The organism is Streptomyces sp. SD15 (assembly GCF_054462255.1).
This window is the reverse complement of sequence record NZ_JBTLMO010000062.1, coordinates 1-44,264: the sequence shown is the minus strand read 5'-3', so window position 1 is coordinate 44,264 and position 44,264 is coordinate 1. Positions and strand designations below refer to the sequence as shown.

General features: G+C 69.2%; 39 protein-coding genes and 1 pseudogene. 12 read left to right on the top strand and 28 right to left on the bottom strand.

What is annotated here, in order from left to right; all coding sequences use genetic code 11:
* The first annotated feature begins 479 nt into the window (after positions 1–479).
* Positions 480–1,601, top strand: coding sequence for a PP2C family protein-serine/threonine phosphatase (locus ACX28W_RS37920; protein WP_459004646.1), 1,122 nt, complete (start codon positions 480–482; stop codon positions 1,599–1,601).
* A 93-nt stretch (positions 1,602–1,694) separates the two neighbouring features.
* On the opposite strand, the gene sbnA is transcribed toward ACX28W_RS37920, so the two are convergent.
* A complete protein-coding gene (gene sbnA / locus ACX28W_RS37915; RefSeq protein ID WP_459004645.1) occupies positions 1,695–2,690 on the bottom strand; it encodes a 2,3-diaminopropionate biosynthesis protein SbnA in 996 nt (331 codons plus the stop codon).
* A gap of 514 nt (positions 2,691–3,204) precedes the next feature.
* Between sbnA and ACX28W_RS37910 the strand changes: the two genes are divergently transcribed.
* Positions 3,205–5,784, top strand: a complete 2,580-nt coding sequence (locus ACX28W_RS37910) for a Pls/PosA family non-ribosomal peptide synthetase (protein WP_459004643.1) — start codon at positions 3,205–3,207, stop codon at positions 5,782–5,784.
* A gap of 49 nt (positions 5,785–5,833) precedes the next feature.
* Positions 5,834–8,383, top strand: a complete 2,550-nt coding sequence (locus ACX28W_RS37905) for a non-ribosomal peptide synthetase (RefSeq protein ID WP_459004642.1) — start codon at positions 5,834–5,836, stop codon at positions 8,381–8,383.
* A gap of 382 nt (positions 8,384–8,765) precedes the next feature.
* Here the strand turns inward: ACX28W_RS37905 and ACX28W_RS37900 are convergent, their stop codons facing one another.
* Complete coding sequence (locus tag ACX28W_RS37900; RefSeq protein ID WP_459004641.1) at positions 8,766–10,856, bottom strand: protein kinase domain-containing protein; 2,091 nt, start codon at positions 10,854–10,856, stop codon at positions 8,766–8,768.
* A 366-nt stretch (positions 10,857–11,222) separates the two neighbouring features.
* Between ACX28W_RS37900 and ACX28W_RS37895 the strand changes: the two genes are divergently transcribed.
* Entirely contained in the window at positions 11,223–11,744 is a 522-nt protein-coding gene (locus ACX28W_RS37895; RefSeq protein ID WP_459004640.1) for an ATP-binding protein, read from the top strand.
* Positions 11,745–11,949: 205 nt separating this feature from the next.
* On the opposite strand, the gene ACX28W_RS37890 is transcribed toward ACX28W_RS37895, so the two are convergent.
* The 3 genes from ACX28W_RS37890 to ACX28W_RS37880 all read right to left on the bottom strand — a co-directional run bounded on the left by ACX28W_RS37890 (position 11,950) and on the right by ACX28W_RS37880 (position 16,775).
* Positions 11,950–13,572: an alpha/beta hydrolase gene (locus tag ACX28W_RS37890; RefSeq protein ID WP_459004638.1), complete on the bottom strand. Its 1,623-nt coding sequence runs from the start codon at positions 13,570–13,572 to the stop codon at positions 11,950–11,952.
* A gap of 62 nt (positions 13,573–13,634) precedes the next feature.
* The gene (locus ACX28W_RS37885; RefSeq protein WP_459004636.1) at positions 13,635–15,452 is read right to left on the bottom strand and encodes a hypothetical protein; all 1,818 of its coding nucleotides are present in this window, start codon (positions 15,450–15,452) and stop codon (positions 13,635–13,637) included.
* Positions 15,453–16,055: 603 nt separating this feature from the next.
* Positions 16,056–16,775, bottom strand: coding sequence for an SDR family oxidoreductase (locus tag ACX28W_RS37880; RefSeq protein ID WP_459004634.1), 720 nt, complete (start codon positions 16,773–16,775; stop codon positions 16,056–16,058).
* A gap of 1,160 nt (positions 16,776–17,935) precedes the next feature.
* On the opposite strand from ACX28W_RS37880, the gene ACX28W_RS37875 reads away from it, so the two are divergent.
* Complete coding sequence (locus tag ACX28W_RS37875; RefSeq protein WP_459004632.1) at positions 17,936–19,132, top strand: glycoside hydrolase family 64 protein; 1,197 nt, start codon at positions 17,936–17,938, stop codon at positions 19,130–19,132.
* A 266-nt stretch (positions 19,133–19,398) separates the two neighbouring features.
* On the opposite strand, the gene ACX28W_RS37870 is transcribed toward ACX28W_RS37875, so the two are convergent.
* On the bottom strand, positions 19,399–19,716 hold the full coding sequence (locus tag ACX28W_RS37870; protein WP_459004631.1) for a hypothetical protein: 318 nt from the start codon (positions 19,714–19,716) through the stop codon (positions 19,399–19,401).
* 240 nt (positions 19,717–19,956) lie between these two features.
* On the opposite strand from ACX28W_RS37870, the pseudogene ACX28W_RS37865 reads away from it, so the two are divergent.
* A pseudogene (locus ACX28W_RS37865) lies at positions 19,957–20,327 on the top strand (hypothetical protein); the annotation flags it as partial.
* Between the two features lie 189 nt (positions 20,328–20,516).
* On the opposite strand, the gene ACX28W_RS37860 reads toward ACX28W_RS37865, so the two are convergent.
* Positions 20,517–21,533 carry a ScbA/BarX family gamma-butyrolactone biosynthesis protein gene (locus tag ACX28W_RS37860; protein WP_459004629.1) on the bottom strand — a complete coding sequence of 339 codons (1,017 nt, stop codon included), beginning with the start codon at positions 21,531–21,533 and terminating at the stop codon, positions 20,517–20,519.
* Positions 21,534–22,230: 697 nt separating this feature from the next.
* Here ACX28W_RS37860 and ACX28W_RS37855 point away from each other — a divergent pair.
* From ACX28W_RS37855 to ACX28W_RS37845, 3 genes are all read left to right on the top strand, one after another.
* Complete coding sequence (locus tag ACX28W_RS37855) at positions 22,231–22,917, top strand: ScbR family autoregulator-binding transcription factor (RefSeq protein ID WP_459004627.1); 687 nt, start codon at positions 22,231–22,233, stop codon at positions 22,915–22,917.
* 435 nt (positions 22,918–23,352) lie between these two features.
* On the top strand, positions 23,353–24,003 hold the full coding sequence (locus tag ACX28W_RS37850) for a ScbR family autoregulator-binding transcription factor (RefSeq protein WP_459004625.1): 651 nt from the start codon (positions 23,353–23,355) through the stop codon (positions 24,001–24,003).
* Positions 24,004–24,186: 183 nt separating this feature from the next.
* Positions 24,187–24,873 carry a CPBP family intramembrane glutamic endopeptidase gene (locus tag ACX28W_RS37845; RefSeq protein WP_459004623.1) on the top strand — a complete coding sequence of 229 codons (687 nt, stop codon included), beginning with the start codon at positions 24,187–24,189 and terminating at the stop codon, positions 24,871–24,873.
* Between the two features lie 205 nt (positions 24,874–25,078).
* On the opposite strand, the gene ACX28W_RS37840 is transcribed toward ACX28W_RS37845, so the two are convergent.
* The 5 genes from ACX28W_RS37840 to ACX28W_RS37820 all read right to left on the bottom strand — a co-directional run bounded on the left by ACX28W_RS37840 (position 25,079) and on the right by ACX28W_RS37820 (position 30,203).
* Positions 25,079–26,311, bottom strand: coding sequence for an FAD-dependent oxidoreductase (locus ACX28W_RS37840; protein WP_459004621.1), 1,233 nt, complete (start codon positions 26,309–26,311; stop codon positions 25,079–25,081).
* Between the two features lie 544 nt (positions 26,312–26,855).
* Positions 26,856–27,557: a class F sortase gene (locus tag ACX28W_RS37835; protein WP_459004619.1), complete on the bottom strand. Its 702-nt coding sequence runs from the start codon at positions 27,555–27,557 to the stop codon at positions 26,856–26,858.
* 91 nt (positions 27,558–27,648) lie between these two features.
* Entirely contained in the window at positions 27,649–28,089 is a 441-nt protein-coding gene (locus tag ACX28W_RS37830) for a sortase (protein ID WP_459004618.1), read from the bottom strand.
* A gap of 909 nt (positions 28,090–28,998) precedes the next feature.
* Positions 28,999–29,406, bottom strand: a complete 408-nt coding sequence (locus ACX28W_RS37825; RefSeq protein ID WP_459004617.1) for a hypothetical protein — start codon at positions 29,404–29,406, stop codon at positions 28,999–29,001.
* A gap of 347 nt (positions 29,407–29,753) precedes the next feature.
* Complete coding sequence (locus ACX28W_RS37820; protein WP_459004615.1) at positions 29,754–30,203, bottom strand: carboxymuconolactone decarboxylase family protein; 450 nt, start codon at positions 30,201–30,203, stop codon at positions 29,754–29,756.
* A 94-nt stretch (positions 30,204–30,297) separates the two neighbouring features.
* Between ACX28W_RS37820 and ACX28W_RS37815 the strand changes: the two genes are divergently transcribed.
* Positions 30,298–31,176 (top strand): sigma-70 family RNA polymerase sigma factor, encoded by an 879-nt coding sequence (locus ACX28W_RS37815; RefSeq protein WP_459004614.1) that lies wholly within the window; start codon positions 30,298–30,300, stop codon positions 31,174–31,176.
* 58 nt (positions 31,177–31,234) lie between these two features.
* Here ACX28W_RS37815 and ACX28W_RS37810 read toward each other — a convergent pair whose 3' ends face one another.
* The 13 genes from ACX28W_RS37810 to ACX28W_RS37750 all read right to left on the bottom strand — a co-directional run bounded on the left by ACX28W_RS37810 (position 31,235) and on the right by ACX28W_RS37750 (position 39,140).
* On the bottom strand, positions 31,235–31,969 hold the full coding sequence (locus ACX28W_RS37810) for a transposase (protein WP_459004612.1): 735 nt from the start codon (positions 31,967–31,969) through the stop codon (positions 31,235–31,237).
* A gap of 772 nt (positions 31,970–32,741) precedes the next feature.
* The gene (locus ACX28W_RS37805) at positions 32,742–32,993 is read right to left on the bottom strand and encodes a CDGSH iron-sulfur domain-containing protein (protein WP_459004610.1); all 252 of its coding nucleotides are present in this window, start codon (positions 32,991–32,993) and stop codon (positions 32,742–32,744) included.
* On the bottom strand, positions 32,974–33,627 hold the full coding sequence (locus ACX28W_RS37800) for a HemK2/MTQ2 family protein methyltransferase (RefSeq protein ID WP_459004609.1): 654 nt from the start codon (positions 33,625–33,627) through the stop codon (positions 32,974–32,976). The genes ACX28W_RS37805 and ACX28W_RS37800 overlap by 20 nt, the downstream gene beginning before the upstream one ends.
* Positions 33,628–33,680: 53 nt before the next feature.
* The gene (locus tag ACX28W_RS37795; protein ID WP_459004608.1) at positions 33,681–34,670 is read right to left on the bottom strand and encodes an iron-containing redox enzyme family protein; all 990 of its coding nucleotides are present in this window, start codon (positions 34,668–34,670) and stop codon (positions 33,681–33,683) included.
* Between the two features lie 150 nt (positions 34,671–34,820).
* Complete coding sequence (locus tag ACX28W_RS37790) at positions 34,821–35,279, bottom strand: SRPBCC family protein (protein ID WP_459004607.1); 459 nt, start codon at positions 35,277–35,279, stop codon at positions 34,821–34,823.
* A 128-nt stretch (positions 35,280–35,407) separates the two neighbouring features.
* Positions 35,408–35,818 (bottom strand): gas vesicle protein K, encoded by a 411-nt coding sequence (locus tag ACX28W_RS37785; RefSeq protein WP_459004606.1) that lies wholly within the window; start codon positions 35,816–35,818, stop codon positions 35,408–35,410.
* Positions 35,808–36,050 carry a gas vesicle protein gene (locus ACX28W_RS37780; protein WP_459004605.1) on the bottom strand — a complete coding sequence of 81 codons (243 nt, stop codon included), beginning with the start codon at positions 36,048–36,050 and terminating at the stop codon, positions 35,808–35,810. The genes ACX28W_RS37785 and ACX28W_RS37780 overlap by 11 nt, the downstream gene beginning before the upstream one ends.
* A complete protein-coding gene (locus ACX28W_RS37775) occupies positions 36,047–36,865 on the bottom strand; it encodes a GvpL/GvpF family gas vesicle protein (RefSeq protein WP_459004603.1) in 819 nt (272 codons plus the stop codon). Before ACX28W_RS37775 ends, ACX28W_RS37780 begins: the two co-directional genes overlap by 4 nt.
* Complete coding sequence (gene gvpJ, locus ACX28W_RS37770; protein ID WP_459004602.1) at positions 36,858–37,265, bottom strand: gas vesicle protein GvpJ; 408 nt, start codon at positions 37,263–37,265, stop codon at positions 36,858–36,860. The genes ACX28W_RS37775 and gvpJ overlap by 8 nt, the downstream gene beginning before the upstream one ends.
* Before the next feature lie 37 nt (positions 37,266–37,302).
* Complete coding sequence (locus ACX28W_RS37765; protein WP_459004600.1) at positions 37,303–37,545, bottom strand: gas vesicle protein GvpG; 243 nt, start codon at positions 37,543–37,545, stop codon at positions 37,303–37,305.
* Between the two features lie 10 nt (positions 37,546–37,555).
* Positions 37,556–38,269, bottom strand: a complete 714-nt coding sequence (locus ACX28W_RS37760; RefSeq protein WP_459004599.1) for a GvpL/GvpF family gas vesicle protein — start codon at positions 38,267–38,269, stop codon at positions 37,556–37,558.
* Positions 38,270–38,272: 3 nt separating this feature from the next.
* Entirely contained in the window at positions 38,273–38,764 is a 492-nt protein-coding gene (locus ACX28W_RS37755) for a gas vesicle structural protein GvpA (protein ID WP_459004598.1), read from the bottom strand.
* A 28-nt stretch (positions 38,765–38,792) separates the two neighbouring features.
* Positions 38,793–39,140 carry a gas vesicle protein GvpO gene (locus ACX28W_RS37750; RefSeq protein ID WP_459004597.1) on the bottom strand — a complete coding sequence of 116 codons (348 nt, stop codon included), beginning with the start codon at positions 39,138–39,140 and terminating at the stop codon, positions 38,793–38,795.
* Positions 39,141–39,394: 254 nt separating this feature from the next.
* Here ACX28W_RS37750 and ACX28W_RS37745 point away from each other — a divergent pair, with 254 nt between their 5' ends.
* A complete protein-coding gene (locus ACX28W_RS37745) occupies positions 39,395–40,225 on the top strand; it encodes a histone protein (RefSeq protein WP_459004596.1) in 831 nt (276 codons plus the stop codon).
* 3 nt (positions 40,226–40,228) lie between these two features.
* The gene (locus ACX28W_RS37740; RefSeq protein WP_459004595.1) at positions 40,229–41,209 is read left to right on the top strand and encodes an SRPBCC family protein; all 981 of its coding nucleotides are present in this window, start codon (positions 40,229–40,231) and stop codon (positions 41,207–41,209) included.
* A gap of 211 nt (positions 41,210–41,420) precedes the next feature.
* Here ACX28W_RS37740 and ACX28W_RS37735 read toward each other — a convergent pair whose 3' ends face one another.
* From ACX28W_RS37735 to ACX28W_RS37725, 3 genes are all read right to left on the bottom strand, one after another.
* Positions 41,421–41,702, bottom strand: coding sequence for an Atu4866 domain-containing protein (locus ACX28W_RS37735; protein ID WP_459004594.1), 282 nt, complete (start codon positions 41,700–41,702; stop codon positions 41,421–41,423).
* A 406-nt stretch (positions 41,703–42,108) separates the two neighbouring features.
* Positions 42,109–42,885 (bottom strand): SDR family oxidoreductase, encoded by a 777-nt coding sequence (locus ACX28W_RS37730; protein WP_459004592.1) that lies wholly within the window; start codon positions 42,883–42,885, stop codon positions 42,109–42,111.
* Between the two features lie 170 nt (positions 42,886–43,055).
* A complete protein-coding gene (locus tag ACX28W_RS37725; RefSeq protein WP_459004591.1) occupies positions 43,056–43,895 on the bottom strand; it encodes an SDR family NAD(P)-dependent oxidoreductase in 840 nt (279 codons plus the stop codon).
* Positions 43,896–44,264: the final 369 nt, after the last annotated feature.

Below are 44,264 nucleotides of genomic sequence, written 5' to 3'. Positions count from 1 at the left end.
TCACCATCGCCGACATCGTCCGCGGCACCGACACCGACGCCGGCCCCCACGTCCTGGCCGGCGTCCGCGACTGGCTCGCCGACGGCAAGGCCACCTGACCGCCCCCTTCGCCCACGGTCCCCACCCGCCCACCCGAAGGCCTGCCCCGCGTCTCCGGCCTGCAGCCGAAGCGGCCGGGGTCATGGGGCCGGCGGGCGCCCAGGCACCGGCAAGGGCCAGGGCGGGAGATCGCCGCGGTGCGCAGGGATCCGTCGTACGCTCGGCGCCGCCGGCATCCCCGTATCACTGTGCCGAACCTCCCCGGCCCTCGCGGCCCCGCCTCCCGCGCCACCGCGACACCTGCCGGGCCCGCGGGGAAGACGCTGCCGCATCCGTCGGCCGGGCGGCCCGCGTATCCGCGGTTCCCTCGGCCGGTCACCGCGCGTGAAGGCATGTCCGATCAAGGACCGACGCCCCGCTCGGCCGATATGATGCATTTTGTGATCTTGTTCGGGCGGCTGCGGCGCCCTCGTGCCCCCTATGACGGCCGGTGGAAAGCTGCCCCGCTGTCACCGGTGATCCTCACCGTCCTCATCGCCGGCCTGGCGTTCTCCACACCGAGGGAGATCGCCATCAGCCGCCTTCTGCCCACCGCCCCCGCCCTCGCCGCCGCAATGTGGCCCGTACTCCCCACGATCCTGCTGGGGACGTTCTGCCTGCTGGCCATGATCGGCCTCAGCTTCTTCTACACCGACCTGGGGACGCCGTACACGGCGGCCGCGATCGTCGCGGTCACCCTGGCGGCCGCCTACGCCAGCCATGTCCGCCTCCAGCGGGAGGAGACGCTCCTGCAGGTCCGGCTCGTCGCCGACGCAGCCCAGAAGGTGCTGCTGCGCCCCCTCCCGCGCCGCATCGAGCACGTCGAGATCGAGTCGCTGTATCTGGCGGCCCAGGAGCAGGCCCGGATCGGCGGCGACTTCTACGAGGCGGCCGGCACACCGTACGGGGTCCGGCTGCTCATCGGCGACGTACGGGGCAAGGGCCTGTCCGCGGTGGGGGCGGCCTCGGCGGTGATCAGCTGCTTCAGGGAGGCCGCGTACGACGAGCCCGACCTGAGGGGCGTCGTCCACCGCCTGGAGACCAGCATCACCCGCCACAGCGCTGCGTTTCCCGGCCAGGACCTGCCGGAACGCTTTGCCACCGCTCTCCTCGCCGAGATCCCCTACAGCGGCGGCCACGTCAGACTTCTCAACTGCGGGCACCCCCCGCCGCTGCTTGCGCAGCGCGGGAAGGTCCGCGTCCTTCAGCCCGTCACCGCCTCGCCGCCGCTCAACCTCGCGGCGCTCATCGGGGACCGCTACCACGTCGAGGCCTTCGCCTTCGCCCCGGGCGACCAGCTGCTGTTCTACACCGACGGTGTATCGGAGACCCGGGACCGCACCGGTGAGTTCTTCCCGCTGGCGGACTGGCTGCGGCGGCAGGGCCCCAAGCCGCCCCGCGAGCTGCTCGACCGGCTTCACCGGGACCTGCTCCACCACAGCGGCGGAAGGCTCGACGACGACATCGCCGCCCTTGCGGTGAGGTGGTGCCCGGCCTCCCGGGCCCGGGAGTGCCCCGCGTAGCGGTGCCGGATACCGGATGCGGGTGCCGTGCCCGGCCGGGCAGGGCACCGGGGATCACAGCCCTCGCCCCGCCGTTCAGGACCCCGTCGGGGGTCAGGCCGCCGGGGATGCGGTGGTCAGCTCCTGGGAGCCGAGGACGTCCTCGCCGTACAGGTCCTGCACCCAGTTGGTCTGGTAGATGGTCTCCAGATACCGCTCGCCCAGATCCGGGGCGAGGGCCACCGCGGTCAGCTCCCGCCCCTCCCGCCCCTCCTGCCCGGCCAGCCAGTCCATGGCGCCGCTGACCACTGTGCCGGTGGAACCCCCGAACACGAACCCGCGCCTGGCCAGCCGGTGACAGGCCCGGATGGTGTCGGCCTCCGCCACCCGCACCACGTCGTCGACATAGGACTCGTCCAGCAGCGGCGGGCGCCTGCTGGTGCCCAGGCCGGGAATCATCCGCCGGCCCGGGGCGCCCCCGAAGGTCACCGAGCCCACGCTGTCGACGGCCACGATGCGCACCGGCCGGTGCCACTCGCGGAAGTAGCGCGCGCAGCCCATCAGGGTCCCGGTGGTGCCGGCCCCGACGAACAGCACATCCAGGTCCGGGAACCGCCGGGCGATGGCCGGGGCGGTCCTGCGGTAGTGGGCCATGCCGTTGTTCGGGTTGGTGTACTGGTTGAGCCACACATAGCTGTCGTCGGACGCGCACAGTGCGCGGACGTGGTCGATGCGCGCGCCGAGGAAGCCGCCGACGGGGTCGGGCTCGGTGATGACGTGGACCTGGCTGCCCAGGGCCTCCATCATCAGCCTGGTCGCCAGGTTGCAGCGGGCGTCGGTCACGCACAAGAACCGGTAGCCCCGGCCGGCCGCGATCATGCTCAGGGCCACGCCCAGGTTGCCCGAGGACGACTCGACCAGAACCGAGCCCGGCTTCAGCAGGCCGTCGTGTTCGGCGGCGTCGACCATTTCGGTGGCGGCCTTGAGTTTGATCGAGCCGGCGAAATTGAATCCCTCGCACTTGAGGAACAACGGGCGCCCGAAGATTTCCTCGAGATCGACGTAGAGGTCGTCCTCGTTGTAGGCCTCGGGAACGGATATGACGGGCATGGTCGTCTCCTCGACTGCGGCTCAGTGCCTCCCGGCCGCTGACCCGTCTTGGCGCGGCCCGGGGAAGGAATCCGGCGGCGAGTGACGCCCCGCCGGAACACCTCCAGTACGCCCGAACCGGCGCAGCCGTGTCATGCCACCGAAATTCGGGACTTGACACGCACCCCGTTCGCGCGTATGCAGCCGCGGCTATGCCCGGGGGAGGAGCGGAAACCGACGGGCCGGCCCCACGGGGCGGTCAACGCAATTCCCGGGCGATGTCCCAGCGGATTGAACGGGCGCCTGCGATATGCGGCCGCAAGCCGGGCGACGCACACAGAAAGCAAGGGGAAACAGGGCGATGACTGGCGCGACGGTCGGGCTATCAAAGCAGGCGCATCGTGTCAAGTCACGACATTCAGGGGCAGGACAGGAACTCCCCGGCCGGTCCTACTGGAGAGGCGGGCATCACGCATTTCCGTCCGCACCGACCGAAGCCGACCGAAGCCGACCGAAACGTCTTCAAGGAGTTCACGTGCCAGGGAAAACCGTCGAGGTGCTGACGGCCGATCCGGCTGACAACCCGGCCCTCCAGGACGGCGCGGACGGCGGCCCGCAGGCCGGCACCGAGAAACGTCTGGCCGAGGTGCTGGCCGGCGTCGTACGCGTCGAACAGGTACCGGCCGACAGCCACTTCTTCGACGACCTGGGCGCCGATTCCCTCGTGATGGCCCAGTTCTGCGCGCGGGTCAGGAAGCGGGCGGACCTGCCGGCGGTGTCGATGAAGGACATCTACCGCCACCCCACCATCCGCCGCCTGGCCACCGCGCTCGCCGACGCCGCGTCCACCCCCGTCCCGTCCCCGCCGGCCCCGGCCGCGCAAGTGCCGCCACCGGCGCAGGCACCCGCCGACGCGCAGACACAGACCGACGTACCGGCACGGACCGACGTACCGGCAGCATCCCGTACCCGGCGCTACATCGTCTGCGGAACGCTGCAGTTCCTGATCTTCCTGGGCTACTCCTACGTCGCCGCCCTCGTCGCCGCCCAAGGCTACGAGTGGATCTCCGCGAGCTCGGGTCTGCCCGACCTCTACCTGCGGTCGGTCCTGTTCGCCGGCGCGGGCTTCCTGGGCCTGTGCACCGTCCCGGTCGTGGCGAAGTGGACGCTCATCGGCCGCTGGCGATCCGGCGAGTTCCCCCTGTGGAGCATGGCCTATCTGCGCTTCTGGGTCGTCAAGACCCTGATCCGCACCAGCCCCCTGCGCCTGTTCGCCGGATCACCCCTCTACGTCCTCTACCTCAGGGCGCTCGGCGCGCGGATCGGCAAAGGCGTCACGATCCTCACCCGCACGATCCCGGTCTGCACCGACCTGCTCACCGTGGGGGAGGGCACGGTCATCCGCAAGGACGTCCTCCTGTCCTGCTACCGCGCCCACGCCGGCTGGATCCAGACCGGCCCGGTCACCCTCGGCAGCAACGTGCTCGTCAGCGAACACACGGTCCTCGACATCGACACCTCGATGGGCGACAACGCTCAGCTGGGCCACGCCTCCTGCCTGCACACCGGACAGCGGGTGCCCGACGGGACACGCCGGCACGGCTCGCCGGCCCAGCCGACCGAGGTGGACTACCGCACGGTCGGCCCCGCCGACTGCCCCACCGCCAAAAGGACCCTCTACTGCGTGGTGCAGCTGCTGAATCTGCTGGCGGTGTGTCTGCCGCTGGCGATGGGCGGCGTGGGCATCCTGCTCGCCGAAGTCCCGCAGCTTCATACGCTCCTGAACCCGCAGCAGGTGGCCTTCACCAGCCCGGCGTTCTACGCCGATGCCCTGGCCATCTCCCTAATCGTCTTCCTCGGCTCCCTGCTCGCCGGCCTCCTTGTCGTGGGCACCGTGCCGCGGGTGCTCAACCGGGCCCTCAAGCCCGGCAAGGTCTATCCGCTGTACGGCTTCCACTACGGCATCCACCGGGCGATCGCGCTGATCACCAACAGGAAGTTCTTCGCCACGCTCTTCGGCGACAGCTCCGGCATCGTCCACTACCTGCGCTACCTCGGATACGACCTGTCCCGCATCGAGCAGACCGGGTCGAACTTCGGCAGCGAAGTGAAGCACGAGAACCCGTACCTGAGCTCGGTCGGCACCGGCACCATGGTCGCCGACGGACTGTCCCTCATGAACGCCGACTTCTCGAACACGTCCTTCCGTGTGTCCCGTACGTCGATCGGGCCCCGCAATTTTGTCGGAAACTGCGTCTCCTACCCCGCACAGGGCAAGACCGGCGACAACTGCCTGCTCGCGACGAAGGTCATGGTCCCCGTCGACGGACCGGTGCGCGAAGGCGTGGGCCTGCTGGGCTCACCCAGCTTCGAGATCCCGCGCACGGTGATGCGGGACAACAAGTTCAACCACCTTGAGACCGGCGACGAGCTGCGCCGCCGCCTGGCCGCCAAGAACAGGCACAATGCCCAAACCGCCGGCCTGTACCTGCTGGCGCGGCTGCTCCACGTCTTCGTGATCACCCTCATCGCCATGGGCGCAGCCGACCTCTACCCTGCGCTCGGCGCACCGGCGATCGCACTGGCCAGCGTCCTCACCCTCACGTTCACCGTCGTCCACTTCGCGCTGATCGAACGGGCCTCCACCGGATTCAAGCCCCAGCAGCCGCAGTACTGCTCGATCTACGAGCCCTCCTTCTGGCGCCATGAACGCTTCTGGAAGATGGCCTCGGTCGACTACATCCAGATCTTCGACGGCACCCCCTTCAAGAACATGATCTGGCGGCTGCTGGGGGCCCGGATCGGCAAGCGGGTCTTCGACGACGGCTGCTCCTTCCCGGAGCGCACCCTCGTCACCATCGGCGACGACAGCACGCTGAACGCGAGGACCGTGATCCAGTGCCACTCGCAGGAGGACGGCGCTTTCAAGTCCGACCGCAGCGCGCTGGGCAGCGGCTGCACCCTCGGGGTCGGCGCCTTCGTCCACTACGGCGTGACGATCGGCGACCGCGCGATGCTCGCCCCCGACTCCTTCCTCATGAAGGGCGAGGAAATCCCCTCGCACGCCCAGTGGGGAGGCAACCCGGCCCGGGACATGCCGGGCGACACCAACTGACATGACACCGCGACACCAGCAGCCGAGCAACCAACAGAGGAAAGACCCGATGACAACGCATCTGAGGCGCACCCGCACCGGCCGGGAGTACTGGCGCGGCGTACTGACAGCCGGCGGTTTCACCCCCGCCCCCCGCTGGACCCTCCACCCGGTGACCGGCGTGGGCCAGTACGAGACACCGGTCCCCGACGACACCGTGAGCGGGCTGCACCGGCTGGCGGACGAACTGGCGGTACCGCTCAGTTCACTCCTGCTGGCCGCGCACGCCAAGGTGCTCGCGGCACTGTCCGCGCAGCGGGAGATCACATGCGGCTACGTCACCCAGAGCGGCAGCCCGCTGCCGTGCCGGCTCACCACCGCCCCCGCCTCCTGGCGGGACCTGGTGCACCACACCCACCAGGCCGCCGTAAAACTGCTGGCACACCAGGACGTCGCAGCCGAGGACATCGACGCACTCAGGCGCGAACTGGGCCTGACCGGGCCGCTGTTCGAGACCGTCCTCGATGCCACCGGGCTCGACCAGAACCTCACCGAGGACACCGCGCTGCGGGTGGCCGTCCGCCACCACGACGGCCGGCTCGTACTGCGGCTGCGCCACCGCACCGAGATCCTCGACGCCGACAGCGCCGCCCGCATCGCCGGCTATCACCTGAGGGCGCTCGCGCTGATCACCGCCGACCCCGACGCCGAACACGCACGCCAGAGCCTGCTGTCCGCCGAGGAGCTGCACGTCCAGCTCGAGCAACTCGCCGGACGGGTCCGCACGTTGCCCAGTGCGCGGGTGCATGAACTGTTCGAGGACCGGGTGCGGACGCATCCGGATGCTGTCGCCGCCGTGCACGCCGGAAGGCAGTGGACCTACAGGGAGCTCAACACCCGGGCCAACCGGCTGGCCCACGCCCTTCAAGCCCGCGGGCTCGCCCGCGAAGGCGTCGTCGCGGTGGTGACCGAACGCAACCTCAACTGGCTGGCCGCCGTCATCGCGGTCTTCAAAGCCGGAGGCGTCTACCTCCCCATCGAGCCGCACTTCCCGGCCGAACGCATCGCCGCCACCCTCTCCCGCGCCGCATGCACCCTGGTCCTGACCGAACCCGGCCACACCACCACCCTCGACCAGGCACTCGAGCGTCTGCCCGAAGTAGGGACACTCCTCGTCGAGGCGGCCTACGAAGAAGACCACCCCGACGACGACCTGGGCATCCACATCACGCCCGACCAGCTCGCCTACATCTACTTCACCTCCGGCTCCACCGGCGAGCCCAAGGGCGCGATGTGCGAACACGCCGGCATGCTCAACCACCTCTACGCCAAGATCGACGACCTGCAGATCAGCGAGGGACAGACGGTGGCCCAGACCGCGCCGCAGTGCTTCGACATCTCCCTGTGGCAGCTGTTGTCCGCACTGCTGGCCGGCGGGCGGACCCTGCTGGTCGAACAGGACGCCATCCTCGACGTCCCCCGCTTCCTCGACACCATCACCGACGCCAGGGCCACCGTCCTGCAGGTCGTGCCCTCCTACCTCGAAGCCGTCCTGACCGAGCTCGAACAGCGCCCCCGCACACTGCCCGACCTGCGCTACGTGTCGGTCACCGGCGAGGCACTGAAGAAAGAACTCGCCGCACGCTGGTTCACCGCCCAGCCCCGCACCGCCCTGGTCAACGCCTACGGGCTCACCGAGACCTCGGACGACACCAACCACGACGTCATGCACCGAACGCCGGACCGCATCCTGCTCGGCCCTCCGGTCAACAACGTGCGCATCTACGTCGTCGACGAACACCTCACCCCGGTGCCACTGGGCGCCCCGGGCATGATCGCGTTCTCCGGGGTCTGCGTCGGCCGCGGCTACATCAACGACCCCGACCGCACCCGGGCCGCCTACCTGCCCGATCCGCACCGCGACGGCACGCGGCTCTACCTCGGCGGCGACCACGGCCGCTGGCACCCCTCAGGAAAGCTGGAGTTCCTCGGCCGCCACGACACCCAGGTCAAGATCCGCGGATTCCGGATCGAGACCGGCGAGATCGAAAACACCCTGCTGCGCCTGCCCGGTGTCCGCGACGGCGCGGTGGTGGTGGCCGAACGCGCCGACCAGAGCAAGCACCTGGTCGCCTTCTACTGCGGCCCCCGCCCCCTCGACACCCAGACCCTCACCGACCGGCTGGGTGCCTTTCTGCCCCCCTACATGATCCCGGCAGCCTTCCACTGGCGCGAAAACCTGCCGCTGACCGCCAACAGCAAGACCGACACGAAGGCACTGGTGGCGCTCGCCGCCCGGCTCGCCGCCACCGAGGACGGCCACGAGCCGCCGGCCACACCGGCCGAGCAGCGGCTCGCGGCCGCCTGGGCGAAGGCCCTCGGCGTCCCGCGCGACCGGATCGGACGCCGCGACCACTTCTTCGACCACGGCGGCACCTCCCTCGCGGCGGTGAAGCTCGCCATCGCCCTGGACCGCGCCGTGTCCCTCAAAGACATCACCGCGCACCCGGTCCTCACCGACCTCGCCGCCCTGTTCGACAACGCTCCCCAGCGCCGTACGACCGAACCACCGGCCTCCTCCTCAACCCCACCGAAAGGAAAAGCGCCATGCCGCACCTGACACCGGCAGGCCGTTTGACACCGTCATGGCCGCCTCCCACGCTGGTGGGAGATGGTCCATCCACCCAAAGGGAGATCATCATGGCGACAAGCGCCCGAAACCGCCTCCGACACCTCGTCGGCGCGTCCTGCGCTGCTGCGCTGCTCGCCGCAACGGTGGGCGTGGCAACCGCGGAGGCAGTGCCTCGGACGACGAAGGCCACGGCGGAATCGTCGAGCATGGCACCACAGGAGCCCTGCACGGGCTACCACTACGACGAGGATCACAACCGCGTCTGGGATCCGCCGGGCTGCACCCCGCCATGAGGTGAGGCGACACCGCCGCCCCCGCGTTTTTTTACCGGGCCGGGTGTTGCCGCCGGCCGGTGATGACGTTCAAAGTGTCAGTACGTGATCACCGACACCGAATTCGAGCTCCCGTTGGCCACGTAGACCCGGCGCCCGTCCGGGGACACCGTCACCCCCGCCGGGTGGGAGCCGACGGGGACGGGCTTGCCGACCGTGCGGTTCGTCGCGGTGTCGATCACTGAAACGGAGTTCGAGCTCGCGTTGGCCACGTAGACCCGCCCGTCCCGCGACACCGCCACCCCCTGCGGGGTGTCGCCGACGGTGATGGGGCTGCCGACCGTGCGGTTCGTCGTGGCGTCGATCACCGACACCGAACCCGAGGAGCCGTTGGTCACGTAGACCCGGCGCCCGTCGGGGGACACCGCCACCCCCTCCGGGTTGGCGCCGACGGGGATGGGCTTGCCGACCGTGCGGTTCGTCGCGGTGTCGATCACCGACACCGAGCCCGAGTCGGAGTCCAGGCTGGTCACGTAGACCCGGCGCCCGTCCGGCGACACTGCCACCCCCGCCGGGAAGGGGTCGACGGGGATGGGGCTGCCGACCGTGCGGTTCGTCGCGGTGTCGATCACTGAAACGGAACTCGAGCTCGCGTTGGCCACGTAGACCCGCCCGTTCCGCGACACCGCCACCCCCTGCGGGGAGTCGCCGACGGGGATGGGGCTGCCCACCGTGCGGTTCCTCGTGGCGTCGATCACCGACACCGAACCCGCGTTGCTGTTGGTCACGTAGACCAGGCGCCCGTCCGGGGACACCGCCACCCCCTCCGGGCGGGAGCCGACGGAGACGGGGCTGCCCACCGTGCGGTCCGTCGCGACGTCGATCACCGACACCGAACTCGAGGCGAAGTTGGCCACGTAGGCCCGGCGCCCCTCCGGGGACGCCGCCACCCCCTGCGGGGAGTCGCCGACCTGGATCGACAGCACGGATGCTGCCGGGGGTTCAGGACTGGGGGAGCGGCCCTGTGTCAGGTAGAGGCCGCTGCCTCCCGCGGCCAGCATCACCAGCAGCGCCCCCGCGATGAGCCCGGCCCGTCGGCGCCTGGGCCGCGGCGGGCGGGGTGGCAGCCGGGCCTCGTCACCACCTGTGCGCGGCAGCGGTCCCAGGGGCGGGCCGGTCGGTTTCTCCGGCTCGGCCGGCGGCACGTACTCGGTCGGCGGATCCGATTCCTTGGGAGGCGGCGGCTTCGGGGCGGGGGGCTGCTCGGGCGGCGTCTGCGGTGGGAGAACCTGTTGCTGCGAAGGGGGAGGGTGGGGCTGGGCGGCGACGATGGAGGTGAGCCGCTGGGCGGCCTCGTCGCCGTCCATCCTCTGCGCGGGGTCCTTGGACAGCAGCCCGAGCAGGACCGGGGCCAGCTCCGCTGCCTGCCGCGGCGGGGCGGGAGGCTCGAACATCAGGGCGCTCAGCATGCCGGGACCGGAGTCGCGGTCGAAGGGGCCGGTCCCCTCGAGCGCGAAGTACAGGGTGGCGCCGAGTGAGAACAGGTCGGCCGCCGGGGTCGGCGCGTCGCTGCGGATCCGTTCCGGGGCCATGAAGCGCATGGTCCCGACGACCTCCAAGGAGGCAGTCAGCCGGGCCTCTCCGGAGCTCGGCTCCACCGCGATGCCGTAGTCGGTCAGCAGCACCTGGCCACTGTCCGCAGGGTGGGAGCGCTGCGGGCCGGGGTGGGTCAGCAGGATGTTGGCCGGTTTGACGTCCCGGTGCAGGATGCCGAGCCGGTGGCCCTCCAGCAGGGCGTCGAGCACTGCCAGCCCGATCCGGGCGACGTCGGCGGGCGGCAGCGGCCCCCACTCGCGCACCACCGCATCCAGGTCCATGGCGCCGGGGACGAAGTCCATGACGATCCACGGCAGGCCGCCGTCCTCCACGATGTCGTGCACGGTGACGACATGGGGGTGGTTGCGCAGCCGGGCAGCGTGCCGCGCTTCGCCGCGGGCCCTCGCGATCCGGGTGCCCACCTCACGTTCGGGGATTTCCCGCGGCAGGATGATCTCCTTGAGCGCGACCTCGCACGCCAGTTCCTGGTCGTAGGCCAGCCACACCCGCCCCATGCCGCCGGCGCCGAGCCGACGCAGGAGCCGGTAGCGGCCGGTGATCACGCGCCCGGCGTCCTCGTTCGCTCCTGTCATGGATCCCTCTTCCAGGGCGGGCCGGCAGGGCTCCCCGGTGAGCGGTGAAAGGCCCCCTCCACGTATCGCATATCGCCCGGAGAGTGGCAAATCGCCCGCGGTGCATGGGGGGGCGCGAATCGTGCACATGTTCGGGTTTTTGGGGCGGGTGAGACACTCGTGTCGGTGGGTGGGGGTGACTCGCGGCGATAGTTGGCCACGCGCAGTGCCGCTTGGCCGCAAAGGCGCCCTGGGTGATTCGTCCTTGCGATTCGAGAGAGGTGACACCTGATCTCGATGGTTGACATCACCCTGGGAAACGCCGAAGCCGTACCGGATTTCTGCTGTGCCCGTTCCCGCGGCCCGCACGGCGCTAGCGTCGGTCCCATGATCGTATGGCTCAATGGCACCCACGGCGCAGGCAAGACGACGACCAGTGCACTCGTGCAGCAGCTGATCCCGGATTCACGGGTGTTCGACGCCGAGAAGGTCGGCGAGACACTCATGGACATCACGCCGGGGCTGCCCTGGACGGGCAACTTCCAGCACTGGCCGCCGTGGCGGCCGCTCGTCGTCGAGACCGCCCGCCGCGTACTCGACTACACCGGCGGCACTCTGGTGATGCCCATGACTGTCCTGGTCGAGCAGTACTGGCGCGAGATCAGCACGGGCCTCGCCCACCATGCCATCCCGGTAAGGCACTTCGTCCTCCACGCTGACCAGGACACCCTCCGCGGGCGCATCGAGGGGGACACTGTTCTCGGTCCCTCCCCGTTCCGCCTCAACTACCTCGAGCCCTACGCCGAGGCGGCCCGCACGTGGCTGCACGGCGAGGCCGAGGTCGTCGACACCACGCACCTCACGCCCGCCCAGGCCGCCCTGCAGATCGCGGAGGCCGTCAAGGGTTGAGGTCCGCCCGCCACGCGAAAACAGCCGCAGGCGGCAACGCAGTGGGCAACTGTCTCTGAGCGAAATGGCCAACTGTCTTTGAGCACAGGCCGTTCACCAGAGGTCTTGCCACCGCCTCTGGCCGCCTATCGCTGACGGTCACAGTGGGGCTGTGGTCGGGTAGCGCACGCCGGCCGGCCGCTGCGCACGGTGCTCGCAGCCGGACTCAGGAGACAGTCCCGGCCAGCGCGCCGCCGCCGGTGCCGACGCCGCCGCTCGGCTTGGGTGCGGAGAAGGGGGGTTCGTCCGGTCGGCACGTCGTCTTGGCCGGCGGGAGGGTGCCGTCGATGAAGTAGCGGCTCTCGTACTCGTTGACGCAGCTGCTGGGGTTGAGCAGGGCGCTGTGCCCGTATCCGTTGTGGGTGAGCAGGCGGGCGTTGGCCAGTTCTTTGGCCATGGCCTGCGCGTCCCGGTAGGGGGTGGCGGGGTCGTAGGTGGTGCCGATCACCAGGACGGGGTGTGCCGTGGGCTTGTTCCATGGGCCGCGGTAGCGGTTGGCGGCTACGGCCGGCCAGGTGGAACACGGCTCTGCGGCCCAGGTCCAGAAACGTCCGGCGTCGCCCGCACGGGTGGCGGCGGCCTCCTCCAGCGCGTGGTGGACACCGGGGTCGCGCGGATGGGGGCTGTCGGAGCAGAGCACCGCACCGCCCTGTTCATCGCCCGTGTACGGATTCGGGACCGGCGGTACGGGCAGGGGTGGCGGCTGCTGCGGGACGCGGCCCTGCCACAGGGCCTGCAGCCTGCCGGCGAGGAACGTCCATCCGGGGTGGACGATGTCGAGGCCGCTCACCACGTCACCGACCGTCCTGCCGTAGGTCCACGCGCCCACGGGATGCTGCCTGAGGCGCTGCATCAGCCGGTCGAACTTGTCCCGGGTCGCTTCGGGGCTGCCGGCGGAGAAGGCGCAGCGGCCGGTGGTGGTGGACCCGCACAGGGCGAGGAACCGGTCCAGGATCGCGGCCGCGCCGAGATCCGCGCCCATGCGCAGGAATACCGGGAGCCGGGGGTCGTCGTTGGACGCGTGGTTCGTCCACGCCTGCGGGTCGATGTTGCTGTCGAGGGTCATGGCGCGGACCTTGCCGGGGAAGAGATTGACGTAGGTGGCGCCGAGGAACGTGCCGTAGGAGATCCCGAGGTAGGTGAGTTGCGGGTCGCCCACCGCCTGGCGGAGCTGGTCGAGGTCGCGAGCGGTGTCGGCGGTCGACACATGGCGCAGGAGCTCGGGGTCACGCTGCTGACAGCGCCGGGCCAGATCCTTGTACGCGGCGATCCAGGCCGTCCGCTGCTGTTCGCCCACCGGGAGGCCGGCCGGTTTGCTCGCCATCCACGCGTCGGCTTCGCCGGGACTCGCGAAGCAGTTCACCGCGGTGCTGTTGCCGACTCCGCGTGGGTCCCAGCTGACGATGTCGAACCGCTCCCGCACCTTGCGCGGGAAGAACTCGTAGTTCTGCGGCATCTGCACCGTTCCGGGCCCGCCGGGTCCGCCGGGGTTGAAGAACAGGGTGCCGATGCGCCGTCCGGGGCCGGTTGCCTTCCGCTTGACGACGGACAGTTCGATGGTGCGGCGGCCGGGGCTGCGGTAGTCCAGCGGCACCTTTGCGGTCGCGCAGTCGAACTGACTGCCCTGGACGCAGGGTTTCCAATCCAGCTTGGGGGCGGGCACCGAGGGTGTCGGCGTCCCGTCGGCCGCGGCGAGGTCCGGCCCGGTGAATGTCGTGGAGCAGGCCAGCGCGAAGGCGATGACCGGGGCGTAACGCCGGCGGCCCGTCATGGATCCGGGTATGTGCATGCTCCGTTCCCTCCGCTTCATGGATGAAAGCGTCTCCGGAACTCTGTGTGTGCCTGTGTGATTCAGGCTTTTCGGGCGCGGCGTGGCCGTCTGCGGGTGCCGTCCGGTGGTCCGGACCTCGGTGGGAGGGGGTGGACTTGGGTGGCGTGCAGGTGGTGGAAGCCGGTCCGCTCGGCGGCGCGGGTGCGTCGTCGACAGGTTCCGCGTGACCGTCGCCCTGGCCCGTCGGGAGGGTGAACTCCCGGGTGGGCGGGGGTGGTTGGTCCATGACCTGGCACCGGCCTGGTTGCTGCCGGTGTCTGGGTGTCATGCCCCGCCGGACGCTGGGCCACCCCGGTGGGGGTGGCGGCGGGGGCCGTACGCGCAGCGGGCATACGGCGGGAAGTCTGTGTGGCCTCGGCCATGGCCCCGCTCGGCGCGGGGGCCGGGGTGGTGTGCCGGGCCCAGCGGCGGACGCCGGGCTGCGGGCGGCTGGGGGTGGGATGCCCCCTGCCAGGCGTGATTGTGGGCCCGCGCGGGCGCGGCGGTGTCATCTCGCGTTGACGGGTGCGACGCAGGCGGCGGGTGATCTTCTTCGGGCGGCGCACCAGGGCCACGGTCGCTTCGACGGTGGCGCGGATGCTACGCACGCCGGTGGTCCGGTCGGTGGCGGTGTGGGCCTGGGCGAGCAGGCCGCGGGAGACGCCCCGGCGGGCGGCGGCATGGTCACGGAGGCGGCGGATCCGCTCACTCACCCGCGCATGCTCCAGGTCCAGCACCGCGGCCCCGTCCAGGAGCCGGGACCAGACCAGGTGCGGGGAGCCGAGGTGGTCGGCGCGTTGTCGGTAGTGGTCGCGTTTGGCGGCAAGCTGTTCCCGGTGGCCGCGCAGCCGGTGCAGTGTCGCACTGATCGCGGTGGCGTCAAAGATCAATGGGCGGCCGTCGGTGACCACCCGGGCCCGTTCGCCCTTGCCGGTCAAGCGGCCCATCATGCCGGTGAGCAGGGTGTTCACCCCCCAGTCGAGGCCGACCGCGACCGTATGCCCGGTCGCCTTACGGGCGGGGGCGGGGAGGGAGTGCGGCAGGTCCACCGCGATGCGCCCGCTGCGGGTGAGGCGCAGGGCCGGAGTGTGCAGCACCGCATCCGGCCCGACCGGAGCGGGCAGCCGGATATCGAGCACATGCCAGGCCCACTCACGGCCCGAGCCGGGGGCCGGGCACAGGGGGAGTTTTACCCGCAGCCGCGCCGTGGTCGCGTCAAGGCGGTCCAGGGTGACCTGTTGGCCGTCCATCGCCGCCGGCAACACCAACGGCGCGATCTCCGGCGGGCCTTTCGACTCGCACAGTCCCGACGGCAGCCGCCCCTGCTCGGCGGCGAAGGCGCCTACCTGTCGGGTGCGGTTGCGGATCTCCGCCGTACTCACCCCGGGCGGCAGTGCGGCCCGCAACGCCGCCCACTTTGCCGCACTGCGACGGGAGGGATCGGCGGGCCAACTGTCCAGTACCGCCGTCACGATGGCGCGCCGGTGCAGGGCCAGGCGCAGAGTGCGGGCCGCGTACTCCCGCGCCGCCCGACGCACCCGGTCCGAGACGTACACGCCCTCCGGCAGTCCGTCGCCAGGGGCGGCTTCGGTGCCGGCGGGCCGGGTCCAGCCCAGTCTGCGCAGTGCCATCCAGCCCTTCGAGGGCAGCTTCCCGCCGTTCTCGTCGACCCCGGCGGCCAGCATGTCCAGCGACGCCTCATCCCAGCCTGCGGCCACCGGCGAGCGCGTCAACTGTTCGCACCATGCGGCGAGATGGGATATCCGCTCGTACAGCACCGGCCGGCCGGCCCGTTCCCCGCTCGCTTCCAGGACCGCACCGAAGGCGGTACACGTCGCCGCCGCCATCGCCCGCGCCACGCCCACCACCCCATCACGAGCCGACTCGTTGCCCGTCCGGCGTATCCCGGGATCCGATCGAGCTGACGACCGACCATCACACAAAGACACGCAACCCGATGAAACCGATCGAGAGGAACTCACCTATGCAACGTGCCGTCCTTGTAGCTATCGGTCCCGCGATACAGCATCCATAAGGCGCCTTGAGCGAAACCGCCAACAGTTGAAGACCCTGATGCCACCCATGCGCTGGACGCCGGCACGCATCCGCATCAACATCACCGTGGTCCGGCGAGGCGCGCCAGCCAACCGCGGCCGAATGGCTGAGCTCCTCGAGGCGTGTCGTCGCTGGGGGTGGGCGGGCGGTGCTGTCGTGGGGGCTTGGCCGACGTCGAGGCGCTCAGTCAAGGACCGCGAGGTGATCGGCGGCGCCTCCGTGCCACTCGATCAACCGTGCTGCGGCGCGGCGCTTCGCGTGCTGCTGTTGCGGGCCCGGTCAGGAGGGGGCGGTGGTGGCGCGGGGCCGGTTACGGGCCCACCGCTGGAGATCCGGGAGGCAGAGAGGAGTTCGGTTCCGCGCGTGCCGGCCGGGGTGATGGACCAGGAGCCGCAAGACGGCGAAGTTCAGATCAGCGCCGGCCGGCCGGCCAGTTGCGGATACAGCGCCTCTGGGCCGACGGCCAGGGCTGCCTGGACCTGCTTGCTGAAGTCGTCGGCGAGGACCTCGTGCAGTCCGGCCTCGACACCGTCGAGGGTCGCGCGGGCCACCGTGGCGGGATCGGACTTCGCAGCGGTCACCTTCGCGGCCAGCTCCGTCGAGAGGTAACTGACGTGCAGGGCTGTGACGTGCGTGCCCTGTTCTGCGAGGGCCACCCTCAAGGCGTTGGTCACCGACCATTCAGCAGCCTTGGCCGCGGCATATCCGGCGCTGGCCGTGATCGATATCCAGGACAGCACGGACAGAACATTGACCACTGCGCCGCCGCCGTTGCGCCCCAGAACGGGGGCGAAGGCCCTGCTCATGGCGAGGGTGCCGAGAACGTGCGTCTCGAACTCCAACCGGAATGAATCCAAGTCCGCCGTGAGCACGTCGGCCCGGGTCGACAAACCGGCGTTGTTGATGAGGAGTGTCACGTCCTGGGCTCGGTCGGCTGCCGCGTGCACGGATTCGTGGTCGGTGATGTCGACTGCGACCGGGATCGCCCCGGGCACGGTGACCCTTTTGGGGTCGCGGGATCCCGCGTAGACCTTGGCTGCTCCAGCATCGAAGAGCGCCCGTACGAATTGCTCACCGAGCCCGCGGTTTGCTCCGGTGACAAAAGCGACAGCCCCTTGGACCTTCATGGGAGCACCTTCCCTGCGATGGGTTGCAGGGACGAAGACCGGCGGACGCGCAGCGCACACCGCGCGGCCCCGCCCGCTTTCCATTCAACGTATGTTGCGTGGGTTCCCGTCACCACCCGAACTGCGCCCGGCCTGGTGGTCCGGGCGGCAGGCGTGCAGTGCCATAACTCCATCGGATTCTTTCGAGGACGCGGTGGAGGCCGGGCCGGCCGTGCCGCTTCAGCGCTCGGTGGATGACCACCTGTTCCGCGTACCGGCCGCCACGGGACACGGAGCCACCCCCTCCGCTGCGGTTGTTCATCGCGACCGGCACACGCCCGGTGGCGGTGGCCACGCAGACCACCGGCGAGGGGATGTCCCTGGCCGACGTGGCGGAGTCGTTCGCCGCCGGGCCGAAGCGGTACTGCCCCGGTGCGCAGGCTGCGCGACGCCGCCACGGCCTGCCCTGCGATGTTCCAGCTCGTCACCTTCGCCGACGCTCGCTCCTGCCGACTGGGCGAGCCGGGCTGGGCGACCAGCACGCCCGAGCAACTCCGACACCGTCTCGGCACCCTGTCGCCACCGGTCGCGGCGCAGGCGATGGCGGTATCCCGGCCGGCCAGGCCACGAGCGTTCCGCACAGCCGACTTCTGCCCGCCGGCTTTCGCCGGTGGCGCCGCTGGGCACGCGGGGCACGCCCCCGACGGGATGCTCGCACTCGGGAGCGAGCAGCCTCTCAGGGGCGGTGACGACCGCAGGGGGCGGTGGTCGGGATGGGACCCCGCCCGCCACACCGGACCACGAGTGCCGCCTCCGGTGTGGCGGGAATCGCGGGCGGTTGCTTGCAGGGCAACCGGCGAAACGGGGTGCGTCAGTCCTGGGTGAGGTGCCCGTCGACCAGCCGCCGCAGCCCCAGGGGGTTGTCCGGAGAACATCAAGGCGGCACGTGAGCGCATCGACGGTCGCGTCCGCCGTGCGGCTGTCGCGAAGAGCGGCCGACGGCGGCCCACGTTGGTCTAGACCTTGACGTGTTCCGTTCATAGGGGCACGCTGAGAGCGCTCTCACACGATCGGAAGGGTCCGCTCCCCGTGACCTCCCCTTTGGCGGGGCGCGGCCCCCGACCGTCCGTCCGGCGCAATTCAACTCCGGTGGGAGAAGCCCACCTGGCAGGAGGACGAGCGTGCTTGCCTTACGGAAGGTGCTGGTGGCTGTGGTCGCCGCGGCGGCCGTCGCCGCGGGACTCACGGCCGTGGGCCCCGCATCCCATGCCGAAGCCGCGGTGCCCACGACCATCCCGCTCGAGTTCAAGAACGACTCCGGGCGCAGCGACCAGGTCTACGTCTACAACATCGGGACCCTGCTCTCGACCGGCCAGCAGGGCTGGGCCGACGCGAGCGGCACGTTCCACGCCTGGCCCGCCGGCGGCAACCCGCCGACCGACGCGCCCGACGCGTCGATCGCCGGACCGGCGGGCGGTCAGACCATGACGCTCCGGATGCCGAAGTTCTCCGGCCGGGTCTACTTCTCCTACGGTCAAAAGCTCGTCTTCAAGCTGACCACCGGCGGTCTCGTGCAGCCCGCGGTGCAAAACCCGACCGACCCGAACGCGAACATCCTCTTCAACTGGACCGAGTACACCCTCAACGACGCCGGACTGTGGATCAACAGCACCCAGGTGGACATGTTCTCGGCCCCGTACGCGGTCGGTGTCAAGAACACCTCCGGCACCGTCAAGAACACCGGCCACCTGAAGACCGGCGGCTACGCCGGCTTCTTCAACGCCCTCAGGGGCCAGCCCGGCGGCTGGGCCGGCCTCATCCGGACCCGGTCCGACGGCACCGTCCTGCGTGCCCTCGCGCCCGGCCACGGCATCGAGTCCGGCGCCCTGCCGAGCACCGTCATGGACGACTACATCAACCGGGTGTGGACCAAGTACGCCACCTCCACGCTGACGGTGACACCGTTCGCGGACCAGCCGGCGACCAAGTACTACGGCAGGGTCTCCGGCAACGTCATGAACTTCACCAACAGCTCCGGCGCCGTCGTCACCACCTTCCAGAAGCCCGACGCCGACAGCATCTTCGGCTGCCACAAGCTCCTGGACGCGCCGAACGACCTGGTACGCGGCCCGATCTCCCGCACCCTGTGCGCGGGCTACAACCGTTCCACACTCCTGACCAACTCCAGCCAGCCCGACACGAGTTCCGCGGGCTTCTACCAGGACGCGGTGACCAACCACTACGCCCGGAAGATCCACGCCCAGATGGCCGACGGCAAGGCGTACGCCTTCGCCTTCGACGACGTCGGCAACCACGAGTCGCTGGTCAACGACAGCAACCCGCAGACGGCGTACATCACGCTCGACCCGTTCAGCTGAGCGACGGGGACGGGGGAGGGGAACGCGGAAGGCGGCCCGGGCGAGCGGCGATTGTGGGATCAGCACCGAGTCCTGTGACCGCCGCCCGCCTGCCGTCGCGCGGTCTTGGTGTGACGGGGCATCATCGAGCACTTGCGTTCGCCTTCCCCTCACCTGTTGCACCCCGATGGCCGGGACACCGTTCCTCTGGACTGAGCAGGAGTCTTCCGCAAGGCGCCCGTCCCCGCGTCGCTGCGGCCTGGGCTGCGGCTCTTTGAGGCCATGTCCTAGGTGAGGTGGCGGATCCAGCGCTGGATGGCGGCATTGATGCTGTCGGGCAGGGCGCTGAGTTGGTCGATGGCTTCCCGGTCTTCGACCTGGGGCGGGACGCCGGCCGTGGTCAGGGCGGCATGAAGGTCGAGCCGCCTTCGGTCGCGCGGGCCGATCACGATGTCCATGCGCCGGGTGGGATTCGGCGGCGGCAGCAGGTAGTCGTCCCGGGTGGGCTGCGGGGTCGGATCCCACCAAGAGGAGCCGGGCGTGTCGCAGGCGTAGGGGTCGACAAAGGTCTGTGGCGTACCGGACTCGAAGGCTGTGGCACTCACAAGGATTTCCTTACGTGAGGGGTACCGGTTGTGCATGTCAGGAGTCGGTCCGTGCACAGGCTGGTTGCAGCTGGGGCCGTAAGTCATGCGGACGGCGCCATTGCCAGCTCATCCGCCCATCGCATCAGCCCTCAGGCCGGCCGGTGCCACTGGCCGCGGTTCGTGCGGCCCCGGCCTGTCCGGCAGACACCACCAGGGCCAGAGGGCGGTCCGGTCCGGCACAGGGCCGGGTGGATCTTCAAGCTCCCCGCACCCCTGGCGAATGCCCCGCACGGCCGGTACGTCCTCGCCTGCCGCGTCGCGTTCGGGCACCGGGGTACCGAGTGGGCTGACCGCGTCGAGGCCAACCGGGCGATCGCCTACCGCATCCACCTGGACGTAGGCCGGGACCGAACACGGCCGCAAAAAGCGGTTCCGCCACCTCATCTCCGGCATGCCCACCGGCCGCCTCCGCGCCCGGCTCACCTCCATGGCCGACCACACGGGCATCGCGGTCATCGCCGTGGACCTGGCCTGCACCAGCCGCCGGGGCGCCCAGCACTGGCACAAACCCCACTAGCAACAACCGCAAGACCAGCGAGGCCGGCTCCTCCAGCAACTCGCTGGACAGACCGTTCTGTGACACCGGCATCGACTTCACGCCGGGGAGCACCGAATTGTAGGGGCGTCAATAAAAGCGGGCCAGGGACGGCGTCGGAGCGGCACCAGGCCGAGCGCGGGATTCTCCCGGCTGACGGGCAGCGGGACACAGGGCTCGTAGGGGGCCGGTGCGTTCCGGGGGGAGACGCCGTCCGCGCGACTCAGCGCGTGCTGGGTACGGCGGTTTCCCCGGTCTCGGGCAGGCGCACCGTCCCGGAGAGCAGTGAGGTGAAGACGACGTGCTCGCCCTGGCGCCCCGTGACCAGCACGCTCGCCGAGCCGGCGGCCTGGACGGGGGGCAGGGACGCCTCGATCCAGCAGGGGGCGTCGAACTCCGCGGAGCGCTGGAAGTCGACGCAGAGCGAGGACACCGTCAACGACGACGGGTGGAGCAGGCCGCAGGCGGCCTGCCGGGCCGCTTCGAGCAGGACCGTTCCGGGGAAGTGGTCCCCGCTGTGGTCGAACAGGACGGGGTGGCGCGGGTCCGGGTCGAGCAGCCAGCGTGTGGGCCGGTCGGTGGGGGAGAGCACCACGTCGAAGGGCAGGGTCTTGCCCACGACGGGCGGCAGCATCCCGGACGGACGCCGCACGCGCCTGTGCCGCTGGGCTCCGTCCGCCTCTTTGCGCAGGCGGCGGTACGTCGCAGGTGACAGGCAGGTGAACCGTCCCCCGCCGACGGCACACAGGCTCCCCGCACGAACGATGCCGATCTCCAGCGTGAACTCCGCCAGGCGCGTGCCCCGTCGCGTCATGTCGGTGACGGTGGCTGTGAGCGTGAGGTCGCTGGGCCCGGGACCGATGGTCATGTGCTCCGGATGCGTCGTCAGGTGCATGTCCCACATCAGGAACTGGTGACCGAGCGGCACGCCGAGCTCCGCGTGAGCCAGGAAGAGCCCCACCTGGCGAATGGTCTCGGCGGCCTGCAGGGGGTCGTGGCTCGCGCCGTCGTGGCTCGTGAAGAACGTGTGCGCGCGCGGCCATTGGCCTTCCAGCCGGTAACGGGTGCCGGTGTCCTTCTCGCACCCGGTGAGGAACACCTCGGCGTGGGACGAGCGGTGGACGTACTCGCGCGGCACCGTGGTGGTCAGCTCGGGCAGGAGGCTGGTGGCGGCCCGGGCGATGTCCCCGCCCGGGTCCGGTATGGAGGGCTCTTCCTGCTGGAACGTCAGGAGGGTCATGAAGGTCTCCGCTCGTTGCCGGGGAGGTAAGGACGGTCGGCGCCTCCATAAGATACGAACCTACCGGTTTTCTTTTCAAGGGCTCGCAGGGCGTGTTCACCGGAGCGGTCGTCCGATAGTCAAGCGAGGCTGAACCCTGAAGGATCAGTTCTCCCGGAAGGCGGAGGGAGCCCGGCCGCAAAGCGGCGGGAGGCATTCCGTTCGTGTGTGCGCGGTTGCGAAGAATGCCTCCGGGGGCCCGGCTGTGCCCGGGAGCCATGGCTGTTGACGGTAGGCAGGGTCTTCTCGTCGCCGCCGATACGCCAGGCGCGCTGCGCCACCGCGTCGATGCCCCGGCACGGTCCGCGGATCGAGAAGGCGTTCAGGAGGTCCGCGTGGGCGAGGTCCCCCCGCCTGGAGGGGGGCGCGGCGGGAGCGCCATGGTGGTGAACCAGCCGAATCCTCGCGTCCGGTTTGCTGCGTGCCGTGCGTACCGCGTGCTGTGCGAGGAAGCCGCTTGCCCCGGTGATGAGGAGATGCCGGGCCGTTCGGGGCCTTTGGCCGCTGTCGCGGACGATGCCGATTCGGCCGGGGGAGGCGGCTCGAGCCGCCGGCCAGGTTGTGAAAATACGGACTACCTGGTTTGGTTTCTGGAGGGGGCGGCGGAATGCGGTGCACACCGGGCGTTTTTCGTCCAGGAACGACAGCAGGAGGGCTCGTGGCACAGCAGGAGCGTGCGATCCGGACCCGGCGCACCATCTTGGAGGCCGCGGCTGCGGTCTTCGACGAGCGCGGGTACGAGGCTGCCACGATCGGGGAGATCCTGGCGCGGGCAGGTGTCACCAAGGGGGCACTCTACTTCCACTTCCCGTCCAAGCAGTCGCTGGCCGAGGGCCTGCTCACCGAGCAGTTCTCCGTCCTCTACCTGGCCCCGAGGGTGTGCAAGCTGCAGGAGCTCGTGGATCTGGGGCTGCTCACCGCGTACCGCATGCGCCGCGACCCGGTGGTCAGCGCGGCCGCGAGGCTCTCCCTGTACGGGGAGATGAGTGCGCACCTGGGGGGCCAGGTGATCGCCGAGTGGATCGGTGCCACGGAGAAGATCCTGGCCGAGGCCAAGGAGCGGGGCGAGCTGCTTCCGCATATCGATCCCGTCGAGAGCGCGTGGACCTTTTCGGCCGCCTGGACCGGTGTGCAGTTCTACTCCCACGCCCTGGCCCAGCGCAGCGATCTGGAGGAGCGGATCGCCGCGCTCTTCGCGCACCTCCTGCCCGCCGTGGCGGTTCCCGCCGTGCTGAGGAGCCTGGTCATCAGTGCCGAACGCGCGCAAGAGGTCGGCGTCGAGAGCGCGCGACTGGCCCGGGAGGCGGCCGCGCTGGAGGAAGCCCAGGCCGCCGCTGCGGGGTGACTGGCTCTCGCGCCGGCCGAACGGCGCCTCGAGGTGCAACGGGCGCCGGGAAGAGGGGCCTTGCCGGGGCGGGGTGCCGGCCCGGCGCCGGGCGCTGCCGCGGACGCGGACGGGAGGCAAACCTTCCAGACGGTTTGTAACTCTTGCCTGTGCCGGCTCGAGGGGGCGTCGAACGTATCGAATCCGGCGGTGTGCGCACGTCAACTCACCTACGGCGGACGGTCCCCGGATGCGTGAGGGACGCTGGGGTGAAGCGGAGACCGCCTTGAACGGCACTCGATGACACCATCGGTCCACGGCCTCCCGGGGTCAAAACAAACCTCATATGCTGTTTAGTGGGAGGGGTTGGGTGCTCGATCGGCGAGTGGGGTGCTGTCCGCGAAGGGCGTGCTCGTCGCGGGGGCGGCTCGGCGTGGGCCTGGGAGGAGAGGCGTGATGGTCAAGCAGGTACGGGCGGCGCGCACACGCGCGTCCCTCATCCATGCGGCAGCCGAGGTTTTCGCCGACGAGGGGTACGCCATGGCCTCCTTGCCTGCGATCAGCGAACGGGCCGGCGTGAGTGCCGGGGCCCTGTACTTCCACTTCGCCAGCAAGGACGCCCTGGCCCGGGAGGTGGAGTGCGCGGCTGCGGACTGTGTGGAAAAGCTGGCCGAGCGCTGCCTGTCCGCGGCCGGCACCTCGCTGCAGTCGCTCGTGCGCACCACGGACCGTCTGCTGCACGCTGCCGCCTCCGACCCCGTGGTCCGGGCGGGGTTCACGCTGAGCGGTGATCCGTCCCGCAAGAGCGGGGCGGGGCTGCTGCGGTGGTGGAGCGTGTGGGTCCGCGATCTCGTCGTGCGGGCCCAGGGTGCGGGGGAGCTGTCGGACGACATCTCGCCCGACGGTGCGGCAACGGTCATCGTGGCCGCCACCGTCGGCATGGAGGCGCTCGGCAGCTGGGACCGGGACTGGCTGTCGTGCGAGCGCCTGGCGCAGTTCTGGATATTCGCCCTGCCGCGGCTGGCCGCCCCGCCCCATCTGACGGCGGCGCTGTCGGCGTGCGCGCCCGAAGCGGACGGCGTGGTGACGCCGGCCAAAACAGTCTGACTGGTCCGGTAATGGGCGGGGCGGCCATGCCGGGGGCGCCCGGACGGTGTTGTCGACTGCTGCATCAGGTGACATGGGGCCGAACCGTCCCCAACCGGCCAAGCCGGTGACGAGCGTGACGAGGACGGTGTCGAGCCGCTTCGCTGCTTCACCGTCCTCCGTGTCAGGGATGCTGGAGACACCATGCGGTTGCTGATCCTCGCCGTCAGCGTGCTCGCGGCCGCGAGCACGCTCACCACTGTGCTGGCCGCCGACTCGTACGTCACGGTCTGCGTCACTGCGACCGCGCTGCTCGTGACCATCGCCCGCCGGTCCGGCCTGAGCTGGGACGAGCTGGGGCTCGGCCGGGCAGCGGCACGCCGTGGGCTGCGCTGGGGGCTCGTCCTGGCCGGGGCCGTCCTCGTCGTCTACCTCGTCGGGTGGGCCCTGCCGCTCACCCGGGAGGCCTTCGAGGACGAACGCGCTGCGGGACCGTCGGCCGGAGAGCTTGTGTACCGGGTCCTGGTGCGCGTGCCGTTCGGCACGGTGCTGCTCGAGGAGGTGGGGTTCCGCGGCGTCCTGTGGGCCGCGATCGCGCGGCTTCGCGGCCCCGTATGGGCCACGGCACTCTCGTCCGCCCTGTTCGGCTTCTGGCACGTGCTGCCGTCCCGTGGACTCACCCGGGCCAACGCTGCAGCTGAAGCCGTCTTCGGTACCGGGACAGCCGGCGTCACCTTGTCCGTCGCGGCCGCCGTCGTCACCACCGGCCTCGCCGGCGTGCTCTTCTGCGAACTTCGCCGCCGTTCCGGCAGCCTGATCCCGTCCATGGCCCTGCACTGCGCCCTCAACAGCTTCGGCTACGCCCTCGCCTGGGCAGCTGCCCGCGGGTAGGACGGCCTCCTGCTCCGACTCTGCGGGCGCACGAGCCCGCGCACGAGAGCTGCCGCCTCACCCGCCGCTCGCCCCCTGCTGGAGGTGGCCGGTCGAGTCTTCCGGAGTCTGCCGCGTATTCACTGGCTGCCTTCTGCTTTCTGCCTTCTGCCTTCTGACCGAAGGAAGATCCGGCCACCGGGCAGGGCCGGCCGTGCGCCGCAGCTCATCGCACCGACTCGGCGGGCGGACGCTCACGCCCAGCGCCGTAGCCGATGAAGTACGCCGGCACGCGCCTGAGCCACGGTGAGGTGGTCAGCAGGTCGCTCATCCGCTGTGCCCGCCGGGCGTTGCCGAAGGGCGGACGTCCCGCGAGCACGGGCGCGATGACCCGCGCGTGGGCGAACCGCTGCAGTGCCTGCGTCGCCGCCGTGGTCGGCCACCGGCGCCGCTGGACGCCGCGTACGTCCCGCAGGCCGACCACACCCCTGCGCAGCGGTCCGACGAGATGCCGCGCGGCAGCCACTGCGTCTTCGACGGCGAGGTTGATGCCGATGCCGAAGACCGGTGACATCGCGTGCGCCGCGTCGCCGATGCACAGCAGTCCCGGCCGGTGCCAGCGCCTGAGGCGGTCGAGCCGTACGTCGAGCATCCTCACCTCGTCCCATGACCGCAGCGCATGCGCCCGGCCCGCGAGCCAGGGCACGGCGGCCGAGAAGTCGGCCATGAACCGCTCGAGACCGGCGGCGCGGCGCTCGGCGTCGGTCCCCTTGGGAATCAGCGCGGCGCACTGCCAGTACTCCCCGCGGTCGATCATCGCGGTGAGGAGCCGGTCGCCGGCTCCTCCCACCAGCCCGTGCGGGTCGCCTTCCCGCCGTGGCAGCCGGAACCACCAGGCGTCCATGGGGCAGCTGAACTGCCGCAGCCGCAGTTCGGGCCGCGACCGCGCCAGCGAGCCCCGACCGTCGCAGGCCACCGTGAGGGTGGCCCGCAGTTCGCCACTGCGGCCGTCGGACGTGCGGTACCGCACCCCGGTGACCCGTCCGTGCTCCACCAGGAAGGACGTGGCCTCGGTGCTCATCCGCAACCGGAAGGACGGCTCTTTGCGGGCCTCGTCGGCGAGGAGGTCGAGCAGGTCCCATTGCGGCACCATCGCCACGTAGTTGTACGGGCCCGGCAGCGCGCTGATGTCCGAGACGGTGATCAGCGAACGGTCCGCGCCGAGCGGCAGCCGGACCGTGGTCACCCGGCGCTGCGGCAGACGGGCGAAGCGCTCGGCCAGACCGAGATCGTCCAGCAGCGCCAGGGTCGAGGGATGCACGGTGTCGCCGCGGAAGTCGCGCAGAAAGTCGCCGTGCTTCTCCAGGACCGTGACGGCCACGCCGGCCCGGGCCAGCAGCAGGCCGAGGACCATTCCCGCAGGGCCGCCGCCCACCACGCAGCACGTCGTCCGCTCCATCGCAGCCCTTCCCTTCGGTGACATCCACAACCCGGTCCAATAGGACATATGCCCTCAAAAATGAACAACTTCGCTGTGCGGGTTCGTGACGCCGCCCCTGGCGGCATGCTGATTCAGCAGCCGGTCCTCCTCCCTCTTCCCACCGGGCACCGTCGAAGGCGAGACGCGCTGCGGGCACACCGGGCGGGCCAACCGGCCCACCCGGGACCGTTTCTGTTGGCGTTTTCTGTTGTCGTCGGTGCGGCCTCGCCGGGCCGGCCGATGTCGTCGCCGGGGTCAACGTGCGCGACCGTGCACGCTCGGCGTGGGTATTCGTCACCATGCCCGTCCCGTCGTAGGGGACAGTCGGGAGCGCGACAAGGTGTGAACAACGCCGAGCCGTACAAGCTCGGCCGTTCACGGCCGAGAAGGTGACCCACGACACCACTCTGATGTCCCCGTTGGAGGGGCCGGGAGCCAGGCGCCACCGCGACGCGGGCTCGCACAACGCGGAGGGGAAGGGCGGGGCAGGAGTGCTGTCGGCCAGAGACAGGACCTGGGCCGTTTACCCTGCCAGGTAGTGGCCGTTCGGCTGTTTTACTGCGGTCAGCGTCGCGTAGACCACGACGTTGCCCTGGTATCCGCTGTTCTTCACGTAGCCGCCGCAGGTGATCACCCGTAGCTCGGGCAGGTCGGAGCTGCCGTAGACCTTCTCGTTGGGGAATCTTTCCTTGTCGTAGACCTCCACGGCGTCGACGGTGAATACGGCCGTGCGCCCGTCTGCCCGGCTGATCTCGATCGTGTCGCCCTTGGTCAGGGCGCCGAGCTCGTAGAAAACGCCGGGGCTGCCAGAGCGCATGTCCACATGCCCCGCGGTGAGGGCTGTGCCTGCCGAGCCTGGTGCCGTGCCCTCGCCGTACCAGCCGGCAAGGTTGGGGTTGTCGGCGGGCGGGGGCCGCAGCGCCCCCGCCTTGTCGAGGTCCAGCTTTGTCATGGGGGCGTTCACGTCGATGGCGGGGATACGAAGCCGGACGGGCTTTGCGGGGGGCAGCGGCCGGACGGCGGGGAGTGTTGCTGAGGCAGTGCGGCCGGGCGTGGGGCCTGCCGAGGAGGTGGAGAAGGCCTGGCCGGCCGAAGGCTGCGGTGGCTGTCTGTCGTGCATCGCGCCGATCATCAGCACGGTACCTGCCACCAGTGCCCAGGCCAGATGCCTGACCGAGGGGACGAACGGGTGCCGGGGCGCGCTGGTCTTGTGTCCGGGTTCCATCGCGGTTGAGCCTCTTGCCTGCAGCCGGGTGGGGTTCACTCCCGCGGCCCCCGGGGCGAACGCGGTGCCGGGGGCCGCGGGAGTCGGGCGGTCAGATCCGGTTGCCGTGCGAGCGGCGGCGCATCCTCACCAGACACCCGGCGGCGGCCGCGGCGAGCAGCACACCGCCCACGGCAACTTGCGTATCGGTGTCCTTGGCGTCCCCGAAGCCGGCTTCGACGGCGCCGTTCGGCTGGCGGCCGGTGATCCGGTACGTATCCGTGACCCTGGTCCGTGGCGGGCACTTGACGGTGACGGTGTCGGTGTCGGGCCTTTCCCCTTTCGGGATCTGGAACTGGCCGGTGAGCTCGCCCTTGTGGTCGCCTTCGAACAGGTGGAACCGCCCTCCCGCCTCCGACTCGCCCTTGCCGTAGGTCACGTCCGGGCCGCAGGCCGTGGTGCTGACGGTGACCGTAGAGCCGGGGGAAGCATTCCCCGGGCGGATGTGGATATCTGAGTCACCGGCGGCGGCCGGACTCTGCAGACTCAGCACACCGATAACCAGGCCGATACCAACGCCAACGTGTCTGTTTCGCAAGGGAATCCTCCAATGGAGCAGTGACCGGCCTGTCTGCGCGGTGCCCCTTTTGTGCTCCACCGACGAGGCAACCGACACTTCGTCAGCTCCGCAACATGACGCATCGACACATGGGTCACTCGGGCAGGCGTAACGACTGCTCTCGCATGAACATTTACGCAGGTCGCCGCAGCAGAGGCCGACACAGGGGGAGAAATCGCCAGAGGAAAGCGAATGGGCTAACTGCCCTCATCCCCAAGCGGGCCCCTGGCGCACAGCGGGCCCCTGGCACACGGTCGTACGCGCAGCCAGCCCGTGGGACCCGCCCACCGGCCCGCCACCATCGAAAACTTCACCTGATTCCGGCGAGGATGCCCCGGCGTTCACGCGGGGGAGGAATCGGCTCCTGTGGCTGTGATGCGGAGCGTCGCCGCATCTGTACTCGTCGGGCGCGGAGTGCCCGTACGGCTGCCTGGCGGAGCCGGGAAATACGAACAACTGGCCTGCAGGTCACCGGCAGTGGCGCTTTCCGGCGCCTTGCAGCTGCACGCACCCCACCCCGCTCACCGGCACCGACCACACACCGCTGCTTTCCTCCACCGTGATCGACCGGACAGGTCCTGGTGGCGACGGAGTGGAGGCGACCGGCTGACCCGAGGGGGAAACCCCGGAGGGACAACAGCATGCCGGGCCAGCCCTGTGAGCCGCAGATGGCGTAGGCGAGGTGCAGGGTGCGCCAGGCCACCTATGGTCAAGACCTTGCTGTCTGAACCCAAGTGCACCCGTCTCTGAACCTCGATTTTGAAGGTTCAGAGACGGGTTCTGACCAGCGGCGCAACCGCTAAGCGTGAGAATCCGGCCGGATCGTCCCGGCCCCCCGTCCCGTCAAGCGGCGTCGAGGGCTCCGGTGATCTTGCGGGCCATCTCGGCCATGGCAGGGCTGGGCTCGCCCTTGTGGGGCCGGGCGGCTGCCTCGATGGCGACGACGACGGTGCTGCGAAAATTGTCGGCCTCTGCCGGATCCTGCTTCTTGAGCAGGCTCATGGTTGCCGTCAGGGCCGGCAGCACGTGGTCGGCGAGTTCGGCTGTGGACTTGCCGTCCAGGTTCTTGATCTTCGTCTTCTCGGCGAGTACGTGCCCGACCAGGCCGGTCGCGGAGGTCAGGGCGATGGAGCCGTCGGTGGCGGCCCGGTGGGGCGAGCCGGCGGCACCAGCGGCGGCCATCAGCGAGACGGCTCCGTAGGCGGCGGTCCGCAGGGTGAGCTTGTCCTGGTCGGTAAGGGTGATGGACATGGCTGTGTGCTCCTCGAATCTGTCGCGGCCCCCGGGTGGGATCGCGTCGCCTTCCTTCTGGCACAGAGCCTGCGCCCGCCCGCTTTCACGGCGGCCTCACCGTGGTTTCAGCGGACAAGCGGACAAGGAGAGTCAATTGAACGCGGGTTGAGAACCCGTCTGTGAACCTCGACTCCGAAGGTTCACAGACGGGTTCCAGTCTTCTGAGTCAGGCATTCTGTTCAGATGTACAGGCTGGCCCTGTGGCACGGACGGGGCGGCCGAAGACGAGGAATATCGGTCTGTGGGGGCGTCATCCCTTGACGTGAGGAAGGCGCGGCCTCCGGGGGGATGACGCTCCGCCCGGCTCACCAGGTCTTGCCGGCCTGCTCTCGGATCGTGCGGTTGATCCGGTTGAAGAAGTTGGTCATCGCGATCTCCAGGATGATCGCGTTCAGTTGCTCCTCGCTGAAGTGGTCGGCGGCGGCGTCCCAGATCTCGTCGGTCACGCCCGGTGCGCCGTCCTGGAGCCGGGTGGCGGCCTCGGTCAGGGCGAGGGCCGCCCGCTCCTCCCCGGTGTAGAAGGGCGTCTCGCGCCACGCGACCACGTGGTGCAGCCGCTCGTCTGTCTCACCGGCCTTCTGCGCCGACTCGATCGAGGCGAAAATGCACGGGCTGCAGCCGTTGATCTGGCTGGTACGCAGATGGACCAGCGACAGCAGGCGCTTGTCGACGCCCCCGGCGTGAATCGCCTTGTAGAGGTGCTGGATCGCTGTGATCACGTCGGGGTTCGCCGGGCCGTTCACGCGTGCTTCCATCGGTGTTGCTCCTTCATCGGTGGTTCATCGGTTACCTGAGCCCCTTCGGGCTCGTCATCACCCATGACGGAGCAGAGCCGAGGAAGGTAACAACATGTCCGACACCAGCCCGGCGGACCCGATGGCCGAGGCGTTCGAGGCCCAGCGTGACCGGCTGCGCGCGGTCGCCCACCGCATGCTCGGATCGCACGCCGACGCCGAGGACGTGGTCCAGGAGGCCTGGTTGCGGCTCTCCCGCCAGGATGCGGCGACCATCCACAACCTCGCCGGCTGGCTGACCACGGTGGTCGGCCGGATCAGCCTCGATGTCCTGCGATCGCGCCAGGCCCGCCCGGAGGCGTCCTACGACGACCGCCTGTCCGAGCTCGTGGGGACGCTCGACGACAGTCCTGTTCCCGAGGACGACGCAGTGCTCGCCGACTCGGTCGGGCTCGCGCTGCTCGTCGTCCTGGAGTCGCTCGGGCCGAGCGAGCGGCTGGCGTTCGTGCTGCACGACCTGTTCGCGGTGCCGTTCGACGAGATCGGCCAGATCCTCGGCAAGTCCACCGCCGCCACCAAGATGCTCGCCAGCCGCGCCCGCAGGAAGGTGCAGGCGATTGAGCGGCCGACCGGCGTCGGACGGGAGCAGCGAGAGGTGGTCCAGGCCTTCCTGGCGGCGGCTCGCCGCGGCGACTTCGAGGAGTTGCTGCGGGTACTCGACCCCGAGGTGAAACTGACCGTCGACACCCCGTCCGGCGTGGTCGTCACCCTCGGCGCCACCAAGGTCGCAGCCGGCGCGCAACTGTCCGCCAGCGCAGCCGCACAGGGGCGGGCGGTGCTCGTCAACGGTCTCCCGGGGATCATTTCCTGGCGCGAGGACGGCACCCCGCTCTCGGTCCTCGCGTTCACCGTCGTCGGCGGCCGGATCACCGACATCACGGTCGTGATCGACCCGGCCAAGCTCGCGCTGATGGACCTGCCGGATCCGGCGTGAGTCCCTGCCGGGGCAGGTCCCCGCCAAGCGGCCGAAGTCTGTGGATCATTGACCTGTTTCAGGCTGCGGGGGCTTCGGGGCGTTCGATGATCTGGCCGCGTTCGAAGCGGGCCCCGGCGCGGACGAGGGCGACGAGGTGGGGTGCGTTCACGGCTCGCCAGCGGGCCTGGGCGGACTCGACGAGCTTGAACACCATTGCCAGGGCGGCGGCTCGGGACCCGGCACCCTTGGTGACCTTCGTCCGCAGCCTGACCGTCGCGAAGGTCGACTCGATCGGGTTCGTGGTCCGCAGGTGGATCCAGTGCTCGGCCCAGAAATCGTAGAACGCCAACAGCTCGTCCTCGTCATCGACGATCTTCTTGACGGCCTTGGGGAACGTCGCGCCGTACTGCTTGGCGAGTGTGGCGACGGCCTTGGCCGCGTGCTCCTTGTCTTCGGCGTTGTAGATGTCCTGGATGGCCAGGCGGATGCGCAGGTGGATGCCGTCGGCCCAGACATAGACGTAGTCGGTGGCGGACAGGTCGCGCTCGCCGAACACCTTGTGGTCGGCCTGCGACTGCTGCGTGAGGCGGGCCACGGTGGCCGGGGACAGGCCGGCCGAGGAGCCGAGAAACTGCTCGAGCGCGGGCACGAAGTCCCGCTGGTCAGCCAACTCGGCTATGTAGGAATTGACTTTGGCCTCCAGCGCGGCGGCCAGCATCCGCCCCGCACCGTCCCGGACGATCTCATCGATGAGCGAGGAACCGCCGGTGGTGGTGCCGGAGCATTGCTCGGCCGAAGGCCGAGTTGACACTGTCGGCCGAAAAACGGGCTGCACTCGAGGGGTGGCTGCGGCAACGTTCCACACCGCAAGCCTGGGCACTGCGGTGCCGGATCATCCTGGCCTGCGCGCATGCCGGCGCGGACGCCCGGGCGATCGCCAGCTCGCGGCCCTTCCGCGACAAGGACGACCAGGGCAACCTCCAAGGAGGAACCCCGCCCGGTGGTCTTTGCCTTGGAGCCGGGCCTGGGCCTCGAACTCGTCGACCTTACCAACCTGGAGAACAAGGCCCAGGTGCTGAGGCAGGCACATTGAGTCTGAACAGGAGGAGCGCCCGTTCGACGTGGTCGAGCCTGCCGACATCGACCCGGCCCACCCGTTCATGGTGGTCTTGAAGGACGCCTGGCAACAGCCACGCTCTCTTCCCGCGACCGTGGAACCCGACGGATCACTCCAGACATCACTGTCTTCGGCTGCAGAAGTCCCACACTGCCGGTGGTCTTCCGCAGCGCCGCCCGAGCCTTCGGATGCCGGTTGAGGGGCCGGGTGGCCACGCGCGCCGGTCAGCCGCATACCCCAACTTCCTGGCCGCAGTGGTCGCATGGCACTGAGGAACACCGCCCAGCATTCCGCGCACATGCGCAGGTGCAGCCCGGCAGGCCGGAGACTTGCTCGGCTGTCAAACCTGCGTACTTCCCGCCGGATGACCTCATCGGTCGCCCCATCGGACCGGCCGAAGCTCCTCGCGTTGCGACCCGAGCCGGTGCGAGGCAGGGCCACGCGTGACGGCGACCCTCCGCGCGGATCAGCGATCCGGATCCGGTGCCGGGCCGGACCCCGGACGGTCCGTTCGGCCCGGCCTTGCGGACCTGCGATGGCTGGTGTCGCACCACGGGAAGGTGCGGCTGCGGCGGCAGGTGCACAGCGCCACGCAAAACCGGTCGGACGATACGGTGGTGCCGTCGTCCAGGGTGACTTCGACCGGGCCTTCAATGAGCAGCGGCCCTGCGCGCTGAGCTGTGATGCGGCGGCGTCGTTCATCGGCGTCTTTCAGCACGGATGATCACCAGCTCTTCCTCCTCGTCATCGCCTTCCAGCAGGCCGCGGCTTTGCAGCCAGCCGCTTCGGCAGCGAAGGACGGGCCCGAAGGCGATGTGGCGGTGTTCCACGATGTCTGTGCTCAGGCCTGCCGCCCGCAAGAGTCTCAGCGTCTCTTCCGCGCCGCTGAGGACGGACTGAACGAGGAGCATCACCCCGCCGGGCCGGAGCAGTGCGGGTGCGTCCTGGCATATGCGGTCCAGCAGGAGACGGCCGTCATGGCCGGCGTCCCAGGCTCGGGCCGCGCCGCGGCGGGGGCAGTCGGCGTGGGGTGAGGGAACGTACGGCGGGTTGGTCACAATGAGATCGAAAGATCGGCCCGATACCGGAGTCAGCAGGTTGCCGTGCATGACGCGCAGCGGAAGTCGCGCCAGCACCGCGTTGACCTTGGCGTTGACAACCGCCCGCCAAGAGATGTCGACGGCTGTGACCTGAGCGCCCAGCCGTGCGGCGGCCAGAGCGACAGCTCCTGTTCCCGTGCCGATGTCGAGGACATGAGCCTGCGGGGGGAGGGGTTCCTGACACAGGGATTGCACGAGCAGGTCGGTGTCGTCCTGTGGGGCGTAGACGCCGGGAAGCGCAAGCGGAGTCATGAGGTTTCGTCTCCGGTTCTCAAGGGCGCCGCAGAACGGTTGGGTCTGGCGGGTCAGACGGGAGTGCGCAGCGACGACTTGCCTGCCCGCCACGCGCCGAGGAGTCGCTCGGCAAGACGGTCCTCGACGTAGTTGGTGGCGTCCACGCCGAACGCGACGTCGCCGTCCAGGTGAGGTTCTTCCTCGAGGAGGCCTGCGACCACTTCCCGGCGCACGACCTGCTCATGTACGGCGTCGGCTTCGACGTGTTCGTCGTAGAAGTGTTCGGCGGCCGGTCCCGCGCCGGTGCGTCGCATCGCCTGCGCAAGCCGCCGCGAACCGGGCGACGAGGTGATCTCGACGGCGGCGAAGTGACCTACCAGGGCGCCTCGCAGGGCGCGGTGCAGTCCGAAGAGGGACATCAGATTCACGACGGCGAGTGCCTCGGCGCCGGCGGCGTCGAGATAGCACCCGTAGGTGGTGTCCAGGCCGAGGTCGGCCATGAGGTCGGCGAACAGCCGCGCGTGCACGCGATCCGCCCGGCCACCGCCGAACTCGTCGAACTCCACGGCCGCCATGCCGGCCTTCGCCCGGCCCCACAGGCGGGGCAGGACCCAGGCGTGCGGATCCGCCTCCTTGAGGTGGTACAGCGACCGCTGCGCGGCGTATTCGCGTAGCTGCCACAGTTCCCCGTCGTCGTGGAGGTAGTGGGTGACACCGGTGCCGTCGACGGGCTCGACGAGCAGTTCGTCCAGCGCCTCGGCGGCGCGCTCATGCCGTGTCGCCCGCCGGCGCAGCGCCTTGAGGTAGGGGTCCTCCAGGGCTGCCCGGGCCCTGAGCAGGTCGGGGTCCCATTCGCGGGCAGGGTCTACGTCGGCGAAACCCCGGTAATGGAGCTCGTAACAGAGATACAGACCGAGCTGCCAGTCGTCGCCGAGAGGGGATGCGTCTGCAATCGCCCTGTCGTCGGGAGGAGGCCCTGTACTTCTCAAGTACTCCGTAATCGCCTTCGAAATTCTGCCCCGGCTCGGCGGCAAGGGCGGTTCTTTCGACCAGAAATCCATGTGTAACGCAGTACCCGTGATCCAGAACGTCTCACATGGCCGATCTTCTTCGCCGCTGGGCGAGGGCACTCGCTCTCGCACCGGAAGCGGCGCGGGTGCGTCGGGGCGCTCATGACTGCCGCGCACCCCAAACGTGTTCTTGGGGGGATGTCATCCCGGCGTGACACGGCCGTGCCACGAGCCGGATTCGCCGCCGCGCTCCTCGATGTACTCCTTGAAACGCCGCATGTCGCCCTTGACGCGACGATCGATCATTCCGGACACGGCCGCGGCCTTCTCAGCCGCCCCCCTCGGCTCGATGTCCATGACGAGTTCCACACGGGTGTGCGTGTTGTCCAGGCTCTGGAAGCGGACCATGCCCATCTGCTGGGTGTCGCCGCTGATCGTGCGCCAGGCGATCCTTTCGTCCGGGAGCTGGTCCACGATCTCGGTGTCGAACTCCCGCCGTATGCCGGCGATCTTGGTGGTCCAGTGGTTATGGGTTTCGTCGAGCTGTATCACCTCCTCGACGCCGTCCATGAAGTTCGGAAACTCCGCGAACTGCGTCCACTGGTTGTACGCGGTGTGGATCGGAACATCGACCTCGACAGATTCCTTCACCGTGCTCATCGCTGCGCCTCCTTCGTGAATTCACCGCACGGACAGCGGTATTGCCGTGCGGACTCGTGCACGGTGAGGCGAGTACCCCTTGTCGGCGACGGTACGGCTGGGCAGGCACCCCTCTCCGGTGCGGGGGGTCAGTCGGAGGGCGGCAGCAATGGGCCCAGCGGCCCGAGGTCGAGATTGAGGTCCTCCATGGTCAGCCCGTACTGGGCGCACAGGTCGCTCATGCGGTCGTGGAGCAGCATGAGTGTCGCTCCCAGGCGTTCCTCCTGCTCGTCGGTGAGGTTTCCCTGGTCGACGCGGTGCAGGGCTTGCCGTTCCATGAGCTGGCGCAGCAGTTCCACCAGGGTGAGGACGAGCTTGATGAGGTCCTGCTCCACGGTGTCGCGGTCGGAGCTGATGCGTCGGGCGGGGGAGCGGGAGGGCGTTCGGGCCGGCGGGCCAAGGTCGCGCGGTGAGGCGGGCAGCAGTTGGAAGGCACGCGCGGCAGCCTCCGCGACCTCTTCGCCGCGGCGCCGCGGCCGGCTCTCTCCCTCAGCCGCCATGGTCGCCCCCTCGCAGCGGGTCGGTCCCGGTCCATGGCGAGGGGTTCTGCTCGCTGATGGAAACGATCAGGGCACGCAGTGAAATACGTACAAGATCGATGTCCGCGATGGACAGCACAACGTCACCGGTGAGCACGACCCCACCGCTCAGAAGTCGGTCCAACAGATCGATGAGAGCGACCTGCCGCTGAGGCAGGCGCTCTGCTTCGGGCCGCGGGCCAGGCGTGATCACGGGGGCACTCTCTCTGCGGCATCGCCAGATCCGTCAAGCGGCATGGCGAAGGAGTACGGCGCCCAGGGGCCGGTGGCCTCGACTCGGACCCCTTGCAGCCCGTCAGCGGCATGCGTCACATCGGCCAGGAACTCGTCGCAACGCTTCAGGGGCACGAGGTACGCGTCATTGACGACGTTCTCGCCCGTGTCGGCTGCATGGGCCAGGACGCCTTGCTGCACGCGGTGCCGGACTCGGTCGGCGGCATGCTTGCGGCCCGCGTTCTCCACACGCTCGGCGGCCTTCTGCGCCGCCTGGTACACGCTGTCGCGAACACTCTGCTGCTGTCGGCGGTTACGCAGATAGGCGCGCCCAGGGGGCAGGTCTGCCGCGGGAGCGGCCGGGGCCGCGGGGCCCGCAGTCGGCTCGACATAGATCTTGACCCCCCATTCGACGTGGTCGGCGAGTCGGGTCAGACGCTCCGCGAACATGGTCCGCCCGGCTTCCAGCGCGTCCCGGGCCCTGTTGTCGTCGAGGTACACGGTTGCCAGGCGTAGCGGAAGGACGGTGGTGCGCACGGCCAAGGCCTCTATGACGCCGTGGTGGGCGCGGGCCACCGCCTCCAGCCATTCCAGGTCCTCAAGGTGTTGCTTGAGAGCGTCCTCCTGGAAGTCCTGTGCGGGAACATGGCTGACTGCGAGCATCAGTTGATCGTCACCGGTGCCGGTGATGAGGCGGACAGGCGCATCGGCGACGCCGCGGAGCGCAGCGGCTCGCTCCTGTAGTCCCTCGGTGTTGCCCGTCACGGCATACGCGTAGGCCATGAGGTCACTCATCGCGAGCACTTCCCCTGCGACGGCTGCTTCTGTCCTGCGGAGCCTCTTCGTGCGAGGGGAGCGGTCTGCCCTGGCGGAGTTCCTCGATTTCGGCCCGCAGGCGACGGTTCTCGTCGGCGAGGGACCGTTCGTCCCTGGCCCGGGAGGACAGCGCGGGGTCGTGCTCCCACCAGTCGATGCCCATTTCTTTCGCTTTGTCGACGGAGGCGACCAGGAGGCGCAGTTTGATGGTCAACAGCTCGATGTCGAGAAGGTTGATCTGTATGTCGCCTGCAATGACGATGCCTTTGTCGAGAACCCGTTCAAGGATGTCGGCGAGATTGGCAGAAGAGCCTTGCCCGTAGGGCGCCGCTGCTCGGGACGGGTAGGAGCCAAGCCTGTTGGCCAGGGGTTCAGTCACGGTGGCGGCCTCTGTTCCTCGTACCGGATCAGGGGTGTCAGCCCTGCCAGTAGGCTCGGATCTCGTCCAGCCGGTCGAGCAGTTCGTCCTCGCACCGGTCGAACGTCTCCTGGTCGATGTCTCCTGCCAAGAGCCGTTGCTCGAGTTCCGCGAGTTCGCGGTGTACCGGTTCGGAGTCGTAGTACTCGTTCTCGGCTGCCTCCCGGACGCGATCCACGACCCATACGACGCCGCGCACGGGCGCCAGGGGGAGGGTGGCCAGCTGTGTGAACAGGCCCATGAGGACTCCTTCAGACGAAGCTGTAGGGAGGAAGGGGGCCGTTGAGCCGGAAGTTGAAGTCGTCGCCCAACTGGTGGGCAACGCTCAACTCCGCCGTGAGGAATGCCTCTTCTTGGTCCCCAGCCACCAGGAACGACACACTGAGGAAGTCCGAGCCCGTCGGGTGGGAGGACTCAAGCCGCCGGGCGAAGGGGCGCAGTGCTTCGCGCACACCTGCCGCCAGCGCCTCCTGCCGTGCGTCCACCTCTTGGGCGACCAGCTCGCCGAGTTGCATTGATGCGTCAGGGCTTGCGTTCCCACTGCGGACCTTGTCATTGAGCTCGCGTGCCTCGTTCGACTCCCGGAGGATCTGACGCAGCAGCGCGTCCTCATCCTGCGAGGCCTTCAGGTGGTATTCGACGCACCCTTCCAGCGCTTGAAGCCTGTCCGTGTAGTCCTCGGCATTCTGCTCCAGGGCGAGTCGTACAGCCTCGTCGTCCGCGGCGATGAGGCCGAACCGCATGGGCAGCACAGTGCCGTCTGCCATGAGGCGCTCCTGCACTTCCTGGTGAGCGATGATGTCGCGGCGCTTGGGGCGCAGATCCTCCGGGGCGTCGCTGACCACCGCACAGAGCGGCCCGGCAGCCACTGTCCGCAAGCCGGCCGGTGCCTCTCCGACGCCGCCGAGATCGTCGATGTGGAGCGGGTGCTGCTTGTCGGCGATGGAGTAGATGTATACGGCCATGGCTCATTCCTTTTCGCGGGGCGAGCCCCTTTCGCGCTCACGTCGGGAGGTACGTCGAACCGGCCGCCGCCTCTCCACGGGTTCCTTTTCCGCGTCCTCGTCTTCTTCCTCGGGCTCTTCTTCATCGCTGTCACGGTCGGTGACACCCTTGAGGGAATCGGTCACCGCTTCCACGGCGCCGGTGAGGGCCCCCTTGGACTTGCCCTTCGCCCCGCTCTCCACCGAATCCCCGACGATGTCGGTCAACTGGGTGGGTGCTTTTCTCCCGGCCTCGAGGTCAAGGCGGTTGCATGCCTCGGCGAAACGCAAATAGGTGTCGACGCTGGCCACGACGATGCGAGCATCGATCTTGAGGATCTCGATGCCCACCAGTGACACGCGGACGAACACGTCGATGACCAGCCCGCGATCAAGAATGAGTTCCAGGACGTCGTAAAGACTGCCGGTGCCGCCGCCCCGGGCGACACCGCCTCCGCTCTGCGGCACCACTGTCATGGTGCCTCCCTTCACCGGCTGTGCTGTCTCAGCCCCGCCGGTCGATCTGGCCCCGGGTATAACGGCGCGTCCTTTCGTAGGCCACCAGATCGCCTTCCTTGTCGAGCGTCACTCGGTAGGTAGCCATCACGCTCGTGGTTTCAGGGACGCGCTCCAGCTCGAGTACCTCGACGTCGGCCTCCCAACCGTCCTCCGTCGGTTTCAGTGCCGAGACGGACTCGGGGGCCCGCCCGAGCAACTCCTGAAGTTGTTCGGCGGCGGAACGAATGGCCCGGGCGGCATTGGCCTTGCCTGAGCGTCGCCGGGAGCCGCCAGCGGCGTCCCGGTCGGAGCTGCGGCTGCTGCTGGACCGTCGCCGGGGTTCTGCTGCGGACATGGTTTCTCCGGTGGTCGGAGCGGGCGCCATATTCCACGCGCGAACACTACAATCGCATCATATACGGATAGATTGCCCGGGCGGTGGGTGGCATCGCGCGAACCGCCCAGGAGGGCTTCGCGGCAAGTCCCGGGCGCGGCGGACTGTGCGACTCATCGCGTCCGATCCGCTTTCTGTCCCAAACGCGGGTTGGACAAGGGGTGTTGGCCCGCGTTCGGGCGTGTTCACCTGCCCTTTCCGAAGGGAACCGGCTCATGAATGACACGACCAAGATCGGCCTCGGCGCCGCGATCGCAGCTGGCTATGTGCTCGGACGTGCAAAGAAAGGCCGTCTCGCCTTTGCCGCGGCAACCTATCTCGCCGGTCGCCGTTTCGGACTCGATCCGCAGCAGCTGATGACAACAGGCCTGCGCAAACTCGGCGACATTCCAGGGGTCGCAGAGCTGAACGAGCAGGTACGCGGCGAACTACTGGACGCCGGACGTAAAGCTCTGGCCGCCACCGCCGATCGGCGCCTTACCGGCCTCGCCGATTCCCTCCACAAGCGCACGCTGCGCATCGGCGAGGAGAAGTACGAAGAGGAGGAGGAAGAGCCGGAGGAGGGCGAGGAGCGTTACGAGCACGAGGAAGAGATGGAGGGCGAGGAGGAAGAACCCGAGGAAGAAGCCGAGGAAGAGCCGGAAGAGGAAAAAGCTGAGGAAGAGCCGGAAGAAGAGCCGGAGGAAGAGGAAGAAGCCGAGGAAGAAGCCGAGGAAGAGCCGGAAGAGGAAGAACCGCCACGGCGTCGTCGGCCGACGGGAACCGCTGCAAGAAAGCGCGCGGCCGAACCGGCTCCCCGCAAGGCGGCTTCCAACAAGCCTGCTCCGGCCAGGAAGAGGGCTCCGGCGGAGAAGACCGCAGCGCAGAGGCCCGCGGCCAAGGGAACTGCCGCCAAGAAGGCGGCGCCGGCGAAGAAGACAGCGAAGAAGTCTTCGCCCCCTGCCAAGAAGACGGCAGCGAAGAAGACCACGGCCAAGCGGGCGGCCGCGAAGAAGGCTCCGGCGAAGAAGACGGCCGCCAAGAAGACTGCCGCGCGGCGGAGGTAGGCCATGGCCAGCAAAGAGCGTGTCACCGACCGGGCAGAGGGTTCGGGTCTGGAAATGCTGCGCGACGAGCTTGCCGACTACCTCGGTGCTCACATGGAGCATCTCGTCGACAGGGCCGGGGGGAAGTTGGGAGACGTCACCGACCAACTCCTTGATGCAGCCGAGAACGGCGGTCCTCTTCCCGCCATCGGAGGACGCATCCTCAAAGGCGATTCCCCCTTGAAGGCGGTAGCCGGCGAGACGGCCAAGGGGCTCAAAGACAAGGTGCTGGGCAAGGTCAAGAACGTGTTCGGTGGGGGCGGCGGTGGCAAAGCCGGCAGCACCAAGGTGATGAACATCGTTGAAGTGCTCGATGTGGGTCTGCCGACCCGCGCGGTGTACAACCACTGGACCCAGTACAAGGAGTTCAGCAGCTTCACCAAAGGGGTGCGCAGTGTGTCTCAGAACGACGAGACCACCAGCGACTGGAAGGTGAAGGTCGGCCCCTCGGCTCGCGGGTGGAAGGCAACCGTTCAGGAACAAGTGCCGGACGAGCGAATCGTATGGAGCTCCGAGGGCGCGAAGGGCACCACGCACGGCTGTGTCAGCTTCCACGAAATCACGCCTGACCTGACGCGCCTCGTGCTCGTTGTCGAGTACTACCCCTCGGGTTTCTTCGAGAAGACCGGCAACCTGTGGCGTGCCCAAGGGCGCCGCTTGCGGCTGGACTTCAAGAACTTCCAGCGGTATGTCACGTTTGCTGATGAAGAAGTTGAGGGCTGGCGCGGTGAAATCCGCGACGGCGAGGTGGTTCGGAGCCACGAGGAAGCACTGGAAGAGGAGGAAGCGGCAGGTGAATCCGAGGGGGAGGAGGAGTACGACGAAGAGGGCGCCGGCGACGAAGAGTACGACGAAGAGGGCGCCGACGAAGAGGGCGCCGACGAAGAGGTCGCCGACGAAGAGACTCCCGAAGAGGAAGAGGAGTACGAACAGGACGAGGGCTGAAGCGGCCGCAGCGGTGCGATACGGACTTTCCCCGGTGTGATCCGCTCCGCAAGTCGCCCGGTGTGATCCGCTCCGTAAGTCGACTTGTGCGCTCGGTCTCTCAGATCTCGTCCTCCATCCGAATCAAGAAGGTGGCTGCCGGTGCGGTGGGACGGCTCCGACCTCACCGGCATCGGTTATGGGTTTGCATGCTGGTTGGGCAGAAGCCGCGCTATGCCGGCCGGGCGGGCTGTTCGCCTTCGAGGTACAGCACCAGGTGCTCGTGGTAGAGCACACCGCCGCGAACGTCCCCCGTAGCGGTGAAACCGGTGTCGTCGACGTAGTCGATGTGACTGCCGTTGACTGTGTATCTGCCCGTGTAGGCGCTCTTTCGGTTGCCTCGGGCTTCGTCGTAGCGTCCGTTCGGCAGCAGCTCCTGCCGGATGAAGCCGTCTGCGGTCACCCACATCCCGACATACGGGTGAGGGTCGGGGGAAGTGTTGTTCGTCGTCATGTCTCCACGGTCCGTTCTCCGGAGCGAGGCAGCCAGGCCGCAGTCCACCCAGGGTGAGGCAGTCCTGGGAGTCAGACACCTACCTGCCGCGCGCGGGCGGCCTTCGGATGGAAGCGCTCCCTGCCGTTCACGGAGGAGTGCGCACTTGGCCGGTTGGTGAGGCAGCGACCCTTCACCGGTAAGTGGCAGGGCCTCCTCGGCCGCCTCGGCCGGGCCAGGCCTGTCAGCTGGTCGACCAGGTGATCGTTCACGGCTTCGGCAGCGTCGGGCTCGGCGACTTGGACCTTCTCTGCCTCGATGACGTTGCTACCGCTCAACGCCGCTTCTTTGACCGGGCGTTACAGCCGACGATCTCATCGTCGGCGGGGCTGCCCTGGAAGGTGGCAGCCCCACTGGATCCGATGACTCAGATGGCCTGGGCGGTGGGCATGATGGTGATCTCGGTCAGATTGACGTGGCGCGGGACAGCCGCCATGAAGGCGACGGTCTCGGCGATGTCGGCGGACTGCAGGCAGTCGATGTCGTGGATGAGGTCGGCCATCAGCTTGGAGGCGTCGGCGTCGGTGACGTGGTCGGGGAGTTCGGTGTCGACCATGCCGGGTTCGATGGTGGCGACGCGGACCATCTTCGGGCCGAGTTCGACGCGGAGGAGCCGGGTGAGGTGGCTGATGTAGGCCTTGGTGCCGGAGTAGACGGAGAACTTCTCCAGGATGCGGGTGGCCGCGATGGAAGAGGTGTTGATCAGGTCGGCGGGCTTGCCCTGGGCTGCGGACTCCGTCAGGTGGGGCAGGAAGGCGGCGATGACATTCATCAGGCCGCTGATGTTGAGGTCGATCTGCCGCTGCCACTCATCGACCTTGAGTTCCTCGATGCCGGAGATGAGCTGGACGCCGGCGTTGTTGAACACCAGGTCGGCCTTGCCGAAGCGTTCGGCGACCTGGTCGGCGGCCGTCTGGACGGCGGCGCGGTCGGTGACGTCGACTGCGAGCGCCAGTGCGGTCCCGCCAAAGGCCTCGATGCTCGTGACGACGTCCTCCAGCTTGTCCTTGCGGCGGGCGAGCACGACCACGGTGGCGCCCAGTTGGGCGAGGCGTTCGGCGGTGGCGGCACCCATACCGCTGGAAGCGCCGGAGACAACAGCGACACGGCCCGCGAGCGGGGAGCCGGAGAGAAGAGCAGACATGACAGGTTCCTTCGAATGCGTGGTGCAAGTGGCGAACGCGGAATCCGCGGAGGCGGATCCGTGGCGGGCCGGGGCGCCCGGCTGGGCCGCGAGGGGGAACTGACCCAGCCGAGCAGTTGTGAGGCCCGCGCACATGGGCGAGGGCGCACACCCCGGCGATCTCAGTGAACTCAGGCGGCGTCGTCGTGCGCGGTGGCGGCGGACTTCTCACGCCACGGGGCGAGGTCGTCCTGCACCTGCTGGTACTTGACCTCGAGACGCTCGAGGGTGTCGCGCCCGAGGTAGAGGTGCGTGGGCAGCTTCTCGGCGGAGGCGACCTCGACGATGAGGGCGGCGCCCTTGACGGGGTCGCCGAGCTGCGCGTGGTTGGCCTTGTCGATCCAGTCCAGCGTCACGTGCGCGGGCGTGCCGTCGTAGTCCGCGATGCGGTCGGCGGCGACCGACAGGGAGCTGGCGTCGAGGAAGTCCGTGCGGAACACACCCGGCTCGACGACCACCGACTGGATGTGGAACGGCGCCATCTCGGCGGAGAGCGCCTCGCTGATGCCGGCGACCGCGAACTTCGACGCGCAGTACAGGCTGACACCGGGCTCGCCCTCGAAGCCGGAGCGGGAACCGATGTGCACGAGCTTGCCGGAGCCCTGCTTGCGCATGACGGGCAGGACGGCGCGGGTGACGTTGATCAGGCCGAAGACGTTGAGGTCGAACAGCGAGCGGGCTTCGGCGTCGGTGATCTCCTCCAGGGCGCCCAGCAGGCCGCGGCCGGCGTTGTTCACCAGGACGTCGATGCCGCCGAACCGGTCCACGGCCGCCTCGACGGCCTGCGGGATGCTGTCGTTGTCGGTGACGTCCAGGGCGACCGCGAACACCTTGTCGGAGTTCTTCAGATCGGCCGGTACCCGCTCCGGGTTCCGTACGCCGACCACGACATTGTTGCCCTCCGCCAGCGCAGCGCGGGCAATCTCCGCACCGATACCTCGGGAAGCTCCGGTAACGAACCAAGTAGCCATGATCAGGTCTCTTTCTCTGCTTCTCGTTCAGATGTCGGGGATTTCCTCCGACGCATTCGATTCTGCGAGGCATCGCGAGAGGCAGGAAGGCCGGGAGTTTCCTGGGAGAAGTACTCCCAGGCTGCGGAGGGCCCCTTCCGCTGCCGCCCTCTCCGGATCGGGCCGACAGCGGACGGCCCGCGGTTGCACGACCATGCCGGTGAGGAAATGGACGCAAGGCCAGGCAGGTCTAAGAAGTCATCTCATTTGGCCGGGTAAGCTGCCGGTCGTGGCAGGGATCGTTGAGCGGCTAGTGCCGGACGAGTTGTGGGAACTGTTCCAGCGGGTGGTGCCGGAGGCGCCGTCGCGGCCTCAGGGCGGTGGCCGGCG

Excerpts from the sequence above, each read along its gene's own strand:
- sbnA (WP_459004645.1), bottom strand. The coding sequence starts at position 2,690 with ATGCCCGTCATATCCGTTCCCGAGGCCTACAACGAGGACGACCTCTAC.
- ACX28W_RS37905 (WP_459004642.1), top strand. The coding sequence starts at position 5,834 with ATGACAACGCATCTGAGGCGCACCCGCACCGGCCGGGAGTACTGGCGC.
- ACX28W_RS37900 (WP_459004641.1), bottom strand. The coding sequence starts at position 10,856 with ATGACAGGAGCGAACGAGGACGCCGGGCGCGTGATCACCGGCCGCTAC.
- ACX28W_RS37895 (WP_459004640.1), top strand. The coding sequence starts at position 11,223 with ATGATCGTATGGCTCAATGGCACCCACGGCGCAGGCAAGACGACGACC.
- ACX28W_RS37890 (WP_459004638.1), bottom strand. The coding sequence starts at position 13,572 with ATGCACATACCCGGATCCATGACGGGCCGCCGGCGTTACGCCCCGGTC.
- ACX28W_RS37880 (WP_459004634.1), bottom strand. The coding sequence starts at position 16,775 with ATGAAGGTCCAAGGGGCTGTCGCTTTTGTCACCGGAGCAAACCGCGGG.
- ACX28W_RS37860 (WP_459004629.1), bottom strand. The coding sequence starts at position 21,533 with ATGACCCTCCTGACGTTCCAGCAGGAAGAGCCCTCCATACCGGACCCG.
- ACX28W_RS37850 (WP_459004625.1), top strand. The coding sequence starts at position 23,353 with ATGGTCAAGCAGGTACGGGCGGCGCGCACACGCGCGTCCCTCATCCAT.
- ACX28W_RS37845 (WP_459004623.1), top strand. The coding sequence starts at position 24,187 with ATGCGGTTGCTGATCCTCGCCGTCAGCGTGCTCGCGGCCGCGAGCACG.
- ACX28W_RS37840 (WP_459004621.1), bottom strand. The coding sequence starts at position 26,311 with ATGGAGCGGACGACGTGCTGCGTGGTGGGCGGCGGCCCTGCGGGAATG.
- ACX28W_RS37835 (WP_459004619.1), bottom strand. The coding sequence starts at position 27,557 with ATGGAACCCGGACACAAGACCAGCGCGCCCCGGCACCCGTTCGTCCCC.
- ACX28W_RS37825 (WP_459004617.1), bottom strand. The coding sequence starts at position 29,406 with ATGTCCATCACCCTTACCGACCAGGACAAGCTCACCCTGCGGACCGCC.
- ACX28W_RS37820 (WP_459004615.1), bottom strand. The coding sequence starts at position 30,203 with ATGGAAGCACGCGTGAACGGCCCGGCGAACCCCGACGTGATCACAGCG.
- ACX28W_RS37815 (WP_459004614.1), top strand. The coding sequence starts at position 30,298 with ATGTCCGACACCAGCCCGGCGGACCCGATGGCCGAGGCGTTCGAGGCC.
- ACX28W_RS37800 (WP_459004609.1), bottom strand. The coding sequence starts at position 33,627 with ATGACTCCGCTTGCGCTTCCCGGCGTCTACGCCCCACAGGACGACACC.
- ACX28W_RS37795 (WP_459004608.1), bottom strand. The coding sequence starts at position 34,670 with ATGGATTTCTGGTCGAAAGAACCGCCCTTGCCGCCGAGCCGGGGCAGA.
- ACX28W_RS37790 (WP_459004607.1), bottom strand. The coding sequence starts at position 35,279 with ATGAGCACGGTGAAGGAATCTGTCGAGGTCGATGTTCCGATCCACACC.
- ACX28W_RS37785 (WP_459004606.1), bottom strand. The coding sequence starts at position 35,818 with ATGGCGGCTGAGGGAGAGAGCCGGCCGCGGCGCCGCGGCGAAGAGGTC.
- ACX28W_RS37775 (WP_459004603.1), bottom strand. The coding sequence starts at position 36,865 with ATGAGTGACCTCATGGCCTACGCGTATGCCGTGACGGGCAACACCGAG.
- ACX28W_RS37765 (WP_459004600.1), bottom strand. The coding sequence starts at position 37,545 with ATGGGCCTGTTCACACAGCTGGCCACCCTCCCCCTGGCGCCCGTGCGC.
- ACX28W_RS37760 (WP_459004599.1), bottom strand. The coding sequence starts at position 38,269 with ATGGCCGTATACATCTACTCCATCGCCGACAAGCAGCACCCGCTCCAC.
- ACX28W_RS37755 (WP_459004598.1), bottom strand. The coding sequence starts at position 38,764 with ATGACAGTGGTGCCGCAGAGCGGAGGCGGTGTCGCCCGGGGCGGCGGC.
- ACX28W_RS37750 (WP_459004597.1), bottom strand. The coding sequence starts at position 39,140 with ATGTCCGCAGCAGAACCCCGGCGACGGTCCAGCAGCAGCCGCAGCTCC.
- ACX28W_RS37745 (WP_459004596.1), top strand. The coding sequence starts at position 39,395 with ATGAATGACACGACCAAGATCGGCCTCGGCGCCGCGATCGCAGCTGGC.
- ACX28W_RS37740 (WP_459004595.1), top strand. The coding sequence starts at position 40,229 with ATGGCCAGCAAAGAGCGTGTCACCGACCGGGCAGAGGGTTCGGGTCTG.
- ACX28W_RS37735 (WP_459004594.1), bottom strand. The coding sequence starts at position 41,702 with ATGACGACGAACAACACTTCCCCCGACCCTCACCCGTATGTCGGGATG.
- ACX28W_RS37730 (WP_459004592.1), bottom strand. The coding sequence starts at position 42,885 with ATGTCTGCTCTTCTCTCCGGCTCCCCGCTCGCGGGCCGTGTCGCTGTT.
- ACX28W_RS37725 (WP_459004591.1), bottom strand. The coding sequence starts at position 43,895 with ATGGCTACTTGGTTCGTTACCGGAGCTTCCCGAGGTATCGGTGCGGAG.